General features: G+C 61.6%; 47 protein-coding genes and 7 pseudogenes (2 of these 54 running past the window's edge). 32 read left to right on the top strand and 22 right to left on the bottom strand.

Annotated elements, in window-relative coordinates; genetic code table 11:
• The 5 genes in view from ACVWWD_RS29980 to ACVWWD_RS29960 are tightly spaced (at most 51 nt apart) and all read right to left on the bottom strand, a layout consistent with a single transcriptional unit that may run on beyond the window.
• Positions 1-121 carry the 5' portion of a dihydrodipicolinate synthase family protein gene (locus ACVWWD_RS29980; RefSeq protein ID WP_023784717.1) on the bottom strand. The gene continues 794 nt to the left of window position 1, outside the view, so the window shows 121 of its 915 coding nt (coding positions 1-121); the start codon lies at positions 119-121; the stop codon falls past the left edge of the window.
• Positions 122-172: 51 nt separating this feature from the next.
• Positions 173-1864: a hydantoinase B/oxoprolinase family protein gene (locus tag ACVWWD_RS29975; RefSeq protein WP_023775026.1), complete on the bottom strand. Its 1692-nt coding sequence runs from the start codon at positions 1862-1864 to the stop codon at positions 173-175.
• Positions 1864-3939, bottom strand: coding sequence for a hydantoinase/oxoprolinase family protein (locus ACVWWD_RS29970; protein ID WP_352732622.1), 2076 nt, complete (start codon positions 3937-3939; stop codon positions 1864-1866). The genes ACVWWD_RS29975 and ACVWWD_RS29970 overlap by 1 nt, the downstream gene beginning before the upstream one ends.
• Before the next feature lie 7 nt (positions 3940-3946).
• Complete coding sequence (locus ACVWWD_RS29965) at positions 3947-4132, bottom strand: 4-oxalocrotonate tautomerase (protein ID WP_023775024.1); 186 nt, start codon at positions 4130-4132, stop codon at positions 3947-3949.
• A 22-nt stretch (positions 4133-4154) separates the two neighbouring features.
• Positions 4155-5687 (bottom strand): UxaA family hydrolase, encoded by a 1533-nt coding sequence (locus tag ACVWWD_RS29960; protein ID WP_352565385.1) that lies wholly within the window; start codon positions 5685-5687, stop codon positions 4155-4157.
• A 224-nt stretch (positions 5688-5911) separates the two neighbouring features.
• On the opposite strand from ACVWWD_RS29960, the gene ACVWWD_RS29955 reads away from it, so the two are divergent.
• On the top strand, positions 5912-6613 hold the full coding sequence (locus ACVWWD_RS29955) for a GntR family transcriptional regulator (protein WP_023775022.1): 702 nt from the start codon (positions 5912-5914) through the stop codon (positions 6611-6613).
• A gap of 29 nt (positions 6614-6642) precedes the next feature.
• Here the strand turns inward: ACVWWD_RS29955 and ACVWWD_RS29950 are convergent, their stop codons facing one another.
• From ACVWWD_RS29950 to dctP, 5 genes are all read right to left on the bottom strand, one after another.
• The gene (locus ACVWWD_RS29950; protein ID WP_156939465.1) at positions 6643-7686 is read right to left on the bottom strand and encodes a hypothetical protein; all 1044 of its coding nucleotides are present in this window, start codon (positions 7684-7686) and stop codon (positions 6643-6645) included.
• 87 nt (positions 7687-7773) lie between these two features.
• On the bottom strand, positions 7774-9243 hold the full coding sequence (aldA, locus tag ACVWWD_RS29945) for an aldehyde dehydrogenase (RefSeq protein WP_352732618.1): 1470 nt from the start codon (positions 9241-9243) through the stop codon (positions 7774-7776).
• 19 nt (positions 9244-9262) lie between these two features.
• Positions 9263-10570, bottom strand: coding sequence for a TRAP transporter large permease (locus ACVWWD_RS29940; RefSeq protein WP_023775019.1), 1308 nt, complete (start codon positions 10568-10570; stop codon positions 9263-9265).
• Between the two features lie 9 nt (positions 10571-10579).
• Positions 10580-11017: a TRAP transporter small permease gene (locus ACVWWD_RS29935; RefSeq protein ID WP_198019262.1), complete on the bottom strand. Its 438-nt coding sequence runs from the start codon at positions 11015-11017 to the stop codon at positions 10580-10582.
• Positions 11018-11068: 51 nt separating this feature from the next.
• The gene (dctP, locus tag ACVWWD_RS29930) at positions 11069-12094 is read right to left on the bottom strand and encodes a TRAP transporter substrate-binding protein DctP (protein WP_031248597.1); all 1026 of its coding nucleotides are present in this window, start codon (positions 12092-12094) and stop codon (positions 11069-11071) included.
• A 217-nt stretch (positions 12095-12311) separates the two neighbouring features.
• Here dctP and ACVWWD_RS29925 point away from each other — a divergent pair, with 217 nt between their 5' ends.
• Together ACVWWD_RS29925 and ACVWWD_RS29920 are read left to right on the top strand one after the other, a co-directional pair.
• Positions 12312-13262 carry a dihydrodipicolinate synthase family protein gene (locus ACVWWD_RS29925; RefSeq protein ID WP_457103684.1) on the top strand — a complete coding sequence of 317 codons (951 nt, stop codon included), beginning with the start codon at positions 12312-12314 and terminating at the stop codon, positions 13260-13262.
• A gap of 934 nt (positions 13263-14196) precedes the next feature.
• A complete protein-coding gene (locus ACVWWD_RS29920; protein ID WP_031248595.1) occupies positions 14197-15222 on the top strand; it encodes an IS110 family RNA-guided transposase in 1026 nt (341 codons plus the stop codon).
• A 630-nt stretch (positions 15223-15852) separates the two neighbouring features.
• Here the strand turns inward: ACVWWD_RS29920 and ACVWWD_RS29915 are convergent.
• Positions 15853-16317, bottom strand: coding sequence for a hypothetical protein (locus tag ACVWWD_RS29915; protein WP_156939435.1), 465 nt, complete (start codon positions 16315-16317; stop codon positions 15853-15855).
• A 369-nt stretch (positions 16318-16686) separates the two neighbouring features.
• Here ACVWWD_RS29915 and ACVWWD_RS29910 point away from each other — a divergent pair, with 369 nt between their 5' ends.
• The 5 genes and pseudogenes from ACVWWD_RS29910 to ACVWWD_RS29890 form a co-directional block, all read left to right on the top strand.
• Positions 16687-17751, top strand: a complete 1065-nt coding sequence (locus tag ACVWWD_RS29910; protein WP_352565395.1) for a patatin-like phospholipase family protein — start codon at positions 16687-16689, stop codon at positions 17749-17751.
• A 1401-nt stretch (positions 17752-19152) separates the two neighbouring features.
• Positions 19153-20499: a family 1 glycosylhydrolase gene (locus tag ACVWWD_RS29905; RefSeq protein ID WP_352732614.1), complete on the top strand. Its 1347-nt coding sequence runs from the start codon at positions 19153-19155 to the stop codon at positions 20497-20499.
• On the top strand, positions 20486-21223 hold the full coding sequence (locus tag ACVWWD_RS29900) for an SDR family NAD(P)-dependent oxidoreductase (RefSeq protein WP_023775168.1): 738 nt from the start codon (positions 20486-20488) through the stop codon (positions 21221-21223). Before ACVWWD_RS29905 ends, ACVWWD_RS29900 begins: the two co-directional genes overlap by 14 nt.
• A 1156-nt stretch (positions 21224-22379) precedes the next feature.
• The gene (locus tag ACVWWD_RS29895; RefSeq protein ID WP_023775171.1) at positions 22380-23408 is read left to right on the top strand and encodes a chemotaxis protein CheB; all 1029 of its coding nucleotides are present in this window, start codon (positions 22380-22382) and stop codon (positions 23406-23408) included.
• 141 nt (positions 23409-23549) lie between these two features.
• Positions 23550-24041, top strand: a pseudogene (locus ACVWWD_RS29890) (IS256 family transposase); the annotation flags it as partial.
• On the opposite strand, the pseudogene ACVWWD_RS29885 reads toward ACVWWD_RS29890, so the two are convergent.
• Together ACVWWD_RS29885 and ACVWWD_RS29880 are read right to left on the bottom strand one after the other, a co-directional pair.
• Positions 24037-24920 (bottom strand): annotated as a pseudogene (locus ACVWWD_RS29885) (IS110 family RNA-guided transposase). The pseudogenes ACVWWD_RS29890 and ACVWWD_RS29885 overlap by 5 nt on opposite strands.
• 69 nt (positions 24921-24989) lie before the next feature.
• Positions 24990-25310 carry a hypothetical protein gene (locus tag ACVWWD_RS29880; protein ID WP_023775177.1) on the bottom strand — a complete coding sequence of 107 codons (321 nt, stop codon included), beginning with the start codon at positions 25308-25310 and terminating at the stop codon, positions 24990-24992.
• Between the two features lie 386 nt (positions 25311-25696).
• Here ACVWWD_RS29880 and ACVWWD_RS29875 point away from each other — a divergent pair, with 386 nt between their 5' ends.
• The 10 genes and pseudogenes from ACVWWD_RS29875 (at position 25697) to ACVWWD_RS29830 (ending at position 35803) form a co-directional block, all read left to right on the top strand.
• Positions 25697-26014, top strand: a complete 318-nt coding sequence (locus ACVWWD_RS29875) for a hypothetical protein (RefSeq protein WP_457103683.1) — start codon at positions 25697-25699, stop codon at positions 26012-26014.
• A 453-nt stretch (positions 26015-26467) separates the two neighbouring features.
• A complete protein-coding gene (locus ACVWWD_RS29870) occupies positions 26468-27682 on the top strand; it encodes an ROK family transcriptional regulator (protein ID WP_352732611.1) in 1215 nt (404 codons plus the stop codon).
• The gene (locus ACVWWD_RS29865; protein ID WP_352732608.1) at positions 27679-28944 is read left to right on the top strand and encodes a M20 family metallopeptidase; all 1266 of its coding nucleotides are present in this window, start codon (positions 27679-27681) and stop codon (positions 28942-28944) included. The genes ACVWWD_RS29870 and ACVWWD_RS29865 overlap by 4 nt, the downstream gene beginning before the upstream one ends.
• A gap of 32 nt (positions 28945-28976) precedes the next feature.
• On the top strand, positions 28977-30038 hold the full coding sequence (locus ACVWWD_RS29860; RefSeq protein ID WP_023775180.1) for a substrate-binding domain-containing protein: 1062 nt from the start codon (positions 28977-28979) through the stop codon (positions 30036-30038).
• 65 nt (positions 30039-30103) lie between these two features.
• Positions 30104-31165, top strand: a complete 1062-nt coding sequence (locus tag ACVWWD_RS29855) for a substrate-binding domain-containing protein (protein ID WP_023775181.1) — start codon at positions 30104-30106, stop codon at positions 31163-31165.
• Between the two features lie 34 nt (positions 31166-31199).
• The gene (locus tag ACVWWD_RS29850) at positions 31200-32168 is read left to right on the top strand and encodes an ABC transporter permease (protein WP_023775182.1); all 969 of its coding nucleotides are present in this window, start codon (positions 31200-31202) and stop codon (positions 32166-32168) included.
• A gap of 12 nt (positions 32169-32180) precedes the next feature.
• Entirely contained in the window at positions 32181-33380 is a 1200-nt protein-coding gene (locus tag ACVWWD_RS29845; protein WP_352596611.1) for an alanine racemase, read from the top strand.
• 9 nt (positions 33381-33389) lie between these two features.
• Positions 33390-34133: an ATP-binding cassette domain-containing protein gene (locus ACVWWD_RS29840; RefSeq protein ID WP_352596609.1), complete on the top strand. Its 744-nt coding sequence runs from the start codon at positions 33390-33392 to the stop codon at positions 34131-34133.
• Positions 34130-34419: pseudogene (locus tag ACVWWD_RS29835) on the top strand (DUF4158 domain-containing protein); the annotation flags it as partial. The gene ACVWWD_RS29840 and the pseudogene ACVWWD_RS29835, both read left to right, overlap by 4 nt.
• Positions 34420-34762: 343 nt before the next feature.
• Entirely contained in the window at positions 34763-35803 is a 1041-nt protein-coding gene (locus ACVWWD_RS29830) for a LacI family DNA-binding transcriptional regulator (RefSeq protein WP_457103682.1), read from the top strand.
• 46 nt (positions 35804-35849) lie between these two features.
• On the opposite strand, the gene ACVWWD_RS29825 is transcribed toward ACVWWD_RS29830, so the two are convergent.
• On the bottom strand, positions 35850-36884 hold the full coding sequence (locus ACVWWD_RS29825; RefSeq protein WP_023774727.1) for an L-idonate 5-dehydrogenase: 1035 nt from the start codon (positions 36882-36884) through the stop codon (positions 35850-35852).
• A 14-nt stretch (positions 36885-36898) separates the two neighbouring features.
• Positions 36899-37867 (bottom strand): 2-hydroxyacid dehydrogenase, encoded by a 969-nt coding sequence (locus tag ACVWWD_RS29820; RefSeq protein ID WP_352596606.1) that lies wholly within the window; start codon positions 37865-37867, stop codon positions 36899-36901.
• Positions 37868-37992: 125 nt separating this feature from the next.
• Between ACVWWD_RS29820 and ACVWWD_RS29815 the strand changes: the two genes are divergently transcribed.
• The 8 genes from ACVWWD_RS29815 (at position 37993) to ACVWWD_RS29780 (ending at position 45400) form a co-directional block, all read left to right on the top strand.
• Positions 37993-38730 (top strand): SDR family oxidoreductase, encoded by a 738-nt coding sequence (locus tag ACVWWD_RS29815; RefSeq protein ID WP_031241675.1) that lies wholly within the window; start codon positions 37993-37995, stop codon positions 38728-38730.
• Positions 38699-39271, top strand: coding sequence for a gluconokinase (locus ACVWWD_RS29810; protein WP_051410252.1), 573 nt, complete (start codon positions 38699-38701; stop codon positions 39269-39271). The genes ACVWWD_RS29815 and ACVWWD_RS29810 overlap by 32 nt, the downstream gene beginning before the upstream one ends.
• A 1-nt stretch (position 39272) precedes the next feature.
• Positions 39273-40157 carry an NAD(P)-dependent oxidoreductase gene (locus tag ACVWWD_RS29805; protein ID WP_023774723.1) on the top strand — a complete coding sequence of 295 codons (885 nt, stop codon included), beginning with the start codon at positions 39273-39275 and terminating at the stop codon, positions 40155-40157.
• Positions 40158-40237: 80 nt separating this feature from the next.
• On the top strand, positions 40238-41734 hold the full coding sequence (locus ACVWWD_RS29800; RefSeq protein WP_023774722.1) for a sugar ABC transporter ATP-binding protein: 1497 nt from the start codon (positions 40238-40240) through the stop codon (positions 41732-41734).
• 19 nt (positions 41735-41753) lie between these two features.
• Complete coding sequence (locus ACVWWD_RS29795) at positions 41754-42809, top strand: ABC transporter permease (protein ID WP_023774721.1); 1056 nt, start codon at positions 41754-41756, stop codon at positions 42807-42809.
• Positions 42810-42836: 27 nt separating this feature from the next.
• A complete protein-coding gene (locus tag ACVWWD_RS29790) occupies positions 42837-43772 on the top strand; it encodes an SMP-30/gluconolactonase/LRE family protein (RefSeq protein WP_023774720.1) in 936 nt (311 codons plus the stop codon).
• Between the two features lie 65 nt (positions 43773-43837).
• Positions 43838-44953 carry an ABC transporter substrate-binding protein gene (locus ACVWWD_RS29785; protein WP_031248450.1) on the top strand — a complete coding sequence of 372 codons (1116 nt, stop codon included), beginning with the start codon at positions 43838-43840 and terminating at the stop codon, positions 44951-44953.
• Between the two features lie 114 nt (positions 44954-45067).
• Positions 45068-45400: a hypothetical protein gene (locus ACVWWD_RS29780; RefSeq protein WP_023774718.1), complete on the top strand. Its 333-nt coding sequence runs from the start codon at positions 45068-45070 to the stop codon at positions 45398-45400.
• A gap of 169 nt (positions 45401-45569) precedes the next feature.
• On the opposite strand, the gene ACVWWD_RS29775 is transcribed toward ACVWWD_RS29780, so the two are convergent.
• The 3 genes and pseudogenes from ACVWWD_RS29775 to ACVWWD_RS29765 all read right to left on the bottom strand — a co-directional run.
• Positions 45570-46148: an RES family NAD+ phosphorylase gene (locus ACVWWD_RS29775; protein WP_352732596.1), complete on the bottom strand. Its 579-nt coding sequence runs from the start codon at positions 46146-46148 to the stop codon at positions 45570-45572.
• Positions 46149-46259: 111 nt separating this feature from the next.
• Positions 46260-46949: an MbcA/ParS/Xre antitoxin family protein gene (locus ACVWWD_RS29770; RefSeq protein WP_352596601.1), complete on the bottom strand. Its 690-nt coding sequence runs from the start codon at positions 46947-46949 to the stop codon at positions 46260-46262.
• Between the two features lie 60 nt (positions 46950-47009).
• A pseudogene (locus ACVWWD_RS29765) lies at positions 47010-47466 on the bottom strand (Tn3 family transposase); the annotation flags it as partial.
• Positions 47467-47469: 3 nt separating this feature from the next.
• On the opposite strand from ACVWWD_RS29765, the pseudogene ACVWWD_RS29760 reads away from it, so the two are divergent.
• A pseudogene (locus tag ACVWWD_RS29760) lies at positions 47470-47599 on the top strand (Tn3 family transposase); the annotation flags it as partial.
• Between the two features lie 455 nt (positions 47600-48054).
• Here the strand turns inward: ACVWWD_RS29760 and ACVWWD_RS29755 are convergent.
• The 3 genes from ACVWWD_RS29755 to ACVWWD_RS29745 form a co-directional block, all read right to left on the bottom strand.
• Positions 48055-48876 (bottom strand): aldo/keto reductase, encoded by an 822-nt coding sequence (locus ACVWWD_RS29755; protein WP_457103681.1) that lies wholly within the window; start codon positions 48874-48876, stop codon positions 48055-48057.
• A gap of 74 nt (positions 48877-48950) precedes the next feature.
• Entirely contained in the window at positions 48951-49832 is an 882-nt protein-coding gene (locus ACVWWD_RS29750) for an NmrA family NAD(P)-binding protein (RefSeq protein ID WP_023774712.1), read from the bottom strand.
• 32 nt (positions 49833-49864) lie between these two features.
• Positions 49865-51148, bottom strand: coding sequence for a serine hydrolase domain-containing protein (locus ACVWWD_RS29745; RefSeq protein WP_457103680.1), 1284 nt, complete (start codon positions 51146-51148; stop codon positions 49865-49867).
• Between the two features lie 188 nt (positions 51149-51336).
• Between ACVWWD_RS29745 and ACVWWD_RS29740 the strand changes: the two genes are divergently transcribed.
• The 3 genes from ACVWWD_RS29740 (at position 51337) to ACVWWD_RS29730 (ending at position 54791) form a co-directional block, all read left to right on the top strand.
• Complete coding sequence (locus ACVWWD_RS29740; RefSeq protein ID WP_023774710.1) at positions 51337-52236, top strand: LysR family transcriptional regulator; 900 nt, start codon at positions 51337-51339, stop codon at positions 52234-52236.
• 417 nt (positions 52237-52653) lie between these two features.
• Positions 52654-53859: a recombinase family protein gene (locus ACVWWD_RS29735; RefSeq protein ID WP_352732592.1), complete on the top strand. Its 1206-nt coding sequence runs from the start codon at positions 52654-52656 to the stop codon at positions 53857-53859.
• A gap of 326 nt (positions 53860-54185) precedes the next feature.
• The gene (locus ACVWWD_RS29730; RefSeq protein WP_023774707.1) at positions 54186-54791 is read left to right on the top strand and encodes a DUF982 domain-containing protein; all 606 of its coding nucleotides are present in this window, start codon (positions 54186-54188) and stop codon (positions 54789-54791) included.
• Between the two features lie 611 nt (positions 54792-55402).
• On the opposite strand, the gene ACVWWD_RS29725 is transcribed toward ACVWWD_RS29730, so the two are convergent.
• A complete protein-coding gene (locus tag ACVWWD_RS29725) occupies positions 55403-55723 on the bottom strand; it encodes a DUF982 domain-containing protein (protein WP_352565423.1) in 321 nt (106 codons plus the stop codon).
• Between the two features lie 1347 nt (positions 55724-57070).
• Between ACVWWD_RS29725 and ACVWWD_RS29720 the strand changes: the two are divergent.
• Positions 57071-57388, top strand: a pseudogene (locus ACVWWD_RS29720) (ArsR/SmtB family transcription factor); the annotation flags it as partial.
• Positions 57389-57569: 181 nt separating this feature from the next.
• Positions 57570-57671, top strand: a pseudogene (gene nadE, locus ACVWWD_RS29715) (ammonia-dependent NAD(+) synthetase); it runs 725 nt beyond the window's last position.

The raw sequence follows: 57671 nt of genomic DNA, 5'->3' as shown, positions 1-57671 counted from the left end.
TCACGCCGGAGATGCCATTTTCAATGAGCCTATCGATGCTGTTCTGGGTAGCTTCGATATCGATCGCTCCAGATGCCTGCATCTTCGTGGTGACAGCGGGAAATACGCCTGTCCAAGTCATATCAGATCTCCAGTTTTTGCAGGCACCTTAGCCGGCATTGTGTGTTGGACGTCAGGTTGAAGTGTCGTCGCCGTCTGCCTTTGGCTCTGCCTCAAAACCATAGTCGGCCATGGCGCGCGCAGGTGAGATCTTCCCGTTGGCCAGGTCGGTCGCGATGGAGTCTCGGCCGCGACTTGCCGGGTCGCCCCAACCACCGCCGCCAGCCTGTTCATGGCGGATCACCGTGTCCTTGCCGATCTCCAGCGTCACCTTTGCCGGCAGCACGCGCCATTCGCCGTCTTGTTTCAGCAGATTCCTTGAACTCGCCGCCGCCTGGCCGCCGAACAGCCCATAGGGCGAATGCTCGTGACGGTCGGCGCGCAATTGCAGGACCGCCGTGTCCGCCTGCAGACGATATTGCCGCACCAGTCCTAGCCCGCCACGAAATTGCCCGGCGCCGCCGGAATCTTCTCGCAGCGCATACTCCTCCATCATCACGGGATATCGCGCCTCGATCGTCTCAATAGGCAGGTTCGACATGTTCTGGCTGGGATTGGTGATACCTTCGATGCCGTCCTTGTCGGACCGACCGCCCCAGGCACCGTTGATCATATCCACCAGGATAAAAGGTTTGCACTCAGGCCCGTGATAGCCGCCGATGGCGACTACTGTGTTGCCGCCTTCGCCTGCCGCCATCAGCCGCTTCGGCGCGATCTGTGCCAGAGCCCCCATCACCGTGTCGACGACGCGGTAGCCAGTCAGCGCCCGCGCCGCCACCGGAGCCGGCATGTTCGGATTGAGGATCGATCCCTCCGGCGCCGTCACGGTGATGCAGCGATAGACGCCGGCATTGTTGGGAACGTCGTGGTCGAGGGCGCAGCGTATGGTCAGATAGGTCGAGGACTTGACGAAAGAGAGCGTGGCATTGATCGCGCCCTTCACCTGCGGCGACGAGCCGGCGAAGTCGACCCACAGATGGTCGCCCTTCACCGTGATCCGACAGACGATCGGGATCGGCGCGGGCGAGAAGCCATCGCCGTCAATGTAATCGGTGAAGGCGTACTCGCCATCCGGCCAGCCGGCGATCGCCTTGCGCGTCAGTTCCTCGCCGTAGTCGATCAGCCGGTCGAAATAGGCTTCCAGTTCTTCGCCGTACCGCTCGAACAGCCGCAACATCTCGCGTTCGCCGATGTTGCACGTGGCGTATTGCGCATCGAGATCGCCGAGCACCATGGCCGGCAGCCGCACGTTCTTCTCGATGATCTTGAACAACGTCCTGTTGGGCAGGCCGCGCTCATAGAGCTTCATCGGCGCGATGCGCAGGCCTTCCTGGAAAATCTCGGTCGAATCCGACGCATTCGAGCCCGGCACCCGGCCACCGACATCGCAATGATGGGCGATCACGACGGAAAATCCGAGCAATCGTTTGCTGGAAAAGATCGGCTTGAACATGAAGATGTCGGGCAGGTGCATGCCGCCGTCATAAGGATCGTTGAGCACGATCACATCGCCCCGGAACATGTCGTCGCGGAAGCGCTCGACGATCACGTCCATCGCGTCCGGGACGGCGCCCAAGTGCAGGGCGACGGTCTTTGCCTGGCTGAGGATCCGCCCTTTGGCATCGCAGAGCGTCACCGAATAATCGAGAACATCGCGCACGATCGGCGAGCGGGCGGTGCGCATTACCGCGTAGGCCATGTCGTCGACGATGGTGTCGAGCCCCGACTTGATGACCGCGAACGTGATGGGATCGATGGCGGTCATCAAGCAGCCTCCAGCGTCGCGATCAGGCTGCCGGTCGCATTTGGTTCGACCCGCATTCCGGGCGGGATAACAATAGTGGTGTCCGCGCCCTCGATGATCACCGGTCCGGAGAGCGCCGATACCACTGACGCACGTGGTACGATCGTCGTCTCGATCGCCGCGTCGCGGGTGAAGTGCACCATGCGCCTCTCCTCGCGCGCACCGACATCGGTCCGTGCGGCCTTGAGCGAGCTGAAATCGAGCGGCTCCGATATCCGCGCGTGGGCGTGCAGCCGCAGCGCCACCGCTTCCACCGCGTCGTTTGGCGTGTAGCCGTAGGTGTCGCGATAGGCCGCGATGAACGCCGGCCGCAGGGAAGCTGCGTCGAACGCACCGGAGAACGGTATGGACAGCGACGCGTCCTGTCCCTCGAGGCGCAGATCGATCGCCTCGCTGAAGCCGACCGTCTCGGCCGCATAGCCCTGTCTTGTCAGCGCCACGGTAGCGGCCGCGCGCATCTCGCGCCGCAACCTTTCAACCACTTCAAACCCCAGCAGATCGAGCCTCGCTTGCGCCGACCGCAACTCGTGATGTTCGATGCTGCCGGCCAGCATGCCCATTGCCGTGAACACCCCTGGCGACGGCGGAAACACAACCCGTGTGATGCCGAGCGTTCTGGCGAGATCGCAGGCATGCACCGGACCCGAGCCACCGAAGGCAAGCAGCGTGAGGTCGCGCGGATCGAGACCCCGCTCTACCGTGACGGCACGGATGGCGCGAACCATGTTGGCGTTGGCGATCTCCCGGATCCCGCAGGCCGCCGCTGCCGCGGAGAGCCCGAGTGGGCTTCCCAGCGTCTTGCCGATCGCCATGCGCGCTGCCTCGACGTCCAGCCTCAGCGTGCCGCCAGCCAGTCGCGGCGGCAAGTAGCCAAGCACGACATTGGCATCCGTTACCGTCGGCCGTGCGCCGCCCAGCCCATAGCAGACGGGACCGGGATCGGCGCCCGCCGAAATTGGACCGACAGTGAGCAGGCCGGCGGCGTCGATCGCGGCGATGGAACCGGCGCCGTTGCCGACCTCGGCCACATCCACCGTCGGCACCCGCATCATGTAGCCGCCGGCCTTGATGAAGCGCGATGGCACCGACATTCCGGCGCGGAACTCGTATTCATGCGTGCGGCTCAGCACGCCCCGGTGGATGAGTGCCGCCGATGCCGTCGTTCCGCCCATGTCGAAGGCAACGAGATTGGGTTCGCCCAGAGCCGCGCCGATGCGTGCGGCACCGACGGCGCCTGAAGAACGACCCGACGATATGAAGAAAACCGGCTTGCTCTGCGCAGTGGTGGACGCAGACAGGCCGCCATTGGAATTGCCGATCAACAGCGGCGCGGTGACACCCGCCGACCGCAATTTATGCTCGAGACGCTCCAGATACCCCTTAAGCGGCGGCAGCACGTAGGCATTCACAGCCACCGTCGAGGTACGTTCGTATTCGCCCGCTTCGGGCAGCACGTCGACGGAGGCCGTCACCGCGATCTCGGCGAAAGCCTGCGAGAAGATTTGCGCGGCGCTGCGTTCATTCTCTGGGTTCTTGTAGGAATTGAGGAAGCAGATGGCGACGGACTGGATGCTTTCGTCACGAAAGAAGGCGCCCGCCCCGAGCACGTCCTCGGCGACGACCGGTGTTTGGATGGTGCCGTCCGCCAGCGTCCTCTCGGCCACTTCCAGCCGGTATCGCCTGGCAACCAGCGGTTCCGGCTTGTCCCAGGTCAGGTCGAACATGCCGGGCGTGCGCAGCCGGCCGATCTCCAGCACGTCGCGAAACCCCTTGGTCGTGATCAGTCCCGTGCGGGCGCCAAGTTTCTGCAGCAGTGTGTTCGAACCGACCGTCGTCCCGTGCAAAATCTCAGTGAGGGCGGCGGCAGGGATGTCGGCGGCAGCCAGCACTTTGGCCATGCCCGATATGACGGCGTCCTCGGGTGCCGCCGGCGTTGAGCTAACCTTGGCCGAGAAGGTGAGGCCGTCATTTCTGAGCAGCACCAGATCGGTGAACGTGCCACCGATATCGACGCTGAGCCGTGCCGACTGCATCATTGGCACGCTATTTGTCGGACGCGAGCTTGCCGCCCACCGCCCAATCGTGCTTCTCGACGTCCTCGAAAATGATGTCGATCACGTCAGGACCGCATTTGAGGATGCTCGCCGCTTCGCGCGTCACGACCTCGACGAATTCGCGTTTCTGATCGATGCTGCGTCCCTTGAGCAGCCTAACGCTGATTGTCGGCATGATGTCCCTCCGAATTCCTGGCCTATAGCCACGCGTTGACATGCCATGGCGCGAACTCGTCGTCGCCGTAGCCGAGCAGTTCGCTCTTGGTGGCTTTGCCCGAGGCGGTTGCGATCATCTCGCGAAAGATCGCTTCGCCCATCTCGTCGATCGACCTGTCGCCATCGAGGATCGATCCGCAATTGATGTCCATGTCCTCTTCCATGCGGGCATACATTTCGGAGTTGGTCGCGAGCTTGATCGAGGGTGCCGGCCGGCAGCCGAAGCAGGAGCCGCGCCCCGTGGTGAATGCGATCAAATTGGCGCCGCACGCGACCTGACCGGTCGCCGACATCGGATCGAAACCGGGCGAGTCCATGAACACCAGGCCGCGCTTGTCTATTGGACGTCCATAACCGTAGACCTCGACGAGGTTGCTGGTGCCGCCCTTGGCCACCGCGCCCAGCGATTTCTCGAGGATGGTGGTCAATCCGCCTGCCTTGTTGCCTGGCGAAGGGTTATTGTCGAAACCTTGCGGTTCGCGGCTGGTGTAGTCGTCCCACCATTCGAGCAGCCCGATCAGCCGCTCGCCGACTTCCTTGCTCACGGCGCGTTCGAGCAAGAGGTTTTCAGCACCGTAAATTTCCGGTGTCTCCGCCAGGATCGCCGTACCGCCGCAGGCAACGAGACGGTCCACCGCGGCACCGAGTGCGGGATTGGCGGAAATTCCCGAAAAGCTGTCGGAGCCGCCACATTGCAAGCCGACCATGATCTCGCTCGCAGGGACCCTCTGTCGTTGCTTCTTTGCCGCCTTTTCCAGCATGGCTTCGACCATCTCGATGCCGCGCGAAATGCTCGAACGGGTTCCGCCGGTCTCCTGCATCACCAGCTTGGCCAGGTCGTCACCGAGCTCGAGTTGCTCTTCGTCGATCAACTGGTCGATCTGATTGTCCTCGCAGCCAAGCCCGACAAGCAGCGCGCCAGAAAAATTCGGGTGCCGCGCGTAGCCCGCGAGCGTCCGCCGAAGCATCTTCATCGACATAGAGCCATCGGCGACGCTGCAACCTGACTTGTGGGTCAACGCGACCACCCCGTCGACGCCCGGGTAGGGCAGCAACCGCCTCGGATCACGGAAATGATCAGCGATCATGCGCGCGACCAGCGCCGAGCAATTCACCGAGGTCAGGACGCCGACATAGTTGCGTGTTCCAACCTTGCCATCCGCTCGAAGATAGCCGTCGAAGGTCGGGATATCCGATGGCAACCGCACTGGCGCATTGGATAGTCGTGTGCCGATCGCACGCCCTGCCATCGATGCCTCGAAACCCATATTGTGAAGGTGGACATGCGCCCCAGCGGGGATAGCGGCCGTCGCCAGACCGATCGGCTGGCCGAGGCGGTGGATCACCTCTCCCTGTTCCAGCGGTCGCAACGCTACCTTATGGCCGAAGGGGATAGCGGTGGTTGCAAGCGGGCCAAACGGCACCAGGGTCTCGCCGGCCTGGATGTCGCGAAGCGCCACGGCCACCTCGTCGTCGGGCTTCAGCTGTAGAACCACGCTTTTCACTTCGGCCATTGCCCACCCCTAGGGAAGCAATCAAACATAGTTTTGCCTGATTGTCAGCAATCAGCAAACATAAATCTGTGTGCCACCTTCAGGGCTCTCTCGTCCCCAGCGGCTTTGGGTGCCAAACAGCATTTTCTCAATGGCGATGAGCTATCGTTAATTGTCAGCAATGCCGGTTGCGTGGGCCAAGGCGCCGGAATATGTAGTTGGCACCGTTGGCCATGAGTCGATCGATGACGAAGCTTACAAGTCTCAAGTCTGAAAAGCGTCTGCTCGACCGCAGGGCCGCCGACCAGATACGCTCGCATATACTCGAAGGCGTGCTGCCGGCCGGCGAACGGCTGCTTGAGACCCAACTATCGGAGGAACTTGAAGTCAGCCGCGGCACAGTGCGTTCGGCACTGGCGCAACTGGCCAATGAAGGTCTTGTCCAGCAGGTGGCCTTCACCCGCTGGGAAGTTTCGGGCACCTCTACCGTCGATGCCTGGGAAATCTACACGCTGCGCGGCGCGCTCGAAGGGTTGGGCGCGCGCCTTGCCGCGGCCAACGTTAGCGAAACAGATGGAATGCGCCTGCGTGCCATTGCCGACGACCTGCTGCACGCCATTCGCGAGGGCCGCTTCCAGGATGCCACAGGGATCGATTTCGACCTGCACGGGGCGATTATAGAGCTAGCCAGGCATGAGCGCCTGGCCGAACAACACCGCTTCATCGTCCAGCAGGTCCGCTTCCACATGGTGCAATCGGGCTTTCTGCCCAACGACTATGAAGAGCTGATTGCCGAGCACAAGGCGTTGATCGAGGCGGTGATCGCCGGCGATGCAGACCGGGCCGAGAAGCTGGCGCGCAATCATAACGATGCCGAAGTCAAGCTGCTGGCGAAACTGTTAAAGCAAGGCGGCAGCGCCAAGCCCATCCGGGAAAAGGCGTCCTGAGGGCGCCACCTGCAATATGACAAGGCCGGCTATCCAGGCGTTTGGAGCGCGGCGCGCAGATTGTCGCTGAGGATAATCTTTTCGCCTTTGAAACCGCCCAAAGCGGTGCGCATCAACGCCAGGTCGATCTCGGCGCTGTGTTCGCGCGAGTAGCCGTCAAACGCCGTGGCATCGCCGGGATAGCGTCCGTGCGGGTGCTGGTAGAGGTCCATTCCGGCTATCACGATCCGTTCGGCTCCAACCGCCGCGGCCACGGCAATCATCAGCGCACCGTTGGTCGGGATCATTGGTCCGGAAAGATCTGCGAGCGTCGGATCGAAGGCATCAAGAAAAATATAGCCAGCCGAAGGAGGACGCATCGCCCTCGTATGGCGCATCAGGATTGGCCGGCCGATCGCAGCGGTCGGAAAGGTGATGATCGGCCGCCGTCCAGAACCGGGAAGGTCGGGATCGGCGGTGAAGACGACAGCGGGCTCCGTCATCCAGCCGCGCCCGCGCCAGTTCCAGTTGACGCGAAACAGCGCGGCATCGCGATGGTCCGAAAGTCTCGGATCCTCGGATGATGGACCGTTGCCAAGACAGACTATCGTTCGTGGATTGCCGAGCCGCGTCTTGAGGTCGGCCAACGAAGCGATACTACTTCCACCCAGCAGGTCGATCAGGAATGTGCTGGTGGAAACCGGACGAGCCGGCAAGTCGCGGGGCGGCAGCATTGTCGCGACCGTCCCGGCTGTCATGGGCTCGTTGCTGTCGAGGACGCCGGCCTTCCCAAATTCCGCGTTCAGCCTCGCCGGACCGATGACCAGGATCGCTTCCAGACGACGCCGCCAAAGCCCGGCGCCCGCTGGATAGGGCAAGGGCAGCACCAGTTCATGAGGATATCGCCGGCGCAGTTCCGAGAGGTCTTCGGCCGCCGCTGCCAGCACAAGCCGATAGCCGGGTCGCTGCCGGAGCGCTGCATCGGCCGTCTCATAGACCCGGCCGATCTCGTCCGGCGTGCCTGCCAGCACCACTGTCGCGCGGCCTTGCGGCAAAAGCAGCCCGAAGCGCTGTAGTTGATCGGCAAAACTCATCGCACCGCCCGTGCCGTTGCGGCCAGCCTTACGGTCCCGGCGGCGAAGGCGCAATGCCTTGCCTATTGCGCGCCCCGACGAAACGACTCAAGCGTAGTTGACGTAGATAGTCTTCTTCTGGAAATAGGCATCCAGCCCGTACTTGCCGTCCTCGCCTCCGATGCCGCTGTCGCGGATGCCGGCGTGGTGGGCATGCACGGCGTCGCCGCCGGGCCGATTGACATAGATCTCGCCGAACTTCAGCTCTCGCACCAGCCGCATCACCCGGCGCATATCCTTGGTGAAGACGTAGGCCGACAGGCCGTAGTTCGATTCATTGGCAAGCCGCAGCCCTTCATCGAAATCACCGACCGTCATCACCGGAACGACCGGGCCGAAGACCTCGTCCTGCATGATGCGCATCTGATTGTCGGTGACGGTCATCACCGTTGGCTCGTACCAGTGTCCGCGCGCGAATTCGCCCTCTGTCAGGCGCCGCCCGCCGGTCAGCACTTCAGCACCGGTGGAGCGTGCCATCTCGACCATGCGCTCGACCTTGTCGAGTTCCATGCCGCTGAATTTCGGCCCGACATCCACCAATGTGGTGGGATCGCCGACCTTTAGTGCCTTCACCGCGCGGGTGAACTTCTCCAGGAATTCGTCGGCGACGCGCCTATGCACATACATGCGCTCGTTGCAGATGCAGATCTGGCCGCAATTCTCGAAGCGCGACAGCACGGCCGCGCGAACGGCTGCTCCGATGTCAGCATCCTCGGCGACGACGAAGGGCGCCTTGCCACCGAGCTCAAGCCGCAGCAATTTGAGATCTTCAGCAGCGGCACGGAAGATCTCCTTGCCGGCGCGCACACTGCCGGTGAGCGTGATGAGACGTGGGATAGGATGGCGCACCAGCGCCGCACCGATGCCTTCGCCGGTGCCGCTGACGACATTGATCACGCCAGGCGGGAAGTCGAGCTGCGAGGAGAGCTGCGCGATCTCCAGCGCCGAGATCGGCGTGCCCTCATGCGACTTGATGACGATGGTGTTTCCGGCGAGCAGCGCCGGACCCATCTTGCGGCACATCAGCGCCGCCGGATAGTTCCAGGCCGTCAGGCCGATGACGACGCCATGGGCGACACGCTGGATCCAGATCTGCTCGTCCGGCACATCGGACGGAATGATGTCGCCGGTGATGCGGCGTGCTTCCTCGGCGGCGTAGGTGAGATAGAGCGCCGCCCCCTCGATTTCGCCGCGCGCCTCGTGGATCGGCTTGCCTTGTTCGGCAACGACGATGCGCGCCAGCCGTTCGCGGTTTTCGAGGATCAGCCGCGCCAGATCCTTTAGCAATTGCCCACGCGCCGCCGGCGGTAGCGCTTCCCAACCAGGCTGGGCGGCGCGAGCGGCCACCAGCGACAGGTCGGCGTCGTCCGCGCCGCCTTTCGGCACCGAGGCGATCACCGCCTGCGTTGCCGGGTTTTCGACCTCGATCCATTCCTTGATGGTGGAATCGACCCATTCGCCATTGATGTAGTGGCGGTAGCGATCGGTGCCTTTGACCAGTTCCTTCATAGCGGGCATGTCATGTCCTCGGGCTAATTCAGTGGAATGTTCCTACCGGCACGTAGCCCGCCATCTCCGGCAGCCAGAGCGTAATCTGGGGCACGAAGACGAGGACGAAGAGCGCTAGGATCAAGATGAAAAGCATCAACCAGACTTCGCCAAGAATGGTCGCGACCTTTATGCCGGTAATGCCTGATATGAGGAAAACCAACTGTCCCATCGGCGGTGTAATTAGCCCGATCATCATATTCACCGTGGAGACGACGCCGAAATAGACGGGATCGATGCCAAGTTCCCGCACGGTCGGCATCAGGATCGGGATGACGATCAGCAGCATCAGCAAGGTGTCGAGCAGTGCGCCGAGGATCAGGAACAAAACCGTCACGAGCAGCATGAACATCAGCGGGCTGAGGTCCAGCGAGGCAATCCAGCTTCCGAGCTGATCCGGTATCTGCTCTGCCGCGACGACGTAGTTCATCAGCACGGCACCGGCGATGGTGATCGCCACGATGGCGGTCGAGCGCGACGATTCCATCAACACATTGAACAGGACCTTTGGCGACAGTGTCCGATACCAGAACAGCGCGAGCAACAGTGCGCAGAAAGCCGCCACCGCCGCGGCTTCGGTCGGAGTGACCGCGCCCGAGTAGATGCCGCCGAGCAGGATGACGGGCAACACCAGGGTCGGTGCCGCGTCGCGTGTCACGGCAATCGCTTCCTGCCGGGTTGGCTTCGGCTGTGTCGGAAAATTCTGCAGCCGCGCCTGCACTGCCACCACCGCCATCATGACCAGCGCCAGAAAGATGCCTGGGCCGACACCCCCCATGAAAAGATAGCCGATCGACGTGTTGGAAACGACGCCGTAGAGCACCATCGGGATGGAGGGTGGAATGATCGGTCCCAGGATCGAGGATGCCGACGTCAGCGCCGCCGCAAAACCGGGGCGGTAGCCGGCCTTGATCATCATGTCGATGGAGATCTTGCCGGGACCTGCCGCGTCCGCCAGCGCGCTGCCGCTCATGCCGGCAAAGATCACGCTGGCGACGATGTTGACATGGGCGAGCCCGCCCCGAAACCGGCCGACGAGGAGGTTGGCGAAGCCGAACATCTTGTCGGTCATCTTACCGGCATTCATCAACTCGGCGGCAAAGATGAACAATGGCACCGCGAGCATGACGAAGTTGCCGTAGATCCCATTGAGGCTCTGGCTGGCGACCAGGCCCATGTCGCGGCCGGTGATGACGAAGTACACGATGCCGGAGGCCAGCATGGCGTGGCCGAGCGGCATGCCGGCGAACATCCAGACGAAGAACAGAACGAACATCACCTCGACGGCGAAGGACATGAAAAATTCCTAGATATGCTGTTCCCAACCGGGTCGTAACAATTGCCAGAGGCGCCGAAGTGCGCTGACGACTAGGGCGACGAGGAAGATCAGGAAACTTCCGAACACGAACTGCATGGGAAGATGCAGCAAGGTCGAGTGACGATTGCGAAGGAACAGGATGTAGTCGAAAGTGCCGGGCAGGGCGGCAAGGAACACCACCGCCAGGGAAAGCGTCACGAAGATCGCCAGGACTCGTCGCGACCGGGGTGGAAACAGGCCGTAGATAACGTCGAAGACGATGTGCTGCCGCTCCTTGATCAGTATGTCGCTCGTCCAGAACACGATCCACACATAGGCGACCACGCAAAGCTCGTTCGTCCACGATATCGGCGCGTTGAAGACGTAGCGGGCGACGATGCCGATGACGAAGCCGGCGAACATCACGGCAAAAGCCACGACGCTCACCGACTCCGCCAGTCGCTTCCAAACGATGGCCAAGGACTGCATCAACCGAGCTTAGGCAGCGCCGATACGATCAAGCATGCCCTTGGGCCAGGTCTTCGAAAAGTCCGAATTGACGAAAGCATCGAGCACATGTTTTTGGAAAGCCGCGACGTCGGGGGTCGTCACCTTGTTGCCGTGTGCCTCAAGGAACGCCTTGCCATCGTTTTCGGTGGCGATCACGCCGTCGTCATTGACCTTCTTGCCCACTTCCTCGGCCGCGAGGATCGCCTTCTTCTCATCGTCACTGAGCCCGTCCCAGAACGCGGTCGGCATTGTGAAGAAGACATTCGCAACCTGGTGGCCGGTCAGCACGACCTGTTTCGACACCTCGTAGAACTTTGACGCGATGGCGTCCGGCAGCGGGTTTTCGAGGCCGTCGATCGTGCCGGTTTGCATGGCAAGATAGACTTCCTCGAAGGCCAGCGGCGTGGCGCTGGCGCCAAGCGCGTTGCCGAGGAATTGCCAGGCAGCCGAACCCGGCATGCGCAGCTTCACGCCCTTGAGATCCGCCGGCACATTGACGGTGCGGGCTGTCCGCAGGATGACATGCCGCGTGCCGAGATACTGGCTCCTAAGGATCTGCAATTTCAGATCGCTCGCCACCTTGTCCTTGAATTCCTTGCCGATGTCGCCGCCGTACACCGCATCCAGGTGTTTGGCATCGCGAAACAGATAGCCGGTGGTGAAGATCGAGAATTCCGGGACCAGTTCCGAAATATCCGAAGGCGAGGTGAGAGCGATTTCGAGATTGCCGCGCTGCATCGCCTCGATTTCCGTGCCCTGCGCGAACAGCGTGCCGTTGTAGTGCAACTGTACGTCGAAAGCACCCGGCATCGACTTGTCGAGTTCCGCCTTGAACGCTTGCAGCGCCTTGGATTGCCATTCTGTGTCCGGACCGGGCGTCGAGGCACGGATGACCTTGCCTGCCGCGAAAGCGAGCCGCGAGACGAAGGGCGCCGCCAGGACGCCCAAAGCGCCGGCAACTACCGTGCGGCGGCCAACGGCGCGATTAAGAAATGAAGACTCCTGTTTGCTCATGCTCTTCCCCTCTGCGTCGCTGTTGGGGCGCCTTCGATGGAGCGCCACCTGACGAACGGATGGTTTCACCACAGCTACAAATCGTCAAGCTGAATGTTGACAATAGGCAATCAATCATCATTTGTTGCAGCTGGAGGGCACAAACTGCTCCTCAAACAGACGAGCGAGCCCACCTATGAAGATCCAGACGCCAGCCCTGCCGAGGATCGATTGCTTGATGGTCGCGGCGGCGACACCGCTGACGGCCGACCTGCACCCCGACATCAAACTGCTCGTCCGTCACATCGAGATGCTGTTCGGTGCCGGTTGCGACGGCATCGCGCTCTTTGGCACGACGGGCGAGGGCACCGAGTTCTCGGTGGAGGACAGGACAGAAGCACTCGATGGCGTCATTGCCGCCGGTATCGCGCCAGGTCGGCTCATCGTCTCGGTCGGCGCACTGTCGATCCCGGATATTGCACGGCTGGCTCATCATGCGCTCGACCGTGGCGTTGACAGCCTGCTGCTGATGCCGCCTTGCGTCTATCGCGGCGGCATCACCGAGGACGGCACCTTCCGCTTCTACGCGACTGTCATCGACCGTATCTCGCGTGTCGATCTGAAACTGTGCCTCTATCATTTCCCGGATATTTGCGGCGTCCCACTGACGACGCGCGTCATCCGGCGGCTGGACGAGGCCTATCCGGGGATCATCAGTGGCGTGAAGGACAGCGGCGGGGACCTGGATTTCACCGAGGCCTTGATCGGCCGCTTCTCGCACTTGTCCATCTACACGGGCTCTGAGACCCATCTACCGCAAACGCTCGCGGCGGGCGCGCGCGGCACCATATGCGGACTCGGCAACGCCATGCCGCGTCTGATGCGGGCGATGTTCGACGCACCGACCGCCTTCGATCGCCGCAAGCTCGTGCCGGCCTTGTTGGGCGGCGACTCCATCCTTTCGAGGAAACCGTTCCCGGCCTCGGTGAAGGCGGTGCTCGCGTCGGCCAGTGGCGAGCCGGGTTGGAACCGGGTTCTACCGCCGATGTCGGAAATAGCCATGCCCGAAAGAGACTGGTTGCTGCGGGATTTCTTCAGTTGGGAGCAGAACTTGCCGCCGGCTTGGCGGACCTTTCAGCCTAGCGAACAGGAAGACCGCTCGCAAGTTGTCAAGATGAAGCGGGCCTGAGCTGTTCTTCTTGCTGCCGCTGGGAGCCGCGTCGGTACATCTGATGCAGAAAGCCGACCTATTGTCTTAGATACCGGTCAAAACGTCGAAAAAAATTCGCGACGATTTTCCTTTCAAAATCAATAGCTAACTTTTTGACGGTTCTGGTGACGGCACTTACGGTTGCTCGAGAGGAATTTTCTAGTGATTTCAATTGATGTATGTCTCTGAAAAAATCGATTACGAGAGGGTAAAAACGGCGGCAATAGCGTAATTCCGGCGGCAATTTTCGTCGCTCCGCAGTTGTCGTCCCAGATCGGTTCTCATTCTCCTTTATTTAGCGTTCTTCCATCTCTGCCTACAGGACCCATCTGCACTCACTTTCAGGATTGTTGTAAAGTGGGTTCGAAGAGCGAGAGTCTTACGGCCCACTGAAGCCCGAGATTATGTGCAAAAGGCAACGCACTCAGCTGAGCGCTTCCGGCTCGTCTTGAACCCTCGTCGAAAAGGATGAAGGCGTCGAGTGTAAATCGCACGGCCTTGGCCGAGCCTTCTGATCTTTGGTCAGCGGCAGATTCCGATGGGGACCCGACCGCCATGGCTCAATTTGCTCTTCGCAGGGAAATTTCCCGGCCAAACACAAAGCCCGCCAATCGGCTCGATGAGCGGGTGTAAACGACGGCTTTTCTTCTGCTAATGCTCTATCACGATGATCGCCGGAGCGGAATCGCCCCAACGTTGACAGGCCGTGCACGCTTGCTCAGAACGGGTCTCTGGTCATCTTCTTCATGGGCGCCCCAGGCGTGCCCTCCATGCGGATCCTGCGGCACCGACCGAGGTGGTCAAGGCAAAAAAGATCGGATGATTGGGGCCCCGGCGACCTCCCTGCATGGGAGTAGCGGGAGGTCGGTCTTCCGGGCAAGCTCCAACGGTTCAACCGGTCAGGAGGTCTGCCATGGAACTGTTCGTGGGTCTTGATGTTTCCGTTCGCACCACCAGCGTGTGTGTGATGGACACTGGTGGTAAACTTATTCGAGAGAGCAAGGTGGAGACCGAGCCGGAGGCGATCAGCGCCCTGCTTCATGCGATTGGCGGTCCCTACAAGCGCGTCGGCCTTGAAGCCGGTCCGCTTTCGCAATGGCTCTACAGTGGCCTGTCGGCCGCAGGCTATCCGGTGATCTGCGTCGAGACGCGGCACATGAAGGCCGCGCTCTCGGCTCAGATCAACAAAACCGATCGCAACGATGCCCGCGGCATCGCGCAGATGATGCGCGTCGGCCTCTACAAGCCGGTTCATGTTAAGACCGTCCGGAGCCAGGAGATCCGGATGCTGCTCACTGCGCGGAAGTTCGTGCAGACGAAGATTCTCGATGCGGAGAACAACCTGCGAGGCCTGCTGCGCAACTTTGGCCTGAAGGTCGGAGCCGTAACCCGGCTGCAGTTCGAGCGACGTATTATCGAGTTGCTCGAACAATCCCCGCATCTGCAGTTGGTGATCGACCCCCTCCTGGAAGTCCGCCGTGTTTTGAGAGAGCAGTTCCAGCGCCTACACAAGGCAATGGAACGTCTGGCCGAGAGCGACGACACCTGCAAACTGCTCATGACTGCCCCCGGTGTCGGACCGATGGTTGCCCTGAGTTTCCGAGCCGGCGTCGACGAACCGGCGCGGTTCAGCCGATCGCGCTCCGTTCCAGCCCACTTCGGATTGACGCCCTCGCGTTACCAATCCGGCGAGATCGACCAGGATAAGGGCATTTCGAAGTGCGGCGATGCCGGGATTCGATGGGCATTGGTTGAAACCGCCGGCATTCTACTACGTATCTCGAAGCGGAGTTCGCCACTGAAGGCGTGGGGTCTCTCCGTCGCTCGCCGGCGAGGTATGGCAAAGGCTACCGTGGGGGTGGCACGGCGTCTGGCGATCATCCTGCATCGGATGTGGGTCGACAACATACCCTATCGCTGGGAGGCCAACGCCGCCTGAGAGATCGAATTAAAGGGTTCCACGTCGCCGCGTGGATAGAGGTCCCGTTCAGGGACGACTGGGTAGGCAATCTCGAGGCTGGCTTGGACGTCAGCTCGGACTGATAGTTCGCAAAAAAGATTCGGTGCGGGCGATCCGCTGCCATATCGTTGCAGAGCACGCAGCACACCAAAACAATGAGAGGACCCCGCTACGAGATCACTCCCCGACAGGCGAGAAAAACAGACGAATTCAAACGCTGTCACAATCGTCGACTGGAACATCCACCAACATAGAATAGTGTAGAAGCGCCGATGTTCCGCTCCCGATGAGTGGCGCTGGACGTAGTGTTCCGCCGAGACGGAACGCCCGACGTTGTTCGCCGAAATGAGGAACGCCTTAACGAATGTGAATGCTGCAGCTGGCCAGCTAAGCTAAGCAAATCCTGTGAGATGTGGAGAGCAGGCGAATGCCACTGGAATCCGTGATCGACCAATATGTGAGCAGCCGAAAGGGAAGGGGCCTGTTGTCCACACAGCATGCTCTCATGGCTCTGAAACAGGTCTTTCCGGCACCGTCGGTAGGCGATAGCCATCTCGTCAATATGATCGCGGAGCGAGCCGTCGCTTGTGGCCTAGCGATCCATTTCGATCATTCAGGCGAGATCGCTAAGTAAGGCGACTGCTTTGGCTCCCTGACATCGCGCCGCGATCGCCACGCATCGTGCAAGTTTCCACCCGACGGATCGCTTTGCTCGATTTGGTGGCTAAGGGCGACAGGCGCGATCGCTGTGCCGCGCGCTGCTGAAGCGCGTTCGCGAAAATCAGGGTGATGACAAATGAAAGAATGCAGATTGCTCCCTTTGCCGTGGCAGCGTTCGATCTTCGGATCACGCTTCCAGGCGTCGAGCCATAGTCGGGTCCATGCCTCGCTGATGAGGTGAGCTTTTCCGGTCGAACACGAATTCTCGACCGACTCTTGGTGGCAGACGGCGCCCGCCATGTTCCTGGCCCCCGCGTCAGCATTACCATTTGAAAGGAAGGCGGCATTGTGAGCCAACGGGAACAATTTGCGCGGGCCGAGCTTTGGCGTGGCGTCGTGCAGAGGTGCAAGCATGCTAGTTAACTTGGACCGAGCTTCATCCGTCGCCGAGGTCGCTGAAGCCTTCGTGAATTCCCGCAGGCGGTTCTCCGTCGTGTCGACCCGGGATGCGGTTACCTTTGTCAGGAACGTGGCAGCTTTTTGCGAGCACACGGATGACGAGCTTGCCGAGTTGGCGGCGGCAATTGCGGTCAGGCGTGGTCGATTAGTAGCGTTCGATCTTGATCTCGAAGAGACCAGCTTTGAGATCGTCCGCGCAGCATAGTAGTCGCGCGGCCGCTTCGTGCATGCTGAGATGCACAGCGATAACAAAAAGAAAGATGGGCCGCACCCGGATACGCAAGGACAAAGTCGATCCGCCCACCAGCATGACAGGTCTGCTTTATGAACATATCAGACAATCTCGTTCTTGTGCTGTCAGGGGGTAATGCGCTGGGCCCCTATCATGCCGGAGCGTACGAAGCGCTTGTTGAGAAGGGCCACCAGCCGAAGCACGTCGTCGGCACCTCGATTGGAGCAATTACCGGCGCGATCATCGCCGGCAACCGGCCAGAAGATCGACTGAACCGCCTTCATGCCTTTTGGGCAAAAGCCGAACAGACGACCGTCGGTTCGCAAGCTGGCGTGTGGGTTAACCCGTCGTGGCAGCGCTTGGAAAAGTCATTCGCGGCATTGCAGACTATCGTGAGCGGGAGGCCTGGGCTCTTCGGCCCCGAACTGTTTGCCGCGTGGCCGATCTCCGGCCCAGTACGGCGAAAGGTCAGCATTCTCGAGACCTGTGCCACACGCGAGACCCTTTGCGAACTGGTCGACTTCGACCTTCTGAACGAAGCAGACCCACGGTTGACGATATTGGCTGTAGACGTCGAGAAAGGCTCGGACGTGGTTTTCGACACGATGCACGAGGCGATCGGTCCTGACTGCCTGCGCGCCAGCGCCGCCATGCCCGTTCTCTTTAACCCGATAGAGATCGGTGGGCGCTGGCTTGTCGATGGTGGGTTGTCGGCCAATTTGCCGGTCCGTCTCGCCCTGGGAGAACCGCGGAATTCAGACGCGTTCTGCATTGCACTCGATCTGCTGTCAGCTAAAGGCGACCGGCCTGACTCAACCGGAGCCGCCGCGGGACGCGCTCAGGATATTGTTTTCAGCTGTCAATCCCGCCACGCAATCCAGTCATTGACCAGAGAGTATGACCTTCGTCAGAGCATCAGTCCCCAGGCAGAGTTGGCGACAACGGTACTGCTCTACCTAGCCTACAATGGAGGCCGGCACGAAACAGCGCTGAAGATGCTCGACTTCACAACGGGCTCAATCCGCGAACGCTGGGCTGCCGGAAAGGCGGATATGCTGCAAGCACTGGATCAAACCGCCGGTCTGCCGGCGCCGGTCTCCCGGTCGCTGTCCACTCTCGCACTTGAGCACGGAAAGCTGAACTGGATTGCTTTTTAGAGGCTATTCGCACGACCGTCACGGCCAGCCTACCAAAAAGGTTGCCTCCAACGGAACAGGCCCGTCCAGTGACTCTCATTCCGCCGTCCGACACAGCCATGGTCAACAGAGACCAACAAGTTCGGGCTGCGCAACACTTGGACATTTGCGCGCGCAGACGACAGGCTAGTTGGAGAAGCATGGACACGACCGGCGCAGCCATTCGACGTCACACGCCTGGTGCAAAACATATCGCGCGTCAGAGCTCCGTATATCGTCGTAGCGTCTGCTTGGCTCGCGGAATGCCCGCAACAGGGTGCAGTTGCCTTAGCCATTCAGGAGCTAGCTTCCGTTCTTGCAGGCGAACCTGCGCGGCCAGCCAGCGGGCTACAGAGCGCGTGTTGCGTTCGCCCGGCTGCGCAAGGCCGGCATTGAGCCCCGCCGCTTGCTGGCCATCTATTTGGGCGTTGGGCGTTGATCGAAGACCACCTTGGCGCTCACCGCACCCAGGAATTCAAAATCGTGCAGGCCGCGAAGGCCATTCACCGGCTCGCAAGCGGCACGCATAGAAGCTGGGAGATGCTTAACCCACCGGGCCTGACATCCGCACAGAGTTGGACGCCTACCCGAGATCTTCGGGGCTCGTGCTGCGGAAGATCGGAGAGAAGCTGGAGACGGGGGGAAGTGGAGTGGCTCGCGAAGCGGTCGCGGAAATTGTCACCATGAAGACGAAACTTTTCGGGGAGCACCCATCACACCTTCCGGGGTGGCGACCTGCTTGGGCTAAACGCCCGAAGGCTAGGACATAGTGCGCAAAGGCCAAACGAGCGAGTAACTTAGTGGCGGCATCGGGTGCCCACATGTTGAGCCGCGCGGCGGGCAACGAAAAGCTTAAGTCCCCCCATTCCCCTTGTGGTGCGCCTTGGTGGTCCGGCTTTAAGCTCTCGTCCATTTCCAGCCCCTTCAATGCAGATGACTTGGACCCAACACTTTTGAGTTCTCCCTTCGTTTGGCTTCCCAGTGATGGACGATCCTTCGTCACTCCGGATATTCTCGCTGCACTATTACCGCCAGCTGGGACCCGGTCATTGAACCCGGCATCCGGTGATCGGTATACAGAACATCTAGCGGGCCATTCGACCTCAGGTAGCTCCAGGCTTCGACGGCCGTGCTTGCCTCGATGACTTCGAGGCCAGGGAAGCCCCGGAGGGTGTCTGCGATGTCAATGCGAATGAACAATTCGTCTTCCACAACCATTACCGCGGCGGGTGACAGCTGAGCCGCGATCCCACAGGTCAGCTTCGATGATCCGCCAGCGGTCCGCTCGTCCTCCGGCCGACACGGTTAGGGTTTGGGGCGGCCGATTAGCCGGAACTGCGCTGCAAGCTGGACGTTAGCAGCTTGGCTGGCCTAGGTCCCTTCATGTTCAATTTCGTCTTTGCTACCGGCATTGAAAACAGCGCTCCCACGATCAGGGGAGGACGGGAGCGGGTCGACGAAATGGAGAAATGTCGCTTCTACCAGCAATGGCGCACCGACTTCGAACTGCTCCAGGAACTGGGTCTTCGCTTTCTCCGCTACGGGCCTCCAATTCACAAGACCTGGCTGGGCGACGGACACTACGACTGGACCTTCGCCGATGAGACCTTCGCTGACCTGAAGGCCAGGGATGTTCTTCCGATCGTCGACCTCTGCCATTTCGGCGTTCCAGACTGGGTGGGCAATTTCCAGAACCCGGATTTTCCGCTGCTGTTTGAACGTTACGCGCACGACTTCGCGACCCGCTTTCCTTGGATCCAGCTCTACACGCCCGTCAATGAGATGTTCATCTGCGCCACCTTTTCAGCGCGCTGGGGTTGGTGGAACGAGCAACTGAGCACCGATACCGCCTTCGTCAGCGCCCTCAAGCATATCGTGAAGGGCAACGTGGTGGCGATGCGGGCAATCCTGCAAGTGAGGCCCGACGCTATCTTCATTCAAAGCGAATCCTCGGAATACTTCCACGCCGACTCCCCCGAGGCCATCGGCAAGGCGGAGCGTTTCAATAGCCAGCGCTTCCTATCGCTCGACCTCAATTACGGGCATGACGTCGACGCGCGCACTTATCGCTACCTGCTCGAAAACGGGATGACCGCGCAGGAGTACAGCTTCTTCCTGGAAAACCATTTGCGCAGGCATTGGGTGATGGGCACCGACTATTACCAGACCAACGAGCACCGGGTCTGGGCGGACGGGACCACGTCGGCTTCCGGCGAGGTGTTCGGCTATGACGAGATTACGCGCCAGTATTTCAACCGTTATCGCCTGCCTGTGATGCATACAGAGACAAACATCCGGGAAGGGCCGAACGGGGACGAAGCCGTTTACTGGTTGTGGAAGGAGTGGGCCAACGTGCTTAGGATCCGCAACGACGGCATACCTATCGTGGGCTTCACTTGGTACTCGCTCACCGATCAGGTGGACTGGGATAGCGCCCTGCGCGAGAACAACGGAAGGGTCAATGCGGTCGGCCTCTATGACCTGGATCGCAACCCCAGGGCGGTGGGAACCGCATACAAGGCGCTCATCGCCAACTGGAACAAGCTACTCGCCACCCAAAGTGTCTGCCTCGCTTTGCCCGTCTTTTTGCCGTCCGAGCAGGACGACCCAAGTGTTCGCGCGCAGCAGGACTATGCGCGGGGCCTTTTGCATGTGGACCGGATCGCCGAAGCTGGGGCCGAACCGCTGGAACCCTCCAAGGACAAGGTGAAACCCGATGCGCCTGGCTGACAAGAGCGCGATTGTGACTGGCGCCGCAAGCGGCATTGGGCTGGCCATCGCGACCCGCTTGGGCGCCGAAGGCGCCCGGGTTACCATCGCCGACCTGGATGGAGGCAGTGCGCAGGCGGCCGCACAGGCAGTCCGAAAAGCCGGCGCGCCGGACACCGCCGTCTCAGTTTGCGACGTTTCAGACGAGATTGCCGTCGGGCAGTGCTGTCGATTGGCGCTCGCGCGATTTGGCAGGTTGGACATCGTCGTCAACAACGCCGGCCTGATAATGTTCAAGCCCCTCGAGGCGTTCACCAGCGCGGACTGGCTGAAGGTGCTGAGTGTGGACTTGCTGGGGGCAGTCCATTTCACGCGTGAGGCATTCGCGCACATGACCCATGGCGGGTCGATCGTGAACATCTCGAGCGTGCACGCGCTCGAAACGACGCCGCATGTCGCCCCCTACGCAGCGGCGAAAGCCGCGCTGCTGTCGCTCACCCGGTCCACCGCGATCGAAGGCCGGGCGCGTGGCATACGCGCCAATGCTATCCTGCCAGGGGCCATCGACACACCGATGCTTTGGGAAAATCCGAACATCAAGTCCGGCGTCGAAACCATCAGCCCGGAAGATGTCGGCAAGCCGGAGCAGATTGCCGCGGCCGCCGCTTTCCTGGCTTCAGACGACGCCGCCTTTGTCAACGGCGCGGCGCTCAACGTGGATGGCGGCCGGTTGGCGCGGCTCTAGACGTGCTGTCTGATTTTCATGGAGCGAGGCTGTTTAAGGTAGATTTTCGCCTAAACGGCGCCGCTATACGGCGTCGGCTCCCGGTTCACTCGTCCGGCAATGTGGATAGAAAATCGCGAGAGGATTGGATGCGAGGTACACCCCTTACAGGAACTATGGCTGCCTATTCGATAGCAAAGGTCCGCCGGGCGACGTGTGTATCGGCTCAACCTGAAGCTGGTGTCAAATGATTATGGCCATGCCTTGATTATAGAAATCCCGCGGATTGTACGCTCCCAGAAAATGCGGGCGAGTTGTCGCCTTGAGAGCTAACGCCTTTCATTGTTTGGCCGACATGCTCCTCCCTCTCTCGAACCGACTGTTCGTCAGGTCGACGGTGTTCCTCCGAGCGACGCCTCTGCTCGGCGGCAAGAAATTCGCGGTAGGCGAACTCCGCCTTCCGGCTTCCTCCCGCTCAGCCACGAGGTCGCCCGCGGTGCCTCACCCAAACCTGCTGCACGCAGTGGCGGCACGCATTCCCAATGCCACGGAGATATCGTCCGAGGTCACGGAACTCGCGGCGCAGCCGGATGTTTTCCTCGACTAACGGAGGGTCGCAGGATGTCTGGTGATGAAGATTATCGCAGAGTCGCCCAGCTGTGACGACTAAGATCCATCAGTCGGAAAACCCGCCGGGCAAAAAGAGGTCGGCTATGAACGTCGCTAATCTGCAGCTGGAAGGGTGGATGATGGCGATCGCATCAATCAACAATGTGCTGGTTCATAGCGCCTGCTATCGATTGACGACATCGACACTGCGCTGAGGAAAGCGGAAAATCAATAACGAACGAGGAGCGAACCTTCGCCGATATGTTGCCAGCCAACCGTGACGCCATTTCCTTTCCCATCCGGCTCCTGCTGATGGCGAAGCATTCGCAAGGCGAAACCGACGTCCCATTGTTTTCAGAACTGGCGAAGATGGTCGGCCAGACGAAAGGTCCCCACACCGATTAAGGGCGACGACAAACGCGAGCCGGCCGCGTCTGATCGGTCAAGTGAAAACGTTGCGAGCGAAGAGTTGGACTTTTTTGTGAGGAACGGCGAAGCTGAAGAAGCGTCAGCCGCTATCGCGAGACTCCCGCGTTGCGGGTCCAACCGCACAGGAGCAGGACTGTATATGACGAAGCGAGACATCATCGCGATCGGCGGTTCGATGGGCGCGATCGAAGCTGCGAAGGATCTCCTCGCGGGGCTGCCTGACGACTTCCCTGCTGCCGTGCTGATGGTCATCCATGTTGGTGCACGGGGGCTAAACCACTTGGCAGCAATGTTTGAGCCCAACTCGCGGCTTCCAGTCACCACCGCCGTGGATGGCGATTTGCTGGAGCAGGGCCATGTCTACGTTGCGGCAGCTGACCATCATCTGATCGTCGTCGATGGGGTAATCAGGCTGGGCAAGGGCCCTCGCGAGAACTTGGCCCGTCCTGCGGTTGATCCTTTGTTGCGATCAGTCGCAATCTCCTATGGCCCGCGGGCGGTAGGGGTCATTCTCAGTGGGCTTCTAAACGACGGGGCGGCTGGCCTAGCGGCAATCGCGCGGTGTGGCGGAGCAACCGCGGTACAAAATCCGGCCGACTCAAAAGCTTCCGATATGCCGCTTGGCGCGCTCTACGGGACGGACGTCGATTATCGTGGATCAGCAGCCGATCTCGCGACGGTGCTAACGGAGCTCGTTACGCAGGACGTCGATACCTCGTTCGAGGTGCCCGCTGATCTGGAGCTGGAGGTTCGCATCGCGCTGGGGAGACGATCCGATTCCTCCACGATTTCCACCATCGCCGATGTCACGCCAATATCCTGCCCTTCGTGCGGCGGCGTCTTGTCTCAAATGCGCAGCGGTCCTCCTCTCCGCTTTCGGTGCCAGGTTGGCCATGCATTCACTGCCGAGGTCCTGGCCGAAGAACAGGAGCCGTCCGTCGACGAAGCGATCCGCACTGCGCTACGGATTATAGAGGAGCGTGTTGTGCTTCTTGAAAAGATGGCTGTGCAAGCCACCCAGGCCGGACAAACCTACAGCGCGAGAGAGTACGAGCAGCGCTCGGGGGAGCTGCGCGAACAGGCGACGGTTCTCAGAACAGCGGTAATGCGCCCTGGAGCAGCATTGGCTTTGGAGATGGGCCACAGCCACGCGCTTACCACGAGTTAAGTCTGACCAACAACTGGCGCCCATGGCGACCGCTTTGAATTCGGGCTGCCGGGTGGGCTACCATCAACGACCGGAAGGATGCGATGACAATGTCGTGCTGGTCTCGCCGCGCCGTTTTTTTCCGAGGCTCTGGGCCAGCTAATCGCCGTCATCGTCGCGGTTGGCGTGCACGCGGACAACCGGCGCGAGGTCCTGGGCATGGAGATTGGCACGTCGGAGGCCGAGCCGATCTGGACGGAGTTCCTGCGCAAGCTGACACGCCGCGGCCTGCGCGGGGCGATCGTCGTCTCTGACGCGCACGAGGGTCTAAAGAGCGCCGTCACCAAGGTTCTGTCGGCGACATGGCAGCGTTGCCGCGTCCACTTCATCAGAAACGTGCTGGCCCACGCCGGCAAGAGCGGCCGCCGTGTCGTTTCGGCCTTCATCGCCACCGCCTTCCCCTAGGAGACGCCCGAGGCCGCGTCCGTACAATGGCGCGCCGTTGCCGACCAGATCCGGCCGAAGGTGACGAAGCTGGCGATAATCATGGACGACGCCGAGCCCGACGTGCTGGCCTACATGACCTTCCCGAAGGAACATCGCGCCAAGATCCACTCGACGAATCCGATCGAGCGTCTCAACGGCGAGATCAAGCCATGGCGGCTTCTTCCCGATTGAACAACTGACCGGATTTCAGCATCGCATGCATGATGACAGCGAGCTTGCGGGCGACAGCGACAGCTGCCCGCTTGAAGCCTATCTTGTCACGCAGCTTCAGCCCCCATGTGCGCAGACTGCTGTCAGCCCGGCTGCGCGTCAGGATCACGACTGCGGCCTCAAGCCCTCTCAGATGAGGATCCCCACGCCGCGAGATATGACCATCATAATCGACTTCGCCGGATTGATAGCTCGGGTTGTCAAGCCCAGCCACGCTCCGACAGCGCGCGATGTCTTGAAATTCGATGGATCCTCGATGGCACCGATGAATGAAGTCGCAGTGATGGTGCCGTCGCCGGGGATCGATATCAATAGCTGGCATGCGTCATTGTGCCGGGCGTTGGCGACGAGCTGCTGTCCGAGTTCAGCAGCGCGGGCGCGCATGCTGAGCCAAGCTTCGAGAAGTGGCAGGACAATCCGGCCAAGCTCTTCCTGATCGGCCAGCAGGCGCCGGACGTCGGCTTCGAACTTGCCGCTCTTGCTTCGCGGAATGATCAGCCCGAACGTCTTCATGAGCCCGCGGATCTGGTTGGAGAGCTCGGTCGTGATCTTAACCAGCCGGCTCCGCGCGGCCACCAGCGTGCGGCTCAGCATGCTGTCATAGCCCTTCACCCGCACCTCGCGGTAGAAGCCGACCTCGGCCAGATGCGCCAAGCCGTCGGCATCGTTGGCGTCCGTTTTGTACGGTGTCATGTCCAGCGCGGACTTGGCATGCCCGGCGTCGATGCAGATCGCCGGAAGTCCTTCGGCGCTCAAGGCATGATAGAACCACACCGACAAGGGTCCGGTCTCGAACACCACCCGCTCTGCAATCATGTGACGGCTTCCGGCCTTAGGGCGACTCGCTCCCGCGATTACCCCATGTTTGAAATTTGCCAGCCAGCCTCAATCGAGCTTCTTGATGCGCCCCTTTTCGAGACGAAACGCGCCGTTCTGTCCGCCCTGACGTGCGAAGTCGGTCTGTAGCTCATCCCATGTGCCAAGATACTCGCCGCAACCGACGCAATTGATCGGCGTGCTAGGTTGGGCGTCTTTGGGAATCTGCAGTCGGATAATGCGGCAATAGGGGCATTCCAAAAGATGGTCCAGATACTTGCCGGCCATATTTTCAATGATCGTTGTCGTCTTCCTCGCCCGTCGCATTAGGTTGACAACGTTGCCGATCACGTCAGCGGGTCGCTTGGGGCCTTTGGGTCCGGTGGGCATACCTGGATCGTCCTTAAAGACAGTGCCCGGGCAAGCGGGCCAACTTCAGCGATAATCTCAGCCGTTGGGATATGCGCGTCAATTGCAGCAGCGGTAAGGTTGAATACATGCGACATGATCCCGATCCCTTGAAGGTCAGGATGGTTGAGGCTGTTAGTCACGTAACTGTCGAACAATTCTCGGGCGCGGTCCGATACGGGTCTTCTCTCCAAGCTTTCGCTAAAGCATGTAGGAAAGTTTGGCACGCGGCGCGACAATAGCGTTCGCGCGGCAAATTTGAAACTGAGGCAAACGGTTACGGACCTGGACGGGCAGCGTCGCGGACATGATCGAGACCGACGCAGTCTGAGAACGCGGCTACCCGCGAGGGGGACGAGCTCGAGCGGGTGACGACGAAAATCGTCTCGGTCGTTGTGGACGCGGTGATCCTTGCGATGTCCGGACGGGTTCGCGGCCTGGCCGACCGCAAGGTGCGCCACGTCTCGGCCGGCCTCGACCTGCCAAGTCGCAGGACCGAGCTGCAAATCCTCGACAATGCCGTGGCGACCTGCCTTGCCGCCCTGGGAAAGGTCCTCCGAGCCACACCCTGCCAATCTGCTCTTGCCTGCTGCAAGCGTTGGCGCTGTACGCGCAATGGTCGAGCAGCGATCCGGGATCGTTACAAACGTGCACGTTGCGCGCGAGGAGGCCGCGGCAGCTGCTGATGCGCTTCAGGCGGCACGCGAGCGGGTCGGCGAAGAACGGGCACTGCCTGAGCCTGCCAGGGCGAGGCTGCTTTCGGCTTTGTCGACAGCAAGGGCCAGCGGGCACATTGGGGAAACCAAGGCGGCACGCGAGGCAGCGGATGCGGGTGCAACCCGATGGGAGGCCGCGATCATGCGGTTGCATCCCTGGTCGGGAGATGCGCAGGCATTGGCCAGAGTCGCCATTCCGAATGCTGGGCGGCTTGGTGCATGGAAGGCCGTGGCAGCAGAGCTCGGGAAGAGCAGGGGCGTCCTTTTCGAACGTCTTGCCGAGCACCGTGTTTCGGCGTGGATCTTGCTCGGGCAGCGTGGCATTTCATGGGGCGGCTCGTTACTGTCTGAAATTACGCGTACATTGACAACTCCAATTTTGAATATAAGTTCGGTCATAGAACGAATTAACCGGAGTTCGATGTGACCGACCTGCCGCGCATATCCCGTCAGTTCTCACAGCGCTCCGTGATGGAAGCGATCGTCCAGGGCGGGCCGATCTCGCGCGCCTCGATAGCCAAGCTGACAGGCCTGTCGAAGCAGACCATCTCTGAAATCATGCGTGGGCTCGAGCAGGAAGGCTGGGTCCAGGAAACCGGCCGTACCAGCGGCCATGTCGGGCGCACCGCCGTCACCTACGAACTGGTACACGACGCTGCCTATATCATCGCCGTCGACCTTGGCGGCACCAAGGTGCGGGTCGCGCTGACCGACCTTGCCTGCCAGATCTTTGCCGAAGCCGCCACGCCGACCGATCCGCGCGGTGGCCAGTTCGTCGTCGATCAGATTGCAGCGCTGGTCTTCGATGCCGCCGCCAGACAGCGCGTCGCGCGCAAGAAGATACGCCTCGCCGTCATCGGCGCGCCTGGCGCTCCGGACCCGGCTACCGGCCGCATTCTATTGGCGCCGAACATTGCCGGCTTCGCGACGATGAATGTGCTGGATGCCTTCGAAAAGGCGCTCGGCGTCGCGGTGATGATCGAAAACGACGTCAATCTTGCGGTGCTTGGCGAGAACTGGCTCGGTCGGGGCCAGGGCATCGACAATCTCGCCTATATCGCGCTCGGCACCGGCGTCGGCAGCGGGCTGATGCTGGGCGGCCATCTGGTGCGGGGTGCTGCGCACGCCGCTGGCGAGATCGGCTTCATGCCCATTGGTGCTGATGCCTTCGCGGAGGAATCGCTGCGCACCGGCGCCTTCGAACGCGCCGTGGCCACCCACGCCATGACTGATCGCTACCACGCCCTCACCGGCAGGCAGGTCTCCGTGCCGGCAATATTCGAGAATGCCGCGCGTGGCGACAAGGACGCGCTCGCCGTGCTCGATGAAACTGCCCGGCACCTGGCGCAAGGCGTTGCGGCAATCGCGGCGATCGCCAATCCCGAAAAAATCATCCTTGGCGGCTCGATTGGGCTGCGGCCCGAAATGCTGTCCAGGGTGAAGGCGCTTCTGCCGCTATGCTTTCCCTATCCGGTCACGGTCGAGGCGAGCGAACTCGGCGCACGCGCAGCCCTCATTGGCGCGGCGGCAATCGGGCTTGGCCAGTTGCACAACACGCTCTTCGGCGTCGACGCGCCGGATGGCCGGATTTCCCTGCCGCCTGCCCAGGCCGCCGCCCTGAAGGAGACCGCGATATGACTGACGATATCACCGCCCGGCTGCAGGCAGCGCTCGACCGTGACGATGCGCTGACGCTGTTTCGCGGTGCCATCGCCCGCGAGAGCATCACCGGCAACGAAGCCAACGTCGTCGACTTCCTCGAAGCCAGGATGCGCGATCTTGACCTCAGCGGCCTGACCAGGACGGAATTCCTTTCCGGCCGGCCGAACATCTGGGGCGAGCGCAAAGGCGCGGGCCAAGGAGCCGACCGGGGCAAGCGCCTGCTGTTCATCGGCCATACCGACACCGTCCATGTCGACGGCTGGCGTGAGCATTGGGCAGGCACCGAGCGTGAGGAACCGTTCGCCGCCCCCATCATTGACGGCGCTGTCTGGGGCCGCGGCTCCGGCGACCTCAAGGCCGGCATCACTGCTTCGCTTGCTGCACTCGCGCTGCTCGACAAGGCCGGCATTCGCCTCAAGGGCGACGTCGCCTTTGCTTTCGTCGGCGATGAGGAGAGCGGCCAGCCCGGCACCGGCATTTCCGCCGGGATCAAGCACTTCGTCGGCCGCATCGAGGCAGGCGAGGTCGCCGCCCCCGATTTCACCGTCTATGTCGAACCGACCCGCCTTGCCGTCTATGCGGCTCAGATCGGTTTCTTCATCACTGACATCACGATTACGGGAAGGTCCGCCTATTTCGGCGTGCCGGAACTCGGCAAGGATGCGCTTCGCGCCAGCCATGCCGCGATGACGGCGCTGTGGAAACACTCCGACGAAATCGCCGCTCGCGCCGAGCACAGACTGGTCGGGCGCGGCTTCCTGCTCATCACGGGCCTGACAGGGGGCGGCTATATCGCCGTGCCCGAGCGTTGCATGCTATCGCTGATCCGCAAGCTGCTGCCGGGCGAGGACCTCGACACCGCCGCCGACGAAATCGAGGCCGCCGTGCGCGGCGCCATCAGCGATCCGGAGATATCGGTCGAGTTCGCCTATCCCGCCGGCCGCGACCATTCGCTTGGCGGCACCGCCGCCGAGATTGACCAAACCCGGAACGAAGTCGCCCTGCTGTCGGATGCGATGGCCGGCGCGATGAGCGGACGCGGCGGCATCGAGGGCGCGCCGTTCTGGTCGGAGTCCCCGTTCTTGGTCAACCGGCTCGGCATTCCCGCCGTCTATTGCGCGCCGGGTGATATCAGGAATTGCCACACATTCGAGGAGCACGTCGATGTCGAGGAATATCTCGCCGGCATCGTCGGCTTCGCCGCCTTCATGGCCCGCTACTGCGGGGTGGCCAAGTGATCAACCACCGAAGCAAAAATGGGAGAACTGACATGCTGATGAAGAAACTGATCGCCGCCGTCTTTGCCGGCGGACTGTTGCTGGCCGCCAACCCAGTCGTTGCGCAGACGGTCGGCCCGCAGGGCGAAGCCGCCACGCCAAGCGCCGACGTGACGCTGAGCGATGCCGACATCGCCGCCCTCAAGGACAAGGGCTACAAGGCGGCGCTGCTCTGGCATACCTCCTCCGACTTCACCAATGCGGTGACATCAGGCGCCACCGACGAGTTCGCTCGCGCCGGCATCACCATTGCGGTGAAGACGGATGCCCAGTTCGACGCTGCTCGCCAGCGCAGCGACATCGAGACGGCTTTGGCCGCCAAGCCGAACGTCATCCTGGCGCTGCCGCTCGACCCGGCCACCTCGGCCGAAGCTTTCCGACAGGCGGTCAAGGACGGCACCAAGCTGGTGTTCCTGTCCAACCTGCCCAAGGACTACAAGCAAGGCACAGACTACGCCTCGATCGTCACCGACGATCTATTCCAGATGGGCAAGCAGGCGGCAGATGCGATGGCCAAGGCCATCGGCGGCAAGGGCCAGGTCGGCTACATCTTCCACGATGCCAGCTATTACGTCACCAACCAGCGCGACAAGGCCTTCAAGACCACCATCGAGAAGGACTACCCTGATATCAAGATCGTCGCCGAACAGGGCATTTCCGATCCGGCCCGCGCCGAGGAACTGGCCAATGCCATGCTGCTGCAGCATCCCGATCTCGACGGCATCTACGTGACCTGGGCCGAGCCGGCCGACGGCGTGCTTTCGGCGCTGCGTGGCGCCGGCAACACCAAGACGAAGATCGTCACGCTCGACCTCGCCGAGCCGGTGGCGCTCGACATGGTCAAGGGCGGCAATGTCGCAGCACTCGTCGCCGACAAAGCCTATGAACTCGGCCGCGCCATGGCTGCTGCCGGCATGAAGTCGCTGCTCGGCCAGCCGACACCAGCCTTCGTCGTCGCTCCGGCGCTGACCGTGACCAAGGAGAATGTCGCGCAGGGCTGGAAGGACTCACTCAACCGCGAGGCGCCGCAGCCGGTGCTCGACGCAGCAAAGTAAGGCTCTCGCTCCGGTACGGCCCGCCGCACGGAGCTTTTCTTCGACCCAACAAAAAGGGAACTGACATGCGCAAAGCATCTGTAATCATGACTGCCGTGGCGAGCCTGTTTGCCATGCACGCCTTCGCCGCTGAAGGGGTCACCACAGGGCCGAATGGTGAAAAGCCGGTGCCAGCGAGAAGTCTTACGCTGACGGAGGCGCAAGAGCAGCAGATCAAGGACGGCAAGTTTACGGCCGCCCTCGTCTGGCACGAGATGAGCGAATACACCAACGCCGTCAACGCCGGCGCCCATGACGAGTTCAAGCGCCTCGGCATCGAGGTGGTCGCGCAGACCGATGCCGGTTTCGACGCCGCGCGACAGAAGGCCGATGTCGAGACGGTGATGGCCAAAAAGCCGTCGATCATCCTGTCGCTTCCCGTCGACCCGGCAACCGCAGCTTCGGTCTACGATCCGGCCCGCCACGCCGGCGTCAAGCTCGGCTTCGTCGACAATTGCCCGGCCGGCTACAAGCAGGGCACGGATTACGTCACCATCGTTTCCGACGATCTCTTCCAGATGGGCAACAAGGCCGGCATCGCCATGGCCGAGGCGCTCGGCAAGAAGGGCAAGGTCGGCTACATCTTCCACGATGCCGATTTCTACGTCACCAACCAGCGCGACCAGGCCTTCAAGAAGACCATCCAGCAGGACTATCCTGATATGAAGATCGAGGCCGAGGCCGGCATGGCCGACCCGGCGCGCAGCGAAGACATTGCCCAGGCGATGATCACCCAGCATCCGGACCTAGACGGCATCTATGTCACCTGGGCCGAACCGGCGCTGAGCGTGCTCTCGGCCTTGCGCGGCGCCGGCAATAGCCACACCAAGATCGTAACACTCGACCTCAACGAGCCTGCCGCGCTCGACATGGTCAAGGGCGGCAACATCGCGGCTCTTGTCGCCGACGAGGCCTACAGCATCGGCGTGACGCTGGCGCGCGCCTCGGCAGGCTCGCTGGTCGGCAACAAGGCCGAGCCATTCTATGCCGTTGATTCCATCGCCGTCACCAAGGACACGGTGAAGGACGGTTGGAAGAAGTCCCTCAACAGGGACGTACCAGCGGCCATCGCGGAAGCAATGAAATAGGCTCAAGGCGAAGCGCTCTCACCGGAGGGATAAAATGTCCAGTGCCAACACCAGTGCCGGTAGCAGCTTTGCCAGCCGCTCCAATCTGCAGCAATATGTCGTCTACCTCGGTTTCCTGGCGATCTTCCTGTTCTTCGCCATTGTGCTGAGGGACAGCGGCTTCCTCACCGTCCGCAATTTATCGAACATCGTTTTGCAGACGACGCCGGTGACGATCATGGCCATCGGCCTGGTCTTCGTCATGTCGGCCGGCGAAATCGATTTGTCGATCGGCTCGATCGTGGCGGTGGCGGCCCTTGCAGCCGCCGTCACCATCAACGCTTACGGCATGCCGGCAGGCATCGTCGCCGGCCTCGGCGCCGGCCTGCTTATCGGCGTCATCAACGGCGTCCTCGTCGCCTATGTCAGGCTGCCCTCCTTCCTGGTGACGCTGGCGACGCTTGGCCTGTTCGCCGGCGTTTCCCGTTCGATGACAGACCTGCGCTCGATCTCGGTGACCAATGAAGCCTTCACCGGCTTCTTCGGTTCCGGCTCGCTGCTCGGTGTCCCCTCGCTGGTCTGGTGGTCGGTAATTGCCGTCACCATCGGCCACTTGGTGTTCCGCGAAACCCGTTTCGGCGCGCATGTGCTGGCGACCGGCGACAATGCCCGCGCCGCAAGCGTGTCGGGCATTAGCGTGCCCAGGATCAGGCTCGCCGTGCTGGCCATCAGCGGCGGGCTGGCCGGTCTTGCCGGCCTGCTCTACGCCGGTCGCCTGCAGGCGGCGAAATATACGCTCGGCGAAACCGACCTGATGACGGTCATCGCCGCCGTCATCGTCGGCGGCACGCTGCTCAATGGCGGCAAGGGATCCGTGGTCGGCGCGCTGGTCGGCTCGCTGATGATGGGCATGCTCAACAACGGCCTGATCCTGATGGGCCTGTCGGTCTCCGACCAGATGATCGTGCGCGGCCTCATTATCCTGACCGCCGTCGCCGTGTCGCTGCGCGAAAAATCCCGCTGAAGGAAGCCATACATGTTTCTCGACGTTCTGCGCCGCCGCAACCCCGCTTTCATTGAAGCAGCTATGCGGTTGCACCAGCAAGGTAAGCTGCCGGCCAATGCTTATGTGCTGGATCTAGACACGGTTGAGGCCAATGCGCGGATTCTCAAGGACGAAGCCAGCCGCAACGGCCTGAAGATCTTCGCCATGACCAAGCAGGTCGGCCGCTCCTCGTCGTTCTGCCGGGCGGTGACGCGCGGCGGCATCGACCGCGCGGTCGCCGTTGACATGGCCTGCGCCCGCGCCACCCACAACGCAGGCATGAAGCTTGGCCATCTCGGCCATCTCCAGCAGGTCGCAAAATTCGAAGCGGCGGCTGCGGCGAAAACCTTCAAGCCGGACTACTGGACCGTGTTCAACGATGCCAAGGCTGGGGAAGCTGCGGCAGGCGCCAAGGCGGCCGGCTATGTGCAGGAGCTGCTGGCTCGCATATCGGCGGAAGGCGATATTTTCTACCGCGGCCATGAAGGCGGCTTCGACGCCGCCGACATCGTCGATGTCGCCGACCGCCTCGATGCACTGGCCGGCGGCCGCTTCGCCGGCATCACCACTTTCCCTGCTTTGCTGTTCGACCATGCCTCGCGAAAAGTGCTGCCGACCCCCAATCTGGCGACGCTCGCCAACGCGGCCGAAGCGCTGGCCAAGACAGGCCGCAAGGGCATCGAGATCAACGCGCCGGGCACCACCTCGAGCGTTATGCTGGCGGCACTCGCCGAAGCTGGCGCGACCCAGTGCGAGCCCGGGAATGGACTGCATGGCACCACGGCGCTGCATGTCATGGAAGATTTGCCGGAGCTGCCGGCGGTGCTCTATCTCACCGAGGTCTCGCATCTCTCGGGCGGCAAGGCCTATTGCCTTGGCGGCGGCTTCTACATCGACCCGATCTTCCCCGACTATGACGTCAAGGCAATCGTCTCGGCCGAGCCGACGACGGCAGGCTCGGCACTGCGCAGCGTTGAGGTGCCGCCGCCCTCGGCGATCGACTATTACGCCATGATTGATGCCGCCGGCGCGAACGCGCCAAAGCCTGGCGACAGCGCCGTGTTCGGCTTCCGTGGCCAGGCCTTCGTCACCCGCGCCCATATTGTCGGCATCTCGGGCATTTCGACGGGCAATCCGAAAGTGGAAACCATCGAGAACGGGTTCGGTGAACCCTATGCCTGGCCCGTCTAGGAGAAACACATGACCTTGAGCGCGCCCATCCTTCAGCTGCAGGACATTCGCAAGAATTTCGGCGGCATCACCGCGATCGAGAGCTTCTCGCTCCAGGTTTTCCCGGGCGAGATCGTTGCACTTGTCGGCGACAACGGCGCCGGCAAGTCGACGCTGGTCAAGATCGTCTCGGGCGTCCACCCGCCCTCTTCCGGCACCATCATCATCGAAGGAAAACCGGTGACGATGTCGAACGCCACCATGGGGCGCTCGCACGGAATCGAGGTCGTCTACCAGGACCTGGCGCTGGCCGACCAGCAGACGGTCTACATGAACATGTTCCTCGGCCGCGAGCCGCTGAACCGCCTCGGTCTGCTCGACCGCCGCCGCATGATCGACGAGACCGAGAAACTGGTGAAGGAACTGGACGTGCGCATCCCCTCCGCCCACGCCACTATTCGTGATCTCTCCGGCGGCCAGCGCCAGGGCGTTGCGATCGCGCGCGCCACGCATTGGGCAAGCAAGCTGATCCTGCTGGATGAGCCGACAGCGGCGCTGGGCGTTGCCGAAACCGCCCGGGTGGAGGCTATCGTCCAGTCGCTGAAGCAGCGCAATGTCGGCATCCTGATCATCAGCCACAGCCTCGACCAGGTCTTCAAGCTCTCGGATCGCATCTGCGTGCTGAGGCGTGGCAAGCAGATTGGAATTCGCGAGACCGCGAAGACCGATAAGAACGAGATCATTGCCATGATCACTGGCCTGCAGCAGCAATAGCAGGAACTATCTCTGAGAGCCTCCCGCCAGGGCAACACCAAGTGCCTCACGCAGCGCTCATCCGACACTATTCGTTGTTGTCGGCTGACAGGTTTTAGATTGGACTTCGCAGACGAGAACACAATCAGCTCGGATTTGCCGTTCAGCTCTGCCTGATGCGATATCCGGGCAGGGTGTTAGTCTAGCGGCCGATGAAACTCCGCCTCGCGCAATGTTAAAGTACGTTGCTGAGCAGATTGGCGTCGACGCTGGAAAGTTTGCGCTCGATGCACGCCGTGAAGAAACGGCCAATGCACTCAGCCTCTCCTTCTTGTGCTCGCGCAAATGCTCCATATCAAGGTAGCGGCGAATACGGCGAAGCTGCAATGCGGCACCGCCATCAGCAATTCGAAAAGGTTGGCGCCCTTCCAATCGGCCGATACCAGAGGTCGTGTGGGGACGAAAGCGCGATGATCCGCTGCCGGACTTCGCGACAAAGGCCATAGCCGCAGGCTTCGAAGCTGGACTGTTTCCCAAGGGAAGTGGCTCCAAACCTTCTTGTGATCGCTAGGTGATATCGATAACATGGGGCGCAAGTCGCTAAGTCTGGCGGACGTTAGATTGGCTGGGATGTACTGTGGAGCAGTGTGATGGCCAAGGCAGCTGCATCGAGACCGGGCGAAAGCCACACGCCGACGATGGTCGACGTGGCGCTGCGGGCCGGTGTGTCGACCATGACGGTGTCGCGCGCCTTGAAGGAAGGCAGCCGGGTTTCCAAGGCCACGCGCGAAAAGATCATGGCGGCGGTCGACGACCTCGGCTACGTGCTCGACCAATCGGCCGGCAGTCTGTCCTCGCGCAAGACGGGGTTCGTCGCCGCGATCGTCCCTTCGATCAACAATTCCAACTTCGCCGACACGGCGCGCGGCATCACGGACGAGCTTGAAAGCACTGGGCTCCAGCTCTTGCTCGGCTACACCGACTATACGGCCGAGAAGGAGGAACAACTGATCGAGGCGATGCTGCGCCGGCGGCCCGAAGGCATCATCCTGACGGGCGGCGCGCATACAGACCGCGCCCGCAGCCTTCTGAAAAGCGCCGGCATTCCCGTGGTCGAAACCTGGGAGTTGCCGGCAAAGCCCATCGATCAGGTGGTCGGGTTCTCTAACGAAGAGGCGATGGGGCTGCTGGTCAAGACGCTCGCAAAAAAGGGCTACCGGAAGTTCGGTTATATCGGCGGCACGACCTCGCGCGACACGCGCGGCAGCCAGCGGCGCGAAGGCTTCGTCAGGGCCATCGAGGAACTTGGCCTGCCGACCGGCCGGCTCGTTTCCTTCGGCGTGCCGCCGATCTCCATCGAGCAGGGCGGCCAGGCTGTCGTCAGCATGCTGGAACGCTGGCCGGACACCGAGGCCGTGCTTTGCGTCTCCGATCTTTCGGCCTTCGGTGCGCTTATGGAATGCAAGCGCCGGGGCATGCGAGTGCCGCAGGACATCGCGATAGCCGGCTTCGGCGACTATGAGGTCGCCGCCTTCTGCTATCCCGGCATCACCACCGTGAATGTGGACTGCTACGGCATCGGGCAACAGGCTACCCGAAGATTGATCCAGGTGATCCGCGGCGACGAGAAACGCCACGGCCAAGAGATCGTCCTGACCGGCTATCGCGTTGTCGAGCGCGAAAGCACCTGAGGGTCTTCTGTTCCGAAAACCGGTTCCCACTTCTGCGGATCATGCTCTAATTGAAAGCGATCTGGACCTTCATCGACTTGTTTCGGTCACCGGCGATCTCGAAAGCCGCAACCGCCTCGTCGAGAGGATAGATGCCGGTCAGCAGCAGTTTGACATCCACCCGGCGACGGTTGATCAGATCGACGGCGAGCGCGAACTCGTCGTGGAAGCGGAAGCTACCGCGCATCTCGATCTCTTTGGCGACGATCAGGTTCTGCGGGATCGACACGTCGCCGCCGAGGCCGAGCTGCATCAGCACGCCGCGCGGCTTCAGGACATCGAGGCCGGACCGCATGGCGCGTTCGTTGCCGGAGGCTTCGAACATGACGTCGAAACTGCCCTTGTCGACATTGTAGGCCGCGAGCTTTTCGACGTCGGTCGCGACATTGATCGTGCGGTCAGCGCCGATCTCCAGGGCCTTTGTCAGCACGCCGTCCATGACATCGGTGGCGACGATTTCACGCGCGCCGTGGGCTCTGGCTGCCAGGATGCAAAGCGCGCCGATCGGACCGCAGCCGGTAACCAGAACGCGCTTGCCAAGCAGCGAGCCAGCACGGTTCATGGCATGCAGCGTCACCGCAAAGGGCTCGGCGAACGCGGCTTCGTTGATGGAGACATGGTCAGCTATTCTGTGGCACTGCCACGCCTCGGCGACCAGGCGCTGGCGGAACGCCCCCTGGATGTGCGGCATCGGCATGGCGCTGCCGTAGAAGCGCATGTTCAGGCACTGGTTCTGCATTCCTTGCAGGCAGAAGCGGCAGGCATTGCAGGGGCGGCTGGGCGAGACAGCGACGCGGTCGCCGATGGCAAGCGCGGAAACGCCGCCGCCGATGGCCTTCACCGTGCCGGCAACCTCGTGGCCGAGGATCATCGGCTCGCGCAGGCGGATCGCGCCGAAGCCGCCATGGTTGTAGTAGTGCAGATCCGAGCCGCAGATGCCCCCGACTTCGACAGCGATTTCGACCTGCCCATCGCCGAGGACGCCTGGATCGGTCTCTTCGATCCTCAGGTCCTTTGCGGCGTGGATGACGATCGACTTCATAAGGTGATCCTTTCTCAGACGACCGGCGTCAGCAAGGTCTGCCCACTGAAATGGGCCGCGAGATTGTCGCGAACCAGCTGACCCATGGCCTTGCGGGTCTCCACCGTGCCGCTGCCATGGTGCGGTTGCAGCACAACGTTGGAGAGCTTTCCGAAGCGCTCGTCGATCCTCGGTTCGTTCCAGAACACGTCGAGCCCGGCGCCCTTGATCGCACCGCATTCCAGCGCGGCAAGCAGCGCGGTCTCGTTGACGGTGCTGCCGCGCGATATGTTGATCAAAATGCCGTCCGGCCCGAGCGCTGCCAGAACCTGTGCATCGACGATGTTCTTGGTGCCTTCGCCACCGGCCAGGGTCACGATCAGGAACTCACTCTGGCGTGCCATCTCAACCAGATCGCTGACGAAGTCGTAAGGCAGGTCGTCGTGTTTGCGGGTGCTGAAATAGGCGATCTCGCAGTCGAAGGCAGCCGCGCGCCGGGCCATGGCCTTGCCGATGCGGCCCATGCCGACAATGCCCAGCCTTTTTCCGTAAACGCGCGTCACCAGCGGCATGTTGGCCTGACGCCAGCTGCCATCGCGCACATAGGCATCGGCCTGAGGAATCTGGCGCGCCACGGCGAGCAGCAGGCCGATGCCGATATCGGCCACATCCTCGGTCAGCACGTCGGGGGTGTTGGTGACGCGGATGCCGTTTCCCCTGGCGTAGACAAGGTCGATGGCGTCGGTGCCCATGCCGTAGCAGGAGACGATTTCGAGCATCGGCAGTTTCGCCATCAGCGCGGCACTGGCGCCAAGCTCGCCGCGCGTCGCAATGGCGCGGATAGCGCCGGCATGGCTTGAGATCAGTGCGCCCTTGTCGTCAGCCTGCCAAAGCTTGTGGACGCGATATTTGACTTCGAGGTCTGCCATGTCCCAGTCCGGATAGGGACCGGTCATCAATATGTCGGTCACGGCATCGTCTCCCGCGCAACTGCATTTTTCCATTGACTATGTTATCGATAACATTCATGTCAATAGGCACTGACGGCGGCGCGGCGGAAATCGTATCCCGCTTCAGGGAAATTCCTCGGGAGGAGCACGTGAGCAGTTCGTTGTTCGATTTGACCGGCATGCGGGCGCTGGTCACCGGTTCGGGGCAGGGCATCGGGCTGGCCTTGGCGGAGGGGCTGGCGCAGCACGGCGCCGAAATCGTGCTCAACGGCCGCAGCGGCGAAAAGGTCAAAGCAGCCGCGGATGCGCTGGCGGCGAAGGGATACAAGGCCCATAGCGCAGCCTTCGACGTCACCGATCACGCGGCGGTGGCCAATGGCGTTGCCGAGATCGAGGCGACGATCGGCGCCATCGACATCCTCATCAACAATGCCGGCATGCAGTTCCGCATGCCGCTTGAGGATTTTCCCGCTGACAAATGGGACGAATTGCTGCGCACCAACATCTCCAGCGTGTTCTTTGTCGGGCAAGCGGTGGCGCGGCACATGATCCCGCGCAAGCGCGGCAAGATCATCAACATCGCCTCGGTGCAAAGCGAGCTGGCGCGGACCAACATCGCGCCCTATACGGCCACGAAAGGCGCGGTGCGCAACCTGACGCGCGGCATGTGCGCCGACTGGGCCAAGCATGGCTTGCAGATCAATTCCATCGCGCCGGGCTACTTCAAGACGCCGCTCAACCAGGCGCTGGTTGACAATCCCGAATTTTCAGCCTGGCTGACCAACCGCACGCCAGCAGGACGCTGGGGCGACGTCGGCGAACTGGTCGGGGCGGCGGTGTTTCTGGCCGGACCGGCCTCATCCTTTGTCAATGGACACACGCTCTATGTCGACGGTGGCATCACGACCTGTCTTTGAACCCGCGCTCATTGTCGTGATGGGCGTCAGTGGCTGCGGCAAGACCGAAGTTGGCGTCGAGATCGCCGCGCGGCTTGGTATCGCCTTCGTCGAAGGCGATACGCTGCATCCGCGCGGCAATGTCGAAAAAATGTCGGCGGGCATACCGCTTGCCGACGACGATCGCTGGCCGTGGCTGGACCTGGTCGGCGCGGCCTTGCGCCAGGCGCGTGAGGAGGGCCGCGGGCTCGTCGTCTCTTGCTCGGCGTTGAAGAAGTCCTATCGCGATCGACTTCGCCATGTGGCGGGCGGGCCGCTGTTTTTTGTATTCCTGGACGGATCACGCTCGCTGCTGCAAGCCAGGCTCGCCGCGCGTCGCGACCACTTCTTCCCGCCGGCGCTGCTCGACAGCCAGTTCGCGGCGCTGGAACATCCTGGCGACGAAAAGCTGGTGGTTACAGTGGACATCGACGCCCCCATCGACAGGATTGCCGATGCCACATTGCAAGGGCTGGGCGCCTTTGGGATCGCCACCGCCAGATCAAGGAAAGAGGCTCGTTAAGATGATGCAAGCTGCAAAAGTCGCCGTTGTCGGCGCCGGCATCATGGGGTCGGCAATCGCCACCCGCCTGATCGAGGCCAGGCAGGCGGTCACGGTGTTCGATCTGGACAAGGCCAAGGTCGCCGCGCTGACCGCGAAGGGCGCGGCTGCCGTGGCGTCGGTCGCCGAGGCAACACGAGCGAACGACTTCGTCATCCTCAGTCTCAACCATGCCGATATCGTGCGTTCGGGGGTGTTCGGCGATGCCGGTGTCGCGGCCGCGGCATCATCCGACAAACTGCTGATCGACATGTCGTCGATCGACCCGGCCGACACTGCGCAAATGGCGAAGAAGCTCGCGGCCGAGACCGGGATGAAATGGCTCGACTGCCCGCTGTCGGGCGGCGTTCCCGGCGCGCTGGCCGGCCGGCTGACGGTCATGGCGGGCGGTGACGCCGCAGATTTCGAACGCGCACGCACGGTGATGCAACATCTCTGCGCCAACTACACGCTGATGGGGCCGAGCGGGGCAGGGCAGACGACCAAGTTGATCAACCAGCTGTTCTGTGCGGTGCTGTTCCAGGCCGTTGCCGAGGCGGTGAAACTCGCCGAAGCCGGCGGCGTCGATCCGAAGGCAATTCCGGCCGCACTCAAGGGCGGGCGTGCCGATTCCAGCATCATGCAGGAGTTCATGGCAAAATTCGCCGCTCGCGATTTTTCAGCCACCGGTCGCATCGACAACATGCTGAAGGACCTGGATTCGCTGCAGGCCTTTGCGCTGAAAACCAAGACGCCGATGCCGATGACCGGGCAAGTGGTCGAGATCCACCGCCTGCTCTGCGCCGCTGGACTGGGGCCAAGGGATTCGGCCGAAATGATGCGCCTGCTCGACGGCAAGACCAGCTAAGCTTCGATGCCTGATATTGTCGCTTGACGCTCAGAAATGTTATCGATAACATTCTCTGGCGATCTCGGGAGGAACGCTCCGTGACTGAAGAAAAACTGATCGAGTTCAAGTCGATTACGAAGGAGTTCGGCGGCACCCGCGCGCTCTCCGACGTGTCGCTCGATCTGCACAACGGCGAGATCCTGGCACTGCTCGGCGAGAATGGCGCCGGCAAGTCGACGCTGATCAAGACGCTGGCCGGCATCTACCGCCCCGATGGCGGCAGCATCCTGTTTCGCGGCGAGCCCTATCACCACCGCCCGCCGCGGCCGAACCAGCGCCAGTCCGTCGCCTTCATTCACCAGGATCTCGGTCTGATCGAATGGATGACCGTCGGCGAAAATGTCGGTCTCGCCCAGGGATTTTCGCTGCGCTCTGGCCTCATCGACTGGCGCTCCACCGAAAAGCGGGCGCACGAGGCGCTGAAGCTGGTCGGTTGCGATTTCGATCCGACGACCCGCGTTCAGGATCTGACCCGCACCGAGAAATCGCTGGTCGCCATCGCCCGCGCCCTTGCCACCGAGGCCGATGTGCTGGTGCTCGATGAGCCGACCGCCAGCCTACCGGCCGACGAGGTCGACCGCCTGTTCGACGCCATCCGTCCGCTCAAGCAACGCGGCGTCGGCATGATCTATGTCTCGCACCGCCTCGACGAGATTTTCCGCATCGCCGACCGCGTCGCCGTGCTGCGCGATGGCAGGCTGGTCGGGGAGAAGAAGGTCGCCGACACCAGACCCGACGAGCTGGTCGAGATGATCGTCGGCCGTCCGGTCAGCCAGGTTTTCAGCAAGGCTCAGACGCAGGCCGGCCAGACGGTCTGCACTGTCCGTGACCTGGTCTGCGCCGGAGCCGGCCCGGTGTCGTTCGACGTGCGCAAGGGCGAGTTGCTCGGCCTGGTCGGACTGCGTGGCGCCGGGCAGGAGCTGGTCGGCCGGACGCTGTTCGGTTGCCAGGCCTTTTCCGGCTCGGTGACGATCAATGGCGTTACGCCCGATCTGTCGAGCCCGATCGCTGCGATGTCGGCCGGCGTCGGCCTCATCGCACGCGACCGGACGGAGGAATCGATCGCGGCCTCCTTGTCGATCCGCGAAAACAGTTTCCTCAATCCCGGCGCCGGCAAGCGCAGCCTGTTTTCCTTCTTGGCGACGCACAAGGAAGCAGCACTCGCTCAAGCCATCGGTGCCTCGGTTGGTTTGCGCCCCAACGATCCGAACCTGCCGATCGAGGCCCTGTCTGGCGGCAACCAGCAGAAGGTGGTCGTCGGCCGATGGCTCCACACCGGGCGTACATTGCTGATCGCAGAAGATCCGACCGCCGGCGTCGATGTCGGCGCCAAGGCCGAGATCTATCGGCTGATCGGCCGCGCGCTTGAAGCCGGCCTCGCCGTTGTCGTGGTGTCGACCGATTTCGAGGAGATTGCCCATATCTGCCACCGCGCCCTGGTGTTTTCGCGCGGACAGATCGTGCGCGAACTCACCGGCGACAACCTGACCACATCCGCCGTGATTACCGCGGCATCGGCTTCCGAAGCCGCCTGATTTTTCTGGGAGCGAACCCATGCAATCGATCGAATCCAGCGCACTCGAACCGACCCGCGGCGAAATGGCGGGTTTATCGTTGGGGCAGAAGATCACCCGGCTGCTGCCGGTCTACGGGTTGGTGATCCTGACGGCGCTGCTGATCCTTTTGTTTTCGATCCTGCTGCCGAACACCTTTCCGACGCTGCTCAATTTGCGCTCGATCATATCCGACAAGGCGATCATCGCGCTGCTGTCGCTGGCGGCGATGATCCCGATGGCGTCCGGGCGCATCGACCTCACCGTCGGCTACGGCATCGTGCTGTGGCACATCCTCGCCATCAGCCTGCAGACCATGTTCGGCGTTCCGTGGCCGCTGGCGGTGATCATCGTGCTGCTTCTGGGTGCTGCGACCGGCTTCCTCAACGGACTGCTGGTCGAAATCGCCCGTATCGACTCGTTCATCGCCACGCTCGGCACTGGCACAATGCTCTACGCGCTGGCGCTATGGCACACTGGCGGCCGGCAGGTTGTCGGCGTGCTGCCGAACGGGTTCTACGCGCTCAATGGCACGATGGTGTTCGGGCTGCCGATCACCGGCCTCTATGTTTTGGCGATTGCCGTCGCGCTGTGGACCATCCTCGAATATCTGCCGATCGGGCGCTACGTCTATGCTATCGGCGCCAATCCGAAGGCCGCGGCGCTGAACGGCATTCCGGTGCGCCGCTTCGTCATCGGCGCCTTCATCTCATCGGGTTTCCTGACGGCGCTGACAGGCGTGCTGCTTGCCTCCAAGCTGCGCATCGGCCAGGCCAGCGTCGGGTTGGAATATCTGCTGCCGGCCCTGGTCGGTGCCTTTCTCGGGTCGACCACCATCAAGCCGGGACGCGTCAATGTCTGGGGCACGATGACGGGCGTCGTCATCCTGGCGGTCGGCATTTCCGGCATCCAGCAGTTCGGCGGCTCGTTCTTCGTCGAACCGCTGTTCAACGGCGTGACGCTGCTCGTCGCCATCGGCATCGCCGGCTACGCCCAGCGCAAGCGCGGCGCCGCGCTCCGGGCCAGGACCAAGACCGTGGCGCAGTCCTCGAACTGACCAGCCGAACCATCCCGGGTCCATGACATGAGCGACTACGAGATTCTGGACGACCGCTTCCGAAAGCTGACGATCGGGCATGCCAAGCTCGAACGGCTGTGGACCGGCAGCCGCTGGGCGGAGGGGCCGGTCTACGTTCCCTCAGCAAAGCATTTGCTGTGGTCGGATATCCCTGACGACCGGTTGTTGCGCTACGACGAGAGCGACGGCTCGGTCAGTGTCTTCGAAACCCCTTGCAACAACCAGAACGGCCACACGCTTGATGGCGAAGGCCGCGTCGTCGCCTGCGAACATCGTGGCCGGCGCATCTCCCGGCTCGAGCATGACGGGCGCTGGCAGCCGCTTGTCGAAGCCATCAATGGCAAGCGGTTCAATTCGCCGAACGATGTGGTGGTCAAATCCGATGGGACGATCTGGTTCACCGACCCGGTCTACGGCATCGACAGCCACTATGAAGGCATGATTGCTCGGCCGGAGATCGGCGCGTCCCATGTTTACCGATTCGACGAAGTAACCGGCGACGTGGCAGCCGTCATTACCGATCTGGTGCAGCCGAACGGGCTGGCCTTTTCACCCGACGAGAGCATCCTCTTTGTGTCGGATACCGGCGCAAGCCATGTTCAGGGCCTGCCGCGGGCGATCAAGACCTATGATGTCGCCGTGGACGGACGCTCGCTGCGGTCGCACGGCACGCTCGCCGAATGCGAGGCAGGATTTTTCGACGGGTTCCGCGTCGATCGCGATGGCAACATCTGGGCCTCCAGTGCCGATGCGGTTCGCGTCTACGCGCCGGACGGGACGCTGATCGGGCGCATCCTGGTCCCCGAAATCGTCTCCAATTTGTGCTTCGGCGGTCCGAAGCGCAACCGGCTCTACATCACCGCGCAGACGTCGCTTTATTCCATCTATGTCAACGCGCATCCAGCCGGTTTGGGCCCGGTGGCTGGGCATGTCAGTCAGTGACCTGGCGCCCGAAGTCGAGTTCCGGAAGACCAGACTATTTTTTTGAAACCAAGGGAGGTACCAACATGCAACGCAGAACATTTCTAAAATCATCCGTCGCCTTGATGGCCATGACCATCGCTGCTCCGGTCCTGTTCGCCGGCCAGGCACGGGCGGACGCGATGGCCGACGCCATGGCGGTAGTCGAAAAATATGCGCAGAAAGTCACGGCCTGGGACGGCCCGACCACCGGTCCGAAGGCGCAGCCGGGCAAGACGATCGTCGTGCTCGCCGGCGATCTCAAGAATGGCGGCATTCTCGGCGTCACCACCGGCGTCGAGGAAGCGGCCAAGGCGATCGGCTGGCAGGTCAAGGTGATTGACGGCGCCGGTTCGATCGGCGGCCGCACCGCAGCCTTCGGCCAGGCGATGGCGCTGAAGCCGAATGGCATCGTCATCAACGGCTTTGACGCTGTCGAGCAGGCGCCGGCGCTGGAACAGGCTAAGGCCGCCGGCATCCCGCTGGTTTCCTGGCATGCCGGACCGGTGATCGGCCCCGACGAAAAAAGCGGCGTCTTCGCCAACGTCTCGACCGACGCCATGCAGGTCTCGACGGCTGCGGCCGACTGGGCCTATGCCGATGCCAAGGGCAAACCCGGCGTCGTCATCTTCACCGATTCGACCTACGCCATCGCCATCGCCAAGGCCGACAAGATGAAGGCGGAGATCGAGCGGCTGGGCGGCAAGGTGCTCGAATATGTCGACACGCCGATCGCCGAGACTTCGCAGCGCATGCCGCAGCTCACCACCTCGCTCTTGCAGAAATACGGCGATGCCTGGACGCATTCGCTGGCGATCAACGATCTCTATTTCGACTTCATGGGCCCTTCACTTGCCGCGGCCGGCAAAGCCGGCACCGACGCACCGATCAATGTCGCCGCCGGCGACGGTTCGGAATCGGCCTATCAGCGCATTCGCGCCGGCCAGTTCCAGAAGGTGACGGTGGCCGAGCCGCTCAACCTGCAGGGCTGGCAACTGGTCGACGAATTGAACCGCGCCATCGCCGGAGAAAAATGGTCGGGCTATCAGTCGCCACTGCATGTGGTGACGGCCGACAATGTCGAGTTCGACGGCGGCCCGAAGAACGCGTTCGACCCCGGCAACGGCTACCGCGACGGGTACAAGAAAATCTGGGGCAAATAGGCATTCTCCAACGCGGGCGCATCACGCGATGCGCCCGCAAGCCGGCATCCGCGACATTGGTTCGCAAAGGCGGATCTCCAATGTCCAAGCGCAAGAAAATCAGGAACCATCGTCATGATCATTCGCTACGCTCTCTTCGAAGGTGAGATACACGCCGGACGGGAGAGTGAGTTCCGGCATTTCGTGAGGGAGCGGTTGGTGCCGCTGTGGACGCAGTTTCCGGGCGCGGAAGAGGTGCGCGTCCTGGACGGAACGGCGCGGGACGAGGGCGCCCCCGCCTACGCCATGGCGCTCGCCATCAGCTATCCTGACATGGATAGCTGCAACCGCGCCCTCCAGTCCGAGGTGAGGTTCCAGAGCCGCGACGTAACCGGCGAACTGCTGAAGATGTTCACCGGCCGCGTGCATCATCATGTTTTCGAGGCCAATGAATACGCAACCAACTAATCTTTGATCGACGGTCCTGGCGCAAATGTTACGACAGCCTCGTGAGGCCCGCCATTGTCCGCCAAAAGCTGCTGGCGGTGACATCATGCTCGCCCTCGTTGGAGCGGGCAATTCCGACGATGATGGACCGGACGCAGACGGGCTTTTTGAACGACACCTGCGTCCGAGTTCATAGGCTGGCAATCGTGGGTGTGGGCGACCCCTGCCATTGAAGACGCCAAATGCCACCCTGTCTGAGATTTTGAACGAGATCGGGATAGAAGGCGGCGAGGCAGGTGCCGCTCTGATGTCTCACTGACGGGTAGACGATTCCAATCCCCTGTTCGTCTTTTCGGAGGCGCTTTGCCAGAGCCTGTCCCGCCGGATACGCTGTGGCCGGATCTGAATGCAGCACCGCATCGGTATGAGAGTCTGGCCCGCGCAAATCGTGAAACGACCCGACAAAATCAGCAACCAGCTCCGCATAGTCGGTGACATTGTCGAACCGATCGATCGCCTGCAGCTCGCGCGTCAAGTGGAACGAGACCTCGCCCAATGCCGTCTCCGCGTCAAAGGCACAATACCAGGTGCCGCGGTCGTCATCATTGAAGCGGTTGCCGCCCGGCCTCGTATAGGCGAATGCCGCATTGATAAAATTGTGCCCTGGCCGCCCGAATACCAGTTCGCGCGGGTCAAGGTCGGGCAGCCCACCTTCCTGGGCCTGCAGGCGACCGCTGATGGCGCCTTCTAGCTCGGCCAGATCCTCCATGGCGCCGTGGTTTTCTGCCAGAGGAAGCAGGACAGGCTCCTTGAGTCGGCCAGTTGGGATCAGTCTGACGGTGTCACGCTGAGAAATGTCAGCGCGCGGCGGAAGTCTCATTCAAAGTCCGCCACGCAATGCATCGATATGACGGCGGACCTGCAGCAGTTTGGGGATGCCCCCTTCGATCATTATATCGAGAGGACGCCGGCCGCCATAGAGTGGACCCTTGTTGGGCAGCCGTATCCATTCATCAGCCAGCTGTTCCGAGAACAGCAGCCGCAATCCCTTAAAGATACCAACAAGAGCACTGATCCGCGTCAAGGAATCCTGAGACAGGACTCCGTCCCATTCTCCCTTCTTCATCCGAAACCAGGTTCGCTCCGAAACATCACCGATGAGGGAGCAAATTTCTGTGCTTGTAAGCCGCCACAAATCTGCCAGGCGGACGACGCCGGTCACCGCAGCCGGTGTAAGCCGTTGCCGCGAAGCGGCGTCCGCAAGATTGGCCGGCGGCTTTATCGTTCCGAAGTCACGCGCAGCGTGGGCAACAGCCATTCCGAGCTCCTGTGATTTGGCAACTAATATACTGCCAATTGGCAGTTTTTCAAGAGCGAAGAATGATCTTCTGGAAAATCGGTCCTGGATCGGTGACCCCAAACGAAATCGCCCGGATCTTGGTTCGCGATGAAAGTTCGCGACCTCCTCGACGCTTGGCGGCCGCCGGATGGAGGTCGGACGATGCCTCTTGACGAAGTCGATGCTGACTTGCTCGAAGAACCGCTCGGCTGTGACATGTCCCTTGAGCATCTCGGGGTCGGAACAAGAGCAGTTCGAAGTCGTACGCTAAGGTCGAACGGAGCAGGAACGTTATGCGGCACATAGTAGCCGTGCCGGGAGGCGGAGCGACCTGAAGCCTTCCGGGAGATGCTGCTCGCCGTCCCAGGTGTAGATGCCCGTCAGGTTAATATGCTCCCAACTCAGCGGCGAGATATGCTTCAACAGCGTATCTGGGATGTTCCTTCCCGCTCGTTTGAGCTCTGTGACCGCGCGGTCGAGATAAACAGTGTTCCAGTGGACGATCGCGCTGACGACAAGATTGAGGCCCGATGCGCGGAATGCCTGACTTTCGAACGACCGGTCGCGGAGTTCGCCACGCCCATGAAAGAAGACGGCGCGTTTGAGTTTGTGCGCTGCTTCGCCCTTGTTGAGGCCGGCTTGGCAGCGCCGGCGCAGTGTCAGAGCTCGAGTACCATTCGATCATGAAAAGCGATCGCTCGATGCGGCCGAGTTCCCGAAGAGCCTTGGCCAGTTGGCTTTCCTTCGGTGGCTTTCAAAGCACATCGGGGCGCCGTCAACACCACCCTGATCCTCGATCACTGGGATGATCTGCTTCATCCGCGGCGTTGATCACCACCCGTGCCGTTGTGCCCTCGACGATCTTGAAGAAGCTCTCGGCAGTTTAAGTAATATCACATAGTTGCGAGAGACCGTGTGCAAAAATCGCACAGGAAAGTTCTGCTTCTCTTCTTTTTTTCGTCCCACGACGGAGCCGCCGACAGCCCTATTCGGACGCTCTTTTGCCGACGATATTGACCGCTCCATTGCGGACGTTCGCCGTGATATCCATGACCCTTATTGTCCGACGGGCGTCCAATTTGCCTGGGGTTCCTGGAAGCTTTTCGAACTTACTGCGTTGCGCGTCAGCCCGAATTGCGGTTGCTTATGGACAAAGTGGGACACTAGATTCGGTTTTTGGATAGCTTTGAAGGCAGCGACTTCTGACACATGCGCCAGATAGCGCGTCAGCGCGAACTTCCAAGCGTGCTACCTTTTGAACGGCGGCCCCAATGCTGCCGGGCGGTAATGCGCCTCCTTATCCTTTGAGCCTAGCCGTGATTAACGAACCTGCGTTTCAGGCCTCCCAGTTTGGAGCAAAAGGAGGGTCCACGTAACGTAGGTCCTTCGGCAAAGCCGCGATGGTCGCGCGGTCCTGATCGTCGAGGCGAATGTTGAGCGCATCGAGATTGGCTATCTGGCTCGAGGGGTGAGCGGCTTTGGGAATCGCGATGACTCCTTCCTGGTCCAGAAGCCAGGCGATGGCGATCTGGGCGGCGGTGGCGCTGTGCTTTTCACCGATCCTGGCGAGGACGGGATCCTTTGCGGCCCGACCCTGCGCAAGCGGCGCATAGGCGGTCATCGGAATACCCTTGCCACGAAGATAATCCAGCATCGGCGTCTGCGACAGGAACGGATGATATTCCACCTGATGAACGGCGATGGGGGCGCCGATATCCTCAACAGCGCGCCGGATCATGGGCATGTTGAAGTTGCAGACGCCTATGGCGCGGGCCAGCCCTTCTTCCTTCAGTTTGGTGATCGCTTCCAACGTCGCACCCATCTTCATGTTCGCCGACGGCCAATGGACCAGAAAGAGATCGACATGGTCGAGACGAAGCTTGCCGAGGCTGGCATCGAACGATCGGCGCAGGGCGTCGGGGACAAGCTTGTCGTGCCAGACCTTGGTGGTGATGAAGAGATCCGCACGCTTCAAGCCGGAAGTGGCGAGTGCGGTCCCGACGACGGCTTCGTTGTCGTACATGGCTGCCGTATCGATATGTCGGAAACCGAGGGCAAGCCCGCTTTCGACCACGGATCGGGCGGCATCGCCCGGCATCCGGAATGTACCAAGCCCCAGACGGGGGATGGCGACGCCTTGAGTTTCAACCGTTTCCATGATCGTTCCTTTCAATTTGCGAGGGACGCGGCGGCAGAGGCAGAAGCCGTCCGCCGCCCGTTCTCCCGGCGGGCTCAGGCGGTCTCGCTCGCGGCCGCCTGCCGGACCAGCGCTTCGATCACCTGCTCAAGTGACGTCGTGCCCATGGCACGGTTTTCGCCGTCTGCCTTGAAGTCGATCCAGCCTTCGTTGAAGCCGTCGAGCATGCGCATGCGCGGCTGTGGGTTACGCGTACCCTGGGCACGGAACAGGTCCTCCCAGCTTTCCCGAGGGACGATCTCCACCCGCACCGGATGCCCGAGCACCGACGCGAAGGCATTGGCGAGATCGTTGGGCGAGACCCGTGCGGGGCCTTCCAGTTCCACGACCCGCTTGCCGATCCATTGCTCGCGGATCAGATCTGTGGCAAGCCGGCCGATATCCTGCGTCGCCACCATGGCGAAGGTCTTGTCGGCAGGCTGGAGGAAACTGTGCAGCACGCCTTCATCGCGGGCCGGCGCGACGTCCCACGCCGCATTTTCCATGAACCAGCCGGGCCGCAGGAAGGTGACGGGAAGATCGAGCTCGCCGAGGGCTTGTTCCAGCATCGTCCGCTGGCTCAACAGATTGTCCTCTTCCGCGTCGGCGCCGATGGTGGAGAGGCAGACGACTCTTTCCGGGCGGGCAGCAAGGAGAGCGGTCGTCAGCACCTCATTCTGCTTCGCCGCTTCCGGATAGCCGGGCGCCGGGTCGAATTCCGATGGCGGCAGGATGAACACGCCAGTGGCGCCCTTGAAGGCGGCAGCAAGCTGCGCGGCGGCGTCCATCTCGGCAAAGGCGATTTCGCAACCTCGCTTGCGCCAGATTTCCGCCTTGGCGGGGTCGCGCAGCACCGCACGGACCGGTTCTCCGGCATCGATCAGGGCGTTCGCCAGCGCGCCGCCGACCTTGCCAGTAATTCCTGTAATCGCATACATGATATGTCTCCTGGTGTTGAGGTCGGGATTGATCAGGCGAGGCTGTCGTAGAGGCCGCGCTCGAATGTGCCGTAGAGCTTCACGACCTTTTCGTCGTAGAAGGGCAGAAGCTGGGTGAAGATGGCTCCGGTCACCTTCCTGACCGGGTCGAGCCAGAAATAGCAGTTGAGCAGGCCGGCCCAGGAAATGCTGCCTGCCGACCGACCGTTCGGCCCGGGCAGCGTGTTGATGTCGAACGAATATCCCCTCTTGTGGGGCTCGCCGGGAAACTGGTCGAAGCTCTGCGAATAGGCAGGCTGGGCGGTCCTCATGGCATGGACGTCGAGGTCGCCGATCTGGTTGCGCATCATCGACTCGACCGTTTCCGGCTTCAGCACCCGTACGCCTTTATGAGTGCCTCCGTTCAGCAGCATCCGCAGGAAGGCCATGTAGTCGCGCGGCGTACTGAAGCCGCCGCCGCCGCCCATGAAGAATTCCGGCCGCTGGGGCATTTCGAAGGGCGCGGGCGTAAAGCCGCCGTCTTCGCGACGGTTATGGAAGGTGGCGACCCTGGCCTTCTGCTTGCTTCCGATCAGGAAGCCTGAATCGGTCATGCCGAGCGGGGCGAAGATGTTCTCGCGGAAATAGACTTCCAGTGACTGGTCGCTGACCGCTTCCACCAGCTTTCCGACCCAGTCCATGCTGATGCCGTATTGCCAGCGTTCGCCGGGGTCGAATTCGAGCGGTGCCAGGAAGGCGCCGTTCTTGCATGTGGCGATGTCCGGCATGCCGGTGACGTTCTCATATCGGGTTAGAGCATCGCTCCAGATCGAATAGGTATAGCCGGAGGTATGTGTGAGCAGGTGACGCACCTTGATGGCCCGCTTGGCCGGACGCAGGCGCGGCTTGCCGTCGCTGTCGAAACCCTCCAACACCATCGGATTGGCGAGTTGTGGCAGATATTTCGCCGCATCGTCCTCGGGATTGATCCTGCCCTGCTCGATTAGCTGCATGCAGGCCGTGGCGGTGAAAGCCTTCGTCATGGACAGTAGCCAGAATACCGTATCGGTGCGCATCGTTGCTCCGGTGACGGTATTGGCCTTTCCGAAGGTTCCTTCGTAGATCATGCTGTCTGGTCCTGCCGCGGTGGCAACGACGCCGGCGACGGTACCGTCCCGCACCGCCTGATCCATGGCCATGTCGATGGACTTGAAGTTGCCGGACCGCGCTTGCGGGTTGGCCGCCAGTGCGTGGACTGGCGTATTCACGGCGGCCGCGCCCGCCGCCAGCAAAAGGCCGCCGCGCGCCAACAGGCTTCTGCGTGAGATCGCATTCATGGATGAATTCCTTCTCTGCAAGGCCGGAGACTCCCGCGGTCCGGTGTGCCGCTGCGCCGTCCGGGCGCTCAAAAATCATCTATGGGAAGCGATGCGATGATTCACGCGCAATAAAATCAAAGATAAGATGACTCAAAATCATCATGACGGGACGGTTGAGATCACCGGCCTTGCAAAGGAGAGAGGGCATGAGTTTCGACACGCGGTTGTTGACCGGGGTCGGCGTTTTCGGGGCGGTGATGGAAGCGGGCAATTTTGTGCGGGCCGCAGATGTTCTCGGTCTCACGCCATCGGGGGTCAGTCGTGCGGTGGCGAGGCTCGAACAACGCGTCGGTGTCAGGTTGTTCGACCGCAATCCGCGCGAGGTCACGCTGACGGAGGAGGGCGCCCGCTTCCATGCCCGGATAATGCCGCTGCTGGCCGGACTGGAGGAGGCGGCCTCCGAAGCCGCCGGTTCGGCGGCATTCGTCGGCGGACGGCTCAGGGTTTCGATCGATCCCTGGTTCGCGCGAATGGTGCTGGCGCCGAGGATCGGTGAATTCCTGGCACGCTACCCCGCACTGTCCCTCGATCTGACCACCAGCAACTATCGCGAAGAGATGATGAGCGGCGCGGATGTCGCCGTGCGCTTCGGTCCGCCGGACGAATCCTCGCTGATCGCGCGCAAACTGCTGGACGTACCGGTGCTGACCTGTGCCGCCCCAAGCTATCTCGACCGTCACGGCATTCCAGCCACGCCCCACGACCTGATGCACCACGATTGCATCCTATTTCGCGACCCGCAGACCGGGCGGCCGTTTACCTGGGAATTCCGAGGGGATAACGGAGTTATCGAGATCAAGGCGTCGGGGCGGTTGGTCATGGACGATCCCTCCGCTGCCGTCGCGGCCGGTCTCGCTGGGCAAGGCATATTCCAGAGTCTTGCTATCGGCCTCGATGAGTGGCTTGAGAGCGGGGCGCTCACGACGATCCTTGCGGAATGGTCCGACGAGCAGTTTCCGCTTTACACCTATCATCCGTCACGCCACATGCCGCCGGCAAAAGTGCGGGCTTTTCTGGATTTTGTGCAACGGATCGCGGCGGCGTAGCGCGGGGGCATTCTTGCCGCGCACGACCCTGGCTGTCCGCCGGCAAAATGCTTGCCGCCTCGCGTGATGGTGTTGCATATCGGTCATATGAGCCGACAGGGAGCGATCACGCCACGCATCGAGCGGCCGACGCAATCAGCGACTCAGCCGCTGGATATCATCGCCTTGCGGCGGGTGACGCATGCTACAGCTTTGTCGACGGGTACATGGTCGAGAAACTCGGCGACCGCCTTCGCACGCGCGTGGACATTTGCGCCCAGGCGATTGCCTCTGGTTTTGGAGAGGATGTGAGCTTTCCGTAAGACAACGGCGCGTTGTCATTGAAAACCGTTGCGCCGCTGTTGCCTTGCAGCCGAGATCCACCTCGCCAAGGAAGGCGTGGTGTTGTCGCGAGACTCGCGATCCTCGGAAAAGTTCATGCATGGCATCAAGGTGCTGATGGCCAAAAACTACATCGACAACCTTTCTGAGGAAGCCCGGAAAGGGCAGATGGAAAAGGCGGAACAGGGGATCTGGCCGTCCAAGGCGCCGCTCGGCTATCTCAATGTCACGGCCAAGGACGGTAAGAAGGTCATCGAGCCGGACCCGGTGGTAGCGTCGGCCATCACCAAGCTATTCACGCGCTACGCGACCGGCCAGTATTCACTCAAGGCGCTCACGAAGGCGGCGCATTGCGACGGCCTCATCCATCCAAAGAGCGGCAACCCAGTACCGGTCAGTACCGTGCACACGATTTTGCGCAATCGGCTCTATACGGGCCTGTTTCAATGGAATGGCAGGCTGCACCAGGGCAAACACGAGCCTCTGGTATCGATCGACCTCTGGGAGCGGGTCCAGGGCGTCCTGGCAGGCCGGAACGCGACCCCTATCCATTCCTATGGTTATGAGTTCGCCTTCTCGGGTCTCATGACCTGCGCTGAGTGCGGCTGTGCGGTCGTAGCGGAGGTCAAGAAGAAGGGGAAATACATCTACTACCACTGCACGGGACATGCGGACAAAGGCCGGGGCGGCTATGCCGACTGTCGTCGCAAATATGTTCGCGAGGAGGTGCTGGATAAGACCTTTGCGGGCCTCCTGGACCAACTCCATTTCGATGAGGACGTTCTGGAATGGGTACGCGACGCGCTGAAGGCGAGCCATGCAGATGAGCGGCGGGAGCAGGAACAGGCGATCGAGCGGTGTCAGACGCAGTACAAGCGTCTCGAAGACCGCCTCAACGCCATGTACCTGGACAAGCTCGACCGTCGCATCGACAATGCCTTTTACGACCGCATGTCGGCGCAATGGCGCGTCGAACAAGCGCGCATGCTGCGTGAGATAGAGCGCCATGGCGAGGCGCAAGAATCATACACGGACGATGGAATTCAACTGTTTGAGCTAGCCCGCAACGCCAGCCAAATGTTCACTCGTCAGGCCCCAAATGAGAAAAAACGACTGCTGAATCTGGTGCTGTCGAACTGCGAATGGAATCGCGGCGAGATCCGCGCAGTCTTCAGGCAACCGTTTGATTTACTTGCGGAAACGGCCGCGTCTGCGGCAAATGCACAAGCTCGTGGGGATGTGTCGTTGACGAGGCATCCAATTTGGCTGGGGTTCCTGGAAGCTTTCGAACTTTCTGGGTAGCCGACGAGGTCCTTCGGGGTGGCCGTGGCTGGCGCATACGTGCCCTCCGGATCATTTCGCGGGTTCCAGCCCCGCCTGTCAGGCCCGATGGGACCTTCAGCACCGGTTGGGCCTTGGCTGCCCGTGGGGCCGGTGTTGCCCTGCGGACCTGTGTTGCCTGCTGGACCCTGAATGCCCTGAGGACCTTGGATGCCGGCGAGGCCCTGGATGCCTTCCAGGCGCGGCCTACGCAGCACTCATATGCACGGCTGCAATGGCGGATAGGGCGTCAGCTCAGGATGCCGGGAGAGCATTCCTTTTGGCTGCCTCGGCACAGGGGAAACTAGATGTCGCTCCTTTGGTTCAGCCCCAACGTCCCTGTTAGGACGGAGGTCGGGCATCGCTACAATTGCAACAATGTCCAGGGAGCCATCACGGAACTCCTGAAGTGGTCCAAACGCGGCCGTAAGCCGCAGATAGCTGCGGACCTCTGCCTCGACGCGCTGGATCATAAGGTCAGACCCGAGGTCCTCCGAGACGCCTTCCGCGAGGCTGCTGCTGAGCAAGGGGTTCTGCTTCCCACGCTATGGCTCCCGCGTGCTGTGCCGCATAGTGCCGGCCATCTGGTCACCCGCTGTGGAACCCTTTTGGCGACTAAACGTTGGGGGCGCGGGTTCGTCGGGGGCTTCCTCATGGTTTCAACCGAGCATTACGCCTGGTTGCGGCTCCTCAGGTCGAGGGACTTTCGGACACAGCTCCCGAGAGTCCTAGGCCTGGGCGTGGAGCTAACTCTGCCTGATCCTTGGGTGGCCCGGCTAGAGAACCTTGACAAGGCTGAGATCGCCCATGAACTTGCCAGCAAAAGAATGCCACCATCGCCATCCATTGGTTCTTCCACCGGTCCCCATAAGGACCACCCAGGCCGGGGTTCAGCTCCACCTCAACAACGTTGAGGCTGCCTACTCGGAACTGCTGAAGTGGCAACCGCGGACCCCACTGGAACCGTGCGGTGAGCGTTTGCATGGCCGCTCTGATTGATCTAGCGACACCCGAGGAGGTCCGAAAGCTCTTTAGGCTGGCTGCCGAGAAGGAGGGAGTCATCCTACGAGATCGGGATTGAGGAGGTCTCCAGTGTCCCTATTTCCCTAAGCCACCCTAGGCCATGCTGGTTGATCCCAGCACTCCAGACCTTGCCCCGCCGCCTCACGGTGGCGGGCCTTTTCATTTTAGCGGCGGCTTGGAAATGGTCGGCAGATGTTGTTGCAAAGGGGAGAGCGATGAAAAAGATTTACGAGAAGCCGACGTTAGTGAGGCGTGTGAGGCTCGGAACTGTAACAGCCCTCACGGTGATTTCGAAGACGGCTGGCTAAGCATCCAGGAATTAGCCGTCACTCCTTCGGGGGTGACGCCTTTTTGCGTTCGGGAACTGTTTCAGCGCCAGCTAATTGTGTAGCGCGCGCCCGGTTCTTCAGCGGCTGGCTGCTGGCCAACGTTCGGGATGACCTTGGTCGGCCCGCGCTTTTCTGCCGAGGGGCGGGGGCTTCCGGGGTCGCAGGGCGCGCACTCAAACCGAGCGCGGCAACTGGCGATCCTGGGCATAGATGGAGCGTGCCAGCACGTCTAGGCGCTTGAGCGCCTCACTCGGCTGATCTGAAACAACCATGTCCTGATCTCTCGCGGCTTTGACAAAGGCTGCAAACGCGACGGATTGCCGGCAGGTTCCTGCCTGAGCCTCCTCCAGCAAACGCAATGCCTGTCGATAAGAATGCAAGTTCTTGTTCTTCCATTCGCCATTCATTGCCGCTCTGGCTTCGGCCACCGACGAGATGGCCGTCGTCGTTTGGAGGTTCATAAATGCAATCCGCACAGGCAGGAAAGCGCTCAAGGTCAGACCCTCCTCGACGATGATGAGGTTCCCAACTTTTCAGGCTCAAATTGGTTGCAGTAGCCGCTCCTTTTGCTCGCAACCACGAGATAGCGGTTGCCCTATTATCACGACCAGCCAGCAACATTACTCGCTCCCCGTTCATGTTGTTGGGCCGCGAGGCGTTAACTGATACCGCGCCATGATGCTACGTAGCCATTTGACGAGGCTGATCTGTGCTGGTCGGCTGTCCGCTTCTTTGATGGCTGTTTCCAGCGTCAGTGCGACTAAATTGTCGGCCGCCGCCGACTGGGCCCGGTAGGAGCGGCCAAGAGTCTAATCGCGGCGATCAGCCGAGAGTCGGTGGCTTCCGACCAGTCGCGATCGATAGTGTGCTCGAACGACCGAAGGCTCTTGCAGTATTCACACACTTGCCGAGATGGGATCTTCGAGGCAGACCAGTGCCTCGCAAAAGCAATGGCGGTTAGCGCCCATTAGGGTGCTACACCCGGGCATGAGCAAAGACCCGGCGTTCATCGTGTATGGTCCACCTGCGAAGGGTTTCCCCTTCCTGGCCGTCATCCTAAAACCAGATGGCACAGCCAGCGCCCCTTCAATACCGGAGAAGAGGCTTCACTCTTCAACCGGGAGGCAGCGACAGCGCTTGGGCACGGCATCTAGGCGGGCGGCGGCTACGCCTAGGGCTGGATAGCTACACGCGGGTGTAGATGCCAGCTTGGGGAAAGTCCCGTAGATCATTAGCGCCTGAGAGCTACCGCGCCGGCCACGCGACCCAACCGATCAATGAGCCTGTGCTTGACGGTGTGCCTTGTGGGCGCGCGGCGGCGTGGCTGTCTGGGGAGGTGCGCTGAGACTTGCCCGGCTCGTTTATTCGAATGACGCCAGCTCGGCAGCCAAAACGTTAGCTTGGTTTTAGGGCTGGCGTCGCTGCCAGCCATGCTCGGCGGTTCTGCCCCGCGTGCCCCTTAATCGCCGAGCCGCTATTTCGCAGACATGCTAAGTAGCTCGTACATGTCAAACAGGCCCAGTGCAGACCAAGCGCCGGGCCTTTTCTTTTTGGATCTACCGGCCGATCGTGTCTGACTCGCCGGCAAGCCGATCTAGCAGCTTGCGGGATTCCTCGATTACGCGACGCGCTGTCCGATGGTCCAGCGAAGATCATCAATCTGTGCCGCCGCCCTTCGTTGTGCACGCGCGCACTCTCGTTGACGAACATGCCAATTTCCCACGGTTCCATCCTTCAGACCCGTTGGATACTATTTCGAACGTAACTTTTACCACAAGCAGCGGTTCGCTACTAAGGGCCGGCCTTCGCTAAGCCAGGTCTCCGCTGCCTCTCGGCTATTCGCAGCTATGGGCTTCAGCAAGCGGTTGCTGATCCTTCTGCATCTGATGGATGGTGAGAGATCGGTGTCGGAGATGGTCTCTCTAATTGGTGCGTCACGGACCGCCCTTTCACAGCATTTGAGCGGAATGGCCAAACTCGGCATTGTCAAATCCCGCACCCAAGGCAAACGGCGGTTCTATTCCTGTACGTCGGAGCAGGCGAAGATGGTCGTCAGCTTCCTCAGTGACCTCGCTATTTCACGGGCGAGCTTAATCAACACCGTACAAACTCCCGATCGAGGTTGGCGTCAACGCACTGCGAGACCTCCAATCGCCTGATTTGACGCAGGTTTGAAATGACCAGCAGCCCTCTTCGGGCAAGGTGATGAGCCACCGCCCTGGCTTGAGGGCATCGGCTCGGCTATCAAAACACTTTCCGGTTTGCCACACAGGCTAAGACCGGGTCGCCAAACCGGAAGCGGCACCACGACTGCCTTGGAACACAGGAGCAGCAAGGAACATGAAAGAACAAGAAGCGATCATCAGCGCCTTGGGCGTCGCTGCGAGTTTCGATGCCGCGGTGGAGGCCCGCCGGCGCATCGACTTTTTAAGCGGGTACCTG

The sequence above is a fragment of the Mesorhizobium sp. URHB0026 genome (assembly GCF_054059755.1).
Note: the sequence above shows the minus strand (reverse complement) of the source record. Positions and strands in the feature narration are given on the sequence as shown.

Bases quoted from the DNA above. Each gene is read 5' to 3' on its own strand.
- ACVWWD_RS29975 (WP_023775026.1), bottom strand. From the start codon at position 1,864: ATGACCGCCATCGATCCCATCACGTTCGCGGTCATCAAGTCGGGGCTC.
- ACVWWD_RS29970 (WP_352732622.1), bottom strand. From the start codon at position 3,939: ATGATGCAGTCGGCACGGCTCAGCGTCGATATCGGTGGCACGTTCACC.
- ACVWWD_RS29965 (WP_023775024.1), bottom strand. From the start codon at position 4,132: ATGCCGACAATCAGCGTTAGGCTGCTCAAGGGACGCAGCATCGATCAG.
- ACVWWD_RS29960 (WP_352565385.1), bottom strand. From the start codon at position 5,687: ATGGCCGAAGTGAAAAGCGTGGTTCTACAGCTGAAGCCCGACGACGAG.
- ACVWWD_RS29955 (WP_023775022.1), top strand. From the start codon at position 5,912: ATGACGAAGCTTACAAGTCTCAAGTCTGAAAAGCGTCTGCTCGACCGC.
- ACVWWD_RS29950 (WP_156939465.1), bottom strand. From the start codon at position 7,686: ATGAGTTTTGCCGATCAACTACAGCGCTTCGGGCTGCTTTTGCCGCAA.
- aldA (WP_352732618.1), bottom strand. From the start codon at position 9,243: ATGCCCGCTATGAAGGAACTGGTCAAAGGCACCGATCGCTACCGCCAC.
- ACVWWD_RS29940 (WP_023775019.1), bottom strand. From the start codon at position 10,570: ATGTCCTTCGCCGTCGAGGTGATGTTCGTTCTGTTCTTCGTCTGGATG.
- dctP (WP_031248597.1), bottom strand. From the start codon at position 12,094: ATGAGCAAACAGGAGTCTTCATTTCTTAATCGCGCCGTTGGCCGCCGC.
- ACVWWD_RS29925 (WP_457103684.1), top strand. From the start codon at position 12,312: ATGGTCGCGGCGGCGACACCGCTGACGGCCGACCTGCACCCCGACATC.
- ACVWWD_RS29920 (WP_031248595.1), top strand. From the start codon at position 14,197: ATGGAACTGTTCGTGGGTCTTGATGTTTCCGTTCGCACCACCAGCGTG.
- ACVWWD_RS29915 (WP_156939435.1), bottom strand. From the start codon at position 16,317: ATGCTTGCACCTCTGCACGACGCCACGCCAAAGCTCGGCCCGCGCAAA.
- ACVWWD_RS29910 (WP_352565395.1), top strand. From the start codon at position 16,687: ATGAACATATCAGACAATCTCGTTCTTGTGCTGTCAGGGGGTAATGCG.
- ACVWWD_RS29905 (WP_352732614.1), top strand. From the start codon at position 19,153: ATGTTCAATTTCGTCTTTGCTACCGGCATTGAAAACAGCGCTCCCACG.
- ACVWWD_RS29900 (WP_023775168.1), top strand. From the start codon at position 20,486: ATGCGCCTGGCTGACAAGAGCGCGATTGTGACTGGCGCCGCAAGCGGC.
- ACVWWD_RS29895 (WP_023775171.1), top strand. From the start codon at position 22,380: ATGACGAAGCGAGACATCATCGCGATCGGCGGTTCGATGGGCGCGATC.
- ACVWWD_RS29880 (WP_023775177.1), bottom strand. From the start codon at position 25,310: ATGCCCACCGGACCCAAAGGCCCCAAGCGACCCGCTGACGTGATCGGC.
- ACVWWD_RS29865 (WP_352732608.1), top strand. From the start codon at position 27,679: ATGACTGACGATATCACCGCCCGGCTGCAGGCAGCGCTCGACCGTGAC.
- ACVWWD_RS29860 (WP_023775180.1), top strand. From the start codon at position 28,977: ATGCTGATGAAGAAACTGATCGCCGCCGTCTTTGCCGGCGGACTGTTG.
- ACVWWD_RS29855 (WP_023775181.1), top strand. From the start codon at position 30,104: ATGCGCAAAGCATCTGTAATCATGACTGCCGTGGCGAGCCTGTTTGCC.
- ACVWWD_RS29850 (WP_023775182.1), top strand. From the start codon at position 31,200: ATGTCCAGTGCCAACACCAGTGCCGGTAGCAGCTTTGCCAGCCGCTCC.
- ACVWWD_RS29845 (WP_352596611.1), top strand. From the start codon at position 32,181: ATGTTTCTCGACGTTCTGCGCCGCCGCAACCCCGCTTTCATTGAAGCA.
- ACVWWD_RS29840 (WP_352596609.1), top strand. From the start codon at position 33,390: ATGACCTTGAGCGCGCCCATCCTTCAGCTGCAGGACATTCGCAAGAAT.
- ACVWWD_RS29830 (WP_457103682.1), top strand. From the start codon at position 34,763: ATGGCCAAGGCAGCTGCATCGAGACCGGGCGAAAGCCACACGCCGACG.
- ACVWWD_RS29825 (WP_023774727.1), bottom strand. From the start codon at position 36,884: ATGAAGTCGATCGTCATCCACGCCGCAAAGGACCTGAGGATCGAAGAG.
- ACVWWD_RS29820 (WP_352596606.1), bottom strand. From the start codon at position 37,867: ATGGAAAAATGCAGTTGCGCGGGAGACGATGCCGTGACCGACATATTG.
- ACVWWD_RS29815 (WP_031241675.1), top strand. From the start codon at position 37,993: ATGCGGGCGCTGGTCACCGGTTCGGGGCAGGGCATCGGGCTGGCCTTG.
- ACVWWD_RS29810 (WP_051410252.1), top strand. From the start codon at position 38,699: ATGTCGACGGTGGCATCACGACCTGTCTTTGAACCCGCGCTCATTGTC.
- ACVWWD_RS29805 (WP_023774723.1), top strand. From the start codon at position 39,273: ATGATGCAAGCTGCAAAAGTCGCCGTTGTCGGCGCCGGCATCATGGGG.
- ACVWWD_RS29795 (WP_023774721.1), top strand. From the start codon at position 41,754: ATGCAATCGATCGAATCCAGCGCACTCGAACCGACCCGCGGCGAAATG.
- ACVWWD_RS29790 (WP_023774720.1), top strand. From the start codon at position 42,837: ATGAGCGACTACGAGATTCTGGACGACCGCTTCCGAAAGCTGACGATC.
- ACVWWD_RS29785 (WP_031248450.1), top strand. From the start codon at position 43,838: ATGCAACGCAGAACATTTCTAAAATCATCCGTCGCCTTGATGGCCATG.
- ACVWWD_RS29780 (WP_023774718.1), top strand. From the start codon at position 45,068: ATGATCATTCGCTACGCTCTCTTCGAAGGTGAGATACACGCCGGACGG.
- ACVWWD_RS29775 (WP_352732596.1), bottom strand. From the start codon at position 46,148: ATGGAGGATCTGGCCGAGCTAGAAGGCGCCATCAGCGGTCGCCTGCAG.
- ACVWWD_RS29770 (WP_352596601.1), bottom strand. From the start codon at position 46,949: ATGCTCAAGGGACATGTCACAGCCGAGCGGTTCTTCGAGCAAGTCAGC.
- ACVWWD_RS29755 (WP_457103681.1), bottom strand. From the start codon at position 48,876: ATGGAAACGGTTGAAACTCAAGGCGTCGCCATCCCCCGTCTGGGGCTT.
- ACVWWD_RS29750 (WP_023774712.1), bottom strand. From the start codon at position 49,832: ATGTATGCGATTACAGGAATTACTGGCAAGGTCGGCGGCGCGCTGGCG.
- ACVWWD_RS29745 (WP_457103680.1), bottom strand. From the start codon at position 51,148: ATGAATGCGATCTCACGCAGAAGCCTGTTGGCGCGCGGCGGCCTTTTG.
- ACVWWD_RS29740 (WP_023774710.1), top strand. From the start codon at position 51,337: ATGAGTTTCGACACGCGGTTGTTGACCGGGGTCGGCGTTTTCGGGGCG.
- ACVWWD_RS29735 (WP_352732592.1), top strand. From the start codon at position 52,654: ATGCATGGCATCAAGGTGCTGATGGCCAAAAACTACATCGACAACCTT.
- ACVWWD_RS29730 (WP_023774707.1), top strand. From the start codon at position 54,186: ATGTCGCTCCTTTGGTTCAGCCCCAACGTCCCTGTTAGGACGGAGGTC.